The organism is Pseudomonas sp. NFX15, assembly GCF_049132105.1.
Taxonomy (GTDB): Bacteria; Pseudomonadota; Gammaproteobacteria; order Pseudomonadales; family Pseudomonadaceae; genus Aquipseudomonas.
In genome coordinates this window covers 1-57,671 of record NZ_JAFMPV010000012.1, presented here as the reverse complement: position 1 = coordinate 57,671, position 57,671 = coordinate 1, and the positions used below count along the sequence as shown (strand labels likewise).

General features: G+C 53.8%; 51 protein-coding genes and 1 pseudogene (1 of these 52 running past the window's edge). 23 read left to right on the top strand and 29 right to left on the bottom strand.

Annotated elements, in window-relative coordinates:
* The 20 genes from J1D76_RS14895 to rpmH form a co-directional block, all read right to left on the bottom strand.
* Positions 1-355 carry the 5' portion of a DeoR/GlpR family DNA-binding transcription regulator gene (locus tag J1D76_RS14895; protein WP_421139027.1) on the bottom strand. The gene continues 422 nt to the left of window position 1, outside the view, so 355 of the gene's 777 nt are visible here — the first part of the coding sequence; its start codon is at positions 353-355; its stop codon lies off the left edge, out of view.
* A gap of 215 nt (positions 356-570) precedes the next feature.
* Positions 571-1,938, bottom strand: coding sequence for a bifunctional UDP-N-acetylglucosamine diphosphorylase/glucosamine-1-phosphate N-acetyltransferase GlmU (glmU, locus tag J1D76_RS14890; protein WP_421139026.1), 1,368 nt, complete (start codon positions 1,936-1,938; stop codon positions 571-573).
* Positions 1,939-2,050: 112 nt separating this feature from the next.
* Complete coding sequence (locus J1D76_RS14885) at positions 2,051-2,476, bottom strand: F0F1 ATP synthase subunit epsilon (RefSeq protein ID WP_421139025.1); 426 nt, start codon at positions 2,474-2,476, stop codon at positions 2,051-2,053.
* Between the two features lie 45 nt (positions 2,477-2,521).
* Positions 2,522-3,901, bottom strand: a complete 1,380-nt coding sequence (gene atpD / locus J1D76_RS14880; RefSeq protein WP_007911961.1) for a F0F1 ATP synthase subunit beta — start codon at positions 3,899-3,901, stop codon at positions 2,522-2,524.
* Between the two features lie 27 nt (positions 3,902-3,928).
* Positions 3,929-4,789 (bottom strand): F0F1 ATP synthase subunit gamma, encoded by an 861-nt coding sequence (atpG, locus tag J1D76_RS14875; RefSeq protein ID WP_085723558.1) that lies wholly within the window; start codon positions 4,787-4,789, stop codon positions 3,929-3,931.
* A 50-nt stretch (positions 4,790-4,839) separates the two neighbouring features.
* A complete protein-coding gene (gene atpA, locus J1D76_RS14870; protein WP_071552657.1) occupies positions 4,840-6,384 on the bottom strand; it encodes a F0F1 ATP synthase subunit alpha in 1,545 nt (514 codons plus the stop codon).
* Positions 6,385-6,405: 21 nt separating this feature from the next.
* Entirely contained in the window at positions 6,406-6,942 is a 537-nt protein-coding gene (locus tag J1D76_RS14865) for a F0F1 ATP synthase subunit delta (RefSeq protein WP_236481345.1), read from the bottom strand.
* Positions 6,943-6,954: 12 nt separating this feature from the next.
* Complete coding sequence (locus J1D76_RS14860) at positions 6,955-7,425, bottom strand: F0F1 ATP synthase subunit B (protein ID WP_007934339.1); 471 nt, start codon at positions 7,423-7,425, stop codon at positions 6,955-6,957.
* Positions 7,426-7,483: 58 nt separating this feature from the next.
* Complete coding sequence (atpE, locus tag J1D76_RS14855; RefSeq protein WP_003097235.1) at positions 7,484-7,741, bottom strand: F0F1 ATP synthase subunit C; 258 nt, start codon at positions 7,739-7,741, stop codon at positions 7,484-7,486.
* A 132-nt stretch (positions 7,742-7,873) separates the two neighbouring features.
* Positions 7,874-8,743 (bottom strand): F0F1 ATP synthase subunit A, encoded by an 870-nt coding sequence (gene atpB, locus J1D76_RS14850; RefSeq protein ID WP_421139024.1) that lies wholly within the window; start codon positions 8,741-8,743, stop codon positions 7,874-7,876.
* Between the two features lie 16 nt (positions 8,744-8,759).
* Positions 8,760-9,167, bottom strand: a complete 408-nt coding sequence (locus J1D76_RS14845) for a F0F1 ATP synthase subunit I (RefSeq protein WP_085723554.1) — start codon at positions 9,165-9,167, stop codon at positions 8,760-8,762.
* A 148-nt stretch (positions 9,168-9,315) separates the two neighbouring features.
* The gene (locus J1D76_RS14840) at positions 9,316-10,188 is read right to left on the bottom strand and encodes a ParB/RepB/Spo0J family partition protein (protein WP_421139023.1); all 873 of its coding nucleotides are present in this window, start codon (positions 10,186-10,188) and stop codon (positions 9,316-9,318) included.
* A 9-nt stretch (positions 10,189-10,197) separates the two neighbouring features.
* Positions 10,198-10,995 carry a ParA family protein gene (locus J1D76_RS14835; RefSeq protein WP_007969897.1) on the bottom strand — a complete coding sequence of 266 codons (798 nt, stop codon included), beginning with the start codon at positions 10,993-10,995 and terminating at the stop codon, positions 10,198-10,200.
* Between the two features lie 18 nt (positions 10,996-11,013).
* Positions 11,014-11,658, bottom strand: coding sequence for a 16S rRNA (guanine(527)-N(7))-methyltransferase RsmG (rsmG, locus tag J1D76_RS14830; protein ID WP_421139022.1), 645 nt, complete (start codon positions 11,656-11,658; stop codon positions 11,014-11,016).
* Entirely contained in the window at positions 11,655-13,553 is a 1,899-nt protein-coding gene (gene mnmG / locus J1D76_RS14825; protein ID WP_421139021.1) for a tRNA uridine-5-carboxymethylaminomethyl(34) synthesis enzyme MnmG, read from the bottom strand. Before mnmG ends, rsmG begins: the two co-directional genes overlap by 4 nt.
* A 550-nt stretch (positions 13,554-14,103) precedes the next feature.
* Positions 14,104-15,474 carry a tRNA uridine-5-carboxymethylaminomethyl(34) synthesis GTPase MnmE gene (gene mnmE / locus J1D76_RS14820; RefSeq protein ID WP_421139020.1) on the bottom strand — a complete coding sequence of 457 codons (1,371 nt, stop codon included), beginning with the start codon at positions 15,472-15,474 and terminating at the stop codon, positions 14,104-14,106.
* A gap of 79 nt (positions 15,475-15,553) precedes the next feature.
* Positions 15,554-17,233: a membrane protein insertase YidC gene (gene yidC, locus J1D76_RS14815; RefSeq protein ID WP_421139019.1), complete on the bottom strand. Its 1,680-nt coding sequence runs from the start codon at positions 17,231-17,233 to the stop codon at positions 15,554-15,556.
* Positions 17,234-17,235: 2 nt separating this feature from the next.
* Entirely contained in the window at positions 17,236-17,481 is a 246-nt protein-coding gene (yidD, locus tag J1D76_RS14810) for a membrane protein insertion efficiency factor YidD (protein WP_010207715.1), read from the bottom strand.
* Complete coding sequence (gene rnpA / locus J1D76_RS14805; RefSeq protein ID WP_421139104.1) at positions 17,474-17,875, bottom strand: ribonuclease P protein component; 402 nt, start codon at positions 17,873-17,875, stop codon at positions 17,474-17,476. The genes yidD and rnpA overlap by 8 nt, the downstream gene beginning before the upstream one ends.
* 16 nt (positions 17,876-17,891) lie before the next feature.
* Complete coding sequence (gene rpmH, locus J1D76_RS14800; RefSeq protein ID WP_003213577.1) at positions 17,892-18,026, bottom strand: 50S ribosomal protein L34; 135 nt, start codon at positions 18,024-18,026, stop codon at positions 17,892-17,894.
* Positions 18,027-18,592: 566 nt separating this feature from the next.
* Between rpmH and dnaA the strand changes: the two genes are divergently transcribed.
* The 12 genes from dnaA to J1D76_RS14740 all read left to right on the top strand — a co-directional run bounded on the left by dnaA (position 18,593) and on the right by J1D76_RS14740 (position 39,098).
* On the top strand, positions 18,593-20,116 hold the full coding sequence (gene dnaA, locus J1D76_RS14795; protein WP_421139018.1) for a chromosomal replication initiator protein DnaA: 1,524 nt from the start codon (positions 18,593-18,595) through the stop codon (positions 20,114-20,116).
* Between the two features lie 35 nt (positions 20,117-20,151).
* Positions 20,152-21,255 (top strand): DNA polymerase III subunit beta, encoded by a 1,104-nt coding sequence (dnaN, locus tag J1D76_RS14790; protein WP_007969885.1) that lies wholly within the window; start codon positions 20,152-20,154, stop codon positions 21,253-21,255.
* A 181-nt stretch (positions 21,256-21,436) separates the two neighbouring features.
* A complete protein-coding gene (gene recF / locus J1D76_RS14785; protein WP_421139017.1) occupies positions 21,437-22,540 on the top strand; it encodes a DNA replication/repair protein RecF in 1,104 nt (367 codons plus the stop codon).
* A 5-nt stretch (positions 22,541-22,545) separates the two neighbouring features.
* On the top strand, positions 22,546-24,963 hold the full coding sequence (gyrB, locus tag J1D76_RS14780) for a DNA topoisomerase (ATP-hydrolyzing) subunit B (RefSeq protein ID WP_095943029.1): 2,418 nt from the start codon (positions 22,546-22,548) through the stop codon (positions 24,961-24,963).
* A 1,041-nt stretch (positions 24,964-26,004) separates the two neighbouring features.
* Entirely contained in the window at positions 26,005-26,643 is a 639-nt protein-coding gene (locus tag J1D76_RS14775) for a TnsA endonuclease N-terminal domain-containing protein (protein ID WP_421139016.1), read from the top strand.
* The gene (locus tag J1D76_RS14770) at positions 26,624-28,459 is read left to right on the top strand and encodes an integrase (RefSeq protein WP_421139015.1); all 1,836 of its coding nucleotides are present in this window, start codon (positions 26,624-26,626) and stop codon (positions 28,457-28,459) included. Before J1D76_RS14775 ends, J1D76_RS14770 begins: the two co-directional genes overlap by 20 nt.
* A gap of 126 nt (positions 28,460-28,585) precedes the next feature.
* Entirely contained in the window at positions 28,586-29,515 is a 930-nt protein-coding gene (locus J1D76_RS14765; RefSeq protein WP_421139014.1) for a TniB family NTP-binding protein, read from the top strand.
* 46 nt (positions 29,516-29,561) lie between these two features.
* Entirely contained in the window at positions 29,562-31,361 is a 1,800-nt protein-coding gene (locus J1D76_RS14760) for a helix-turn-helix domain-containing protein (protein ID WP_421139013.1), read from the top strand.
* Between the two features lie 729 nt (positions 31,362-32,090).
* Positions 32,091-34,454, top strand: coding sequence for an EcoAI/FtnUII family type I restriction enzme subunit R (gene hsdR, locus J1D76_RS14755; protein ID WP_421139012.1), 2,364 nt, complete (start codon positions 32,091-32,093; stop codon positions 34,452-34,454).
* 89 nt (positions 34,455-34,543) lie between these two features.
* A complete protein-coding gene (locus J1D76_RS14750) occupies positions 34,544-36,013 on the top strand; it encodes an N-6 DNA methylase (RefSeq protein ID WP_421139011.1) in 1,470 nt (489 codons plus the stop codon).
* Positions 36,010-37,713 carry a restriction endonuclease subunit S gene (locus J1D76_RS14745; RefSeq protein WP_421139010.1) on the top strand — a complete coding sequence of 568 codons (1,704 nt, stop codon included), beginning with the start codon at positions 36,010-36,012 and terminating at the stop codon, positions 37,711-37,713. The genes J1D76_RS14750 and J1D76_RS14745 overlap by 4 nt, the downstream gene beginning before the upstream one ends.
* Positions 37,714-37,961: 248 nt before the next feature.
* The gene (locus J1D76_RS14740; protein ID WP_421139009.1) at positions 37,962-39,098 is read left to right on the top strand and encodes a hypothetical protein; all 1,137 of its coding nucleotides are present in this window, start codon (positions 37,962-37,964) and stop codon (positions 39,096-39,098) included.
* 170 nt (positions 39,099-39,268) lie between these two features.
* Here J1D76_RS14740 and J1D76_RS14735 read toward each other — a convergent pair whose 3' ends face one another.
* Positions 39,269-39,667: a hypothetical protein gene (locus J1D76_RS14735; protein WP_421139008.1), complete on the bottom strand. Its 399-nt coding sequence runs from the start codon at positions 39,665-39,667 to the stop codon at positions 39,269-39,271.
* Positions 39,668-39,882: 215 nt separating this feature from the next.
* Here J1D76_RS14735 and J1D76_RS14730 point away from each other — a divergent pair, with 215 nt between their 5' ends.
* The 4 genes from J1D76_RS14730 to J1D76_RS14715 are packed head-to-tail and all read left to right on the top strand — an operon-like array spanning position 39,883 to position 42,695.
* A complete protein-coding gene (locus tag J1D76_RS14730) occupies positions 39,883-40,203 on the top strand; it encodes a hypothetical protein (protein WP_133160948.1) in 321 nt (106 codons plus the stop codon).
* Between the two features lie 20 nt (positions 40,204-40,223).
* Positions 40,224-41,435, top strand: coding sequence for a PfkB family carbohydrate kinase (locus J1D76_RS14725; RefSeq protein ID WP_421139007.1), 1,212 nt, complete (start codon positions 40,224-40,226; stop codon positions 41,433-41,435).
* The gene (locus tag J1D76_RS14720) at positions 41,432-42,037 is read left to right on the top strand and encodes a 7-cyano-7-deazaguanine synthase (RefSeq protein ID WP_322617868.1); all 606 of its coding nucleotides are present in this window, start codon (positions 41,432-41,434) and stop codon (positions 42,035-42,037) included. Before J1D76_RS14725 ends, J1D76_RS14720 begins: the two co-directional genes overlap by 4 nt.
* Complete coding sequence (locus J1D76_RS14715) at positions 41,952-42,695, top strand: nitroreductase family protein (protein ID WP_421139006.1); 744 nt, start codon at positions 41,952-41,954, stop codon at positions 42,693-42,695. Before J1D76_RS14720 ends, J1D76_RS14715 begins: the two co-directional genes overlap by 86 nt.
* Here J1D76_RS14715 and J1D76_RS14710 read toward each other — a convergent pair.
* The 3 genes from J1D76_RS14710 to J1D76_RS14700 form a co-directional block, all read right to left on the bottom strand.
* Positions 42,630-43,463, bottom strand: a complete 834-nt coding sequence (locus tag J1D76_RS14710; protein ID WP_421139005.1) for an 8-oxoguanine DNA glycosylase — start codon at positions 43,461-43,463, stop codon at positions 42,630-42,632. The two genes, J1D76_RS14715 and J1D76_RS14710, sit on opposite strands and share 66 nt — an antisense overlap.
* Entirely contained in the window at positions 43,463-44,140 is a 678-nt protein-coding gene (locus tag J1D76_RS14705) for a DNA adenine methylase (RefSeq protein ID WP_421139004.1), read from the bottom strand. Before J1D76_RS14705 ends, J1D76_RS14710 begins: the two co-directional genes overlap by 1 nt.
* An 820-nt stretch (positions 44,141-44,960) precedes the next feature.
* Positions 44,961-45,152 carry a hypothetical protein gene (locus tag J1D76_RS14700; protein ID WP_421139003.1) on the bottom strand — a complete coding sequence of 64 codons (192 nt, stop codon included), beginning with the start codon at positions 45,150-45,152 and terminating at the stop codon, positions 44,961-44,963.
* A 376-nt stretch (positions 45,153-45,528) separates the two neighbouring features.
* Between J1D76_RS14700 and J1D76_RS14695 the strand changes: the two genes are divergently transcribed.
* The 6 genes from J1D76_RS14695 (at position 45,529) to J1D76_RS14670 (ending at position 53,027) form a co-directional block, all read left to right on the top strand.
* Positions 45,529-45,804: a hypothetical protein gene (locus tag J1D76_RS14695; protein WP_421139002.1), complete on the top strand. Its 276-nt coding sequence runs from the start codon at positions 45,529-45,531 to the stop codon at positions 45,802-45,804.
* A 470-nt stretch (positions 45,805-46,274) separates the two neighbouring features.
* On the top strand, positions 46,275-47,585 hold the full coding sequence (locus J1D76_RS14690; RefSeq protein ID WP_421139001.1) for a GTPase-associated system all-helical protein GASH: 1,311 nt from the start codon (positions 46,275-46,277) through the stop codon (positions 47,583-47,585).
* Entirely contained in the window at positions 47,582-48,553 is a 972-nt protein-coding gene (locus J1D76_RS14685; protein WP_421139000.1) for a TRAFAC clade GTPase domain-containing protein, read from the top strand. Before J1D76_RS14690 ends, J1D76_RS14685 begins: the two co-directional genes overlap by 4 nt.
* Positions 48,540-49,406, top strand: a complete 867-nt coding sequence (locus tag J1D76_RS14680) for a hypothetical protein (RefSeq protein ID WP_421138999.1) — start codon at positions 48,540-48,542, stop codon at positions 49,404-49,406. Before J1D76_RS14685 ends, J1D76_RS14680 begins: the two co-directional genes overlap by 14 nt.
* 3 nt (positions 49,407-49,409) lie before the next feature.
* A complete protein-coding gene (locus J1D76_RS14675) occupies positions 49,410-51,929 on the top strand; it encodes a hypothetical protein (protein WP_421138998.1) in 2,520 nt (839 codons plus the stop codon).
* An 18-nt stretch (positions 51,930-51,947) separates the two neighbouring features.
* On the top strand, positions 51,948-53,027 hold the full coding sequence (locus tag J1D76_RS14670) for a caspase family protein (RefSeq protein ID WP_421138997.1): 1,080 nt from the start codon (positions 51,948-51,950) through the stop codon (positions 53,025-53,027).
* 197 nt (positions 53,028-53,224) lie between these two features.
* Here the strand turns inward: J1D76_RS14670 and J1D76_RS14665 are convergent, their stop codons facing one another.
* From J1D76_RS14665 to J1D76_RS14650, 4 genes are all read right to left on the bottom strand, one after another.
* Positions 53,225-53,434, bottom strand: coding sequence for a hypothetical protein (locus J1D76_RS14665; RefSeq protein WP_421138996.1), 210 nt, complete (start codon positions 53,432-53,434; stop codon positions 53,225-53,227).
* Between the two features lie 3 nt (positions 53,435-53,437).
* Positions 53,438-53,995 carry a mobilome CxxCx(11)CxxC protein gene (locus J1D76_RS14660; RefSeq protein WP_421138995.1) on the bottom strand — a complete coding sequence of 186 codons (558 nt, stop codon included), beginning with the start codon at positions 53,993-53,995 and terminating at the stop codon, positions 53,438-53,440.
* 494 nt (positions 53,996-54,489) lie between these two features.
* Complete coding sequence (locus J1D76_RS14655) at positions 54,490-55,071, bottom strand: hypothetical protein (protein ID WP_421138994.1); 582 nt, start codon at positions 55,069-55,071, stop codon at positions 54,490-54,492.
* A 195-nt stretch (positions 55,072-55,266) separates the two neighbouring features.
* Positions 55,267-55,464 carry a hypothetical protein gene (locus J1D76_RS14650; RefSeq protein WP_421138993.1) on the bottom strand — a complete coding sequence of 66 codons (198 nt, stop codon included), beginning with the start codon at positions 55,462-55,464 and terminating at the stop codon, positions 55,267-55,269.
* Positions 55,465-55,965: 501 nt separating this feature from the next.
* On the opposite strand from J1D76_RS14650, the gene J1D76_RS14645 reads away from it, so the two are divergent.
* Complete coding sequence (locus J1D76_RS14645; RefSeq protein ID WP_421138992.1) at positions 55,966-56,610, top strand: hypothetical protein; 645 nt, start codon at positions 55,966-55,968, stop codon at positions 56,608-56,610.
* 685 nt (positions 56,611-57,295) lie between these two features.
* Here the strand turns inward: J1D76_RS14645 and J1D76_RS14640 are convergent.
* Positions 57,296-57,544 (bottom strand): annotated as a pseudogene (locus tag J1D76_RS14640) (winged helix-turn-helix domain-containing protein); the annotation flags it as partial.
* Positions 57,545-57,671 lie beyond the last annotated feature (127 nt).

Below are 57,671 nucleotides of genomic sequence, written 5' to 3'. Positions count from 1 at the left end.
TCACCACCAGGCCGGGTTGCTGCCCCAGTTCCGGGATCATCGAGGCGGTGGTACTGCCACTGTCGATAATGATGCGCGCATGCTCGCGAATCCGCGTCACAGCGGCACGGGCGATGGCTTGCTTGTATTTGGACACTGGCTGACCGACGTCGGCGACCAGCTCCTGAGGCATGGTGATCGCCCCGCCATAACGACGCAGCAACAGGCCATTGCTTTCAAGTGCCGCCAGGTCCTTGCGAATCGTAACTTCCGACGTTTCGAAATGCTTGGCCAGCTCATCCACACTGACTTCGCCCTGCTCATTGAGCAAGGCGAGGATATTGTGGCGACGCTGGGGTGTGTTGCGCTTCGACATGGGCTGGTAAATTTCGATTCGAAAGATAACGAAAGCAATGAAAGCCGATCATCGAAATTTAGTCAAGCGCTGTGCGATAAAAAGCACTGTGGATAACCTATAGGAGCGAGCCTGCTCGCGATGGACGTGAACGATGACGCATTCCTTCTTGAAAAAATGCGTCGCGCTCGAATTCATCGCGAGCAGGCTCGCTCCTACAAGGGGTTGTGGGTAACTCAGCCCTTCTTGACCTTCTCCGGCCGCTTCCAGCCATCGATGTTCTTCTGCCGGGCACGCCCCACGGCCAACTGCGCTTTATCCACAGTCGAAGTGATGGTCGAACCGGCCGCCGTGGTCGCGCCGTCCAGGATATCCACAGGCGCAACCAACGAGTTGTTGGAGCCGATGAACACGTCCGCGCCCAGCACGGTTTTCCACTTGTTGACGCCATCGTAGTTGCAGGTGATGGTGCCGGCGCCGATGTTGGTGCGGGCGCCGACTTCCGCATCGCCCAAGTACGTCAGGTGGCCGGCCTTGGCGCCTTCGCCCAGGTGCGCGTTTTTCAGTTCGACGAAGTTACCCACATGAGCCCGGGCTTCAAGCACGGTACCGGGACGCAGACGCGCGAACGGCCCGGCATCGCTGCCTTCACCCAAAATGGCGCCTTCGATATGGCTGTTGGCCTTGATGATCACCCCTTTGCGCAGGGTGCTGTCCTTGATCACGCAGTTCGGGCCGATTACCACGTCATCCTCAATAACCACCTTGCCTTCGAGGATCACGTTGATGTCGATCATTACGTCGCGGCCGACGGTGACTTCACCACGAATGTCGAAACGCGCCGGGTCGCGCAACGTCACGCCTTGCGCCATCAGACGACGACCGGCGCGCAACTGATAGTGCCGCTCCAGTTCGGACAACTGTTTGCGGTCATTGGCGCCCTGCACTTCCATGGCGTCGTGCGGCTGCTCGGTGGCTACCACCAGACCGTCGCTGACTGCCATGGCAATGATGTCGGTCAGGTAGTACTCGCCTTGGGCGTTGTTGTTGGACAGGCGGCTCATCCAGTCGCCAAGACGGGCAAAAGGCAACGCCAGGATGCCGGTGTTGCCTTCGGTGATCTTGCGCTCGGTTTCGTTCGCGTCTTTCTGCTCGACGATGGCGGTGACCTTGCCGTCGGCATCGCGAACAATGCGGCCATAACCGGTCGGATCATCCAGTTCAACCGTGAGCAAGCCCAATTGCTCTGGGCCGACCTGCTTGAGCAGGCGTTGCAGGGTGTCGACTTCGATCAACGGCACATCGCCGTAGAGCACCAACACGGTGTCGGACTTGATGAAGGGCACAGCTTGAGCAACGGCATGGCCAGTCCCCAGCTGTTTGTCCTGCAGGACAAAATTCAGGTCATCCGCCGCCAGGCGTTCGCGCACGGCATCGGCACCGTGGCCGATGACAACGTGGATGCGCTGTGGATCAAGTTGCCGGGCGCTGTGGATAACATGGCCGAGCATGGAGTTGCCGGCAATCGGGTGCAAGACTTTCGGCAGGGCCGAACGCATGCGCGTGCCTTGGCCGGCAGCGAGGATAACGATTTCAAGAGACATGACTGGCTACCAATCCTGGGTGGTCAGCGGCTGCGACCGGGGTTGAATATCGGAAAATAAAAAAGGGTAGCCGAGGCTACCCTTTTTAATCAATCGCACAACAAGCGTCGCCTTAGTGGCCGAACTTCTTGCGGATCTGCTGGACGGTGCGCAGCTGAGCTGTAGCCTCGGCCAGACGTGCGGCAGCAGAACCGTAATCGAATTCCGCGCCCCGCTCGTGCAAGGCTTTCTCGGCAGCCTTAACGGCTTCCAGAGCTGCGGCTTCGTCCAGGTCGGCAGCACGTTGCACGGTGTCGGCAAGAACCTTGACCATGTTCGGCTGAACCTCGAGGAAACCACCGGAGATGTAATACACCTCCTCTTCCCCGCCCTGCTTGACCAGGCGGATCGGACCTGGCTTCAGATTAGTGATCAGCGGCGCGTGACCCAGGGCGATACCAAGATCACCCAGTGCACCGTGCGCAATCACCATCTCGACCAGACCGGAAAAGATTTCCCCTTCCGCGCTGACGATATCGCAATGGACTGTCATAGCCATCTGATTGCCTCAACCTAAATTAGCGCCCGTTGCCGGGCGCCGGGATTACAGTTTCTTGGCTTTTTCGATCGCTTCTTCGATGCCGCCAACCATGTAGAACGCTTGTTCTGGCAGGTGGTCGTAGTCACCGTTGAGGATGCCTTTGAAGCCAGCAATGGTGTCTTTCAGGGAAACGTATTTACCCGAGGCACCGGTGAAGACTTCAGCCACGAAGAACGGTTGCGACAAGAAGCGCTGGATCTTACGAGCACGGTTAACCAACTGCTTGTCGGCTTCCGAGAGTTCGTCCATACCCAGGATCGCGATGATGTCCTTCAGCTCTTTGTAACGTTGCAGAACGTACTGAACGCCGCGAGCGGTGTCGTAGTGGTCCTGGCCGATTACGTTCGGGTCCAGCTGGCGCGAAGTCGAGTCCAGTGGATCGACCGCTGGGTAGATACCCAGGGAGGCGATGTCACGGGACAGAACGACGGTGGCGTCCAAATGGGCGAAGGTGGTTGCTGGCGACGGGTCGGTCAAGTCGTCCGCAGGTACGTATACCGCTTGGATCGAGGTGATCGAACCTTCCTTGGTCGAAGTGATACGTTCTTGCAGAACGCCCATCTCTTCAGCCAGGGTCGGCTGGTAACCTACTGCCGAAGGCATACGGCCCAGCAGTGCGGATACTTCAGTACCGGCCAGGGTGTAACGATAGATGTTGTCGACGAACAGCAGAACGTCGTTACCTTCGTCACGGAACTTCTCGGCCATGGTCAGGCCGGTCAGTGCTACGCGCAGACGGTTACCCGGCGGCTCGTTCATCTGACCGTAAACCAGTGCCACTTTGTCCAGAACGTTGGAGTCCTTCATCTCGTGGTAGAAGTCGTTACCCTCACGGGTACGCTCACCCACACCGGCGAACACGGAGTAACCGCTGTGCTCGATGGCGATGTTACGGATCAGTTCCATCATGTTTACGGTCTTGCCTACACCGGCACCACCGAACAGACCGACTTTACCGCCTTTGGCAAACGGGCAAACCAGGTCGATAACCTTGATGCCGGTTTCCAGCAGGTCGTTGCCGCCAGCTTGTTCAGCGAAGCTTGGCGCAGGACGGTGAATGCCCCAGCGCTCTTCGGTGTCGATCGGGCCAGCTTCGTCGATTGGGTTACCCAGGACGTCCATGATCCGGCCCAGAGTCGCTTTACCGACCGGTACGGAGATGGCTGCGCCAGAATCGGTAACTTCCAGACCGCGCTTCAAGCCCTCGGTGGAACCCATCGCAATGGTGCGAACCACGCCGTCGCCCAGCTGTTGCTGAACTTCCAGAGTGGTTTCAGCCGCGCTCACTACTTTCAGCGCGTTGTAGATGCTCGGTACGCTGTCGCGTGGAAATTCCACGTCGATAACGGCGCCGATGATTTGAACGATACGTCCGCTACTCATAGCTGGATCCTCTGAATATTTGAACCGTTAAACCGCGGCAGCGCCGCCGACGATTTCCGAGATCTCTTGGGTGATCGCAGCCTGACGCGCCTTGTTGTAGACCAGCTGCAAATCGCTGATCAAATCACCGGCGTTGTCGGTAGCGTTCTTCATCGCGATCATCCGCGCAGCTTGTTCAGCCGCGTTGTTCTCGACCACCGCCTGGTAGACCTGCGACTCGACGTAACGGACCATCAAGCCGTCAAGCAGCTCTTTGGCGTCCGGTTCGTAGAGATAGTCCCAGTGGTGCTTGAGATCCTGATCCGGGGTCGCCACCAGTGGAATCAACTGCTCCACGGTAGGCTGCTGCGTCATGGTGTTGATGAACTTGTTGGACACCACGGACAGGCGGTCAATACGGCCGTCCAGGTAGGCATCCAGCATCACCTTGACGCTGCCAATCAGATCATTGATCGACGGCTCTTCACCCAGGTGGCTGATAGCTGCAACGACGTTACCGCCGAAGTTGCGGAAAAAGGCCGCACCCTTGCTACCAACGACACACAGATCAATCTCGACGCCGTTTTCGCGGTTTACCGCCATGTCCTTGACCAGGGCCTTGAACAGGTTGGTGTTCAAGCCGCCGCACAGACCACGGTCACTGCTCACCACGACATAGCCGACACGCTTGACTTCGCGGTCGATCATGAACGGGTGGCGGTATTCCGGGTTGGCGTTGGCCAGATGCCCAATAACCTGGCGGATGCGCTCCGCATAAGGACGGCTAGCAGCCATGCGCATTTGTGCCTTGCGCATTTTGCTGACCGCCACTTTTTCCATGGCGCTGGTAATCTTTTGCGTGCTTTTGATGCTCGCAATCTTACTGCGAATCTCTTTTGCGCCTGCCATGTAACACCTATCAGGTTAGCAAGCGGGAGCCTTGCGGCTCCCGCTGCGGCTTACCAGGTTTGGGTGGCCTTGAACTTCTCGATACCGGCTTTCATGCCAGCGTCGATTTCGTCATTGAAGTCACCCTTCACGTTGATCTTCGCCATCAAGTCGGCGTGATCGCGGTTGAAGAAAGCAATCAGCGCTTGTTCGAAGCTGCCGATCTTGGCGATTTCAACGTCAGTCAGGAACCCACGCTCAGCGGCATACAGCGACAGCGCCATGTCAGCGATCGACATTGGTGCGTATTGCTTCTGCTTCATCAGCTCGGTAACGCGCTGACCATGCTCAAGTTGCTTACGGGTCGCTTCGTCCAGGTCAGAAGCGAACTGGGCGAATGCCGCCAGTTCACGGTACTGAGCCAGGGCGGTACGGATACCACCGGACAGCTTCTTGATGATCTTGGTCTGAGCGGCACCACCCACACGGGATACCGAAACACCGGCGTTCACTGCAGGACGGATGCCCGAGTTGAACATGGCCGATTCCAGGAAGATCTGACCGTCGGTGATGGAAATCACGTTGGTCGGAACGAACGCGGAAACGTCGCCAGCCTGGGTTTCGATGATCGGCAGTGCGGTCAGGGAACCGGTTTTGCCGGTCACTGCGCCGTTGGTGAACTTCTCTACGTACTCTTCGGATACGCGGGATGCGCGCTCCAGCAGACGGGAGTGGAGATAGAACACGTCGCCTGGGTAAGCTTCACGGCCTGGTGGACGGCGCAGCAGCAGGGAAATCTGGCGGTAAGCCACTGCTTGCTTGGACAGATCGTCATAAACGATCAGCGCGTCTTCACCGCGATCGCGGAAGTATTCGCCCATGGTGCAACCGGAGTACGGAGCCAGGAATTGCAGCGCAGGAGATTCCGAAGCACTGGCAGCCACGATGATCGTGTTAGCCAGGGCGCCGTTTTCTTCCAGCTTGCGAACCACGTTGGCGATGGTCGATTGCTTCTGACCAATGGCTACGTAGACGCAGAAAATGCCGCTGTCTTTCTGGTTGATGATCGCGTCGATCGCCAGAGCGGTTTTACCGATCTGACGGTCACCGATGATCAGCTCACGCTGGCCACGGCCGACCGGGATCATGGCATCGACAGCCTTGTAGCCAGTCTGTACAGGCTGGTCTACCGACTTACGCCAGATCACGCCTGGAGCAACTTTCTCGACCGCGTCGGTCTCGGTGTTGTTCAGCGGACCTTTGCCGTCAACTGGGTTACCCAGTGCGTCGACTACGCGACCCAGCAGTTCCTTACCCACCGGAACTTCGAGGATGCGGCCGGTGCACTTGGCGCTCATGCCTTCAGCCAGAGACTGGTAGGCGCCCAATACAACGGCACCTACGGAGTCTTGCTCCAGGTTGAGTGCCATACCGAAGACGCCGCCCGGAAACTCGATCATCTCGCCGTACATGACGTCGGCCAGACCGTGAATCCGCACGATACCGTCAGATACGCTGACGACAGTGCCTTCGTTACGGGCTTGGGAGGTCACATCGAGCTTGTCGATGCGGCCCTTGATAATTTCACTTATTTCGGAAGGATTGAGTTGCTGCATTGCTCTGCTGCCCCTTCAAACTCAAGATTTCAATGCTTCGGCAAGTTTCGCGATTTTGCCGCGAATCGAGCCATCGATAACCAGGTCGCCGGCGCGGATCACGACACCCCCTATCAGGGCAGCGTCCTCCGCAACTTGCAGGCGCACTTCCCGGTTGAGTCGTGCACTGAGAACCTTGGCGAGTTTGTCTTGCTGTTCTTGGTTCAATGCAAAAGCACTGGTCACTTCTACGTCTACCGATTTCTCTTGCTCGGCCTTGTACAGGTCAAACAGAGCGGCGATCTCCGGCAGAAGCAGGAGACGGTCGTTTTCGGCAACGACGTTGATGAAGTTCTGTGCCTTGGCATCAAACTTGTCGCCGCACACGTCAATGAACGTGGCGGCCTTTTCTGCGCTCGTCAGTCGCGGGGCCTTGAGCACGCGCTGCAGGGTGTCGTCTTGCGACACCGCTGCAGCCAGGCCGAGCATGGCTGACCAATTGGCCAGTTGCTGGTGGGCCTGAGCGTGCTCGAAGGCCGCCTTAGCGTAAGGTCGGGCCAACGTGGTCAGTTCTGCCATGATCGCCCTCGCTTAGATTTCAGCAGCCAGTTGGTTAACCAGCTCTGCGTGCGCGTTTTGATCGATTGTGGCACCCAGGATCTTCTCGGCGCCGCCGACTGCCAGCAAGCCCACTTGGGCACGCAGCGCGTCTTTGACACTGTTCAGTTCCTGTTCGATCTCGGCCTGAGCCTGAACCTTCACACGGTCAGCGTCGACACGGGCTTTTTCAACAGCCTCTTCGACGATCTGGTTACCGCGTTTCTTGGCTTGCTCGATGATTTCAGCTGCCTGAGCTTTCGCTTCGCGCAGTTGCTGACCCGCTTTTTCTTGGGCCAACTCCAGGTCGCGAGCTGCACGGCTGGCAGCGTCCAGACCATCAGCGATCTTCTTTTGACGTTCGTGCAGAGCTGCGATGACCGGAGGCCATACAAACTTCATGCAGAACAGTACAAAAATCAGGAACGCAACGGACTGGCCAATCAGGGTCGCATTAATGTTCACGCCAACACCTCGCAGTTACGTTGTCCATCACACCAAATTACCCGGAAGATCCGAGTAATTAGCCAGCGATCTGACCAACGAACGGGTTCGCAAAGGTGAAGAACAGAGCGATACCAACACCGATCATGGTTACGGCGTCGAGCAGACCGGCAACGATGAACATTTTAACTTGCAGCATTGGAACCATTTCTGGCTGACGCGCTGCGCCTTCCAGGAACTTGCCGCCCAGCAGGCCGAAACCAATTGCGGTACCCAGTGCGCCCAGGCCGATCAACAGTGCAACAGCGATAGCGGTTAGACCAACTACAGTTTCCATCTTTCCTCCCGACTTTTACGTCGTATGGTTTAGGTTTTTTTAATTTAAAGCGGTAAAACAAATCGTTTCAGAGGCCCCGAAGAGCCCCTTCCCGTTTGACCGGGAAGGACATCAGACTAGTCGAGACTGGTCTTAATGGTTTTCTTCGTGCGCCATCGACAGGTAGACGATGGTCAGCATCATGAAGATGAACGCCTGCAGGGTGATGATCAGGATGTGGAACACAGCCCACGCCCACTGCAGGACAACACCCAGGCCACTGAGCCACAGCAGACCGCTGCCGAACATCACGGCGATCAGGATGAACACCAGCTCGCCGGCATACATGTTGCCGAACAGACGCAGCGCCAGGGAGATCGGCTTGGCGATCAGGGTCACGAATTCCAGCAGGAAGTTCACCGGGATCAGCAGGGCTTGAACGAAGATGTTCTTGCTGCCGAACGGGTGCAGGGTCAGTTCGCCGATGAAGCCGCCGATGCCCTTGACCTTGATGCTATAGAAAATGATCAGTGCGAACACCGACAACGCCATGCCCAGGGTCGCGTTCGGGTCGGTAGTCGACACGGCACGGAACGGGATGTGGTGGTCGCCGGAGATCAGGATGGCCAGCTGAGGAATCCAGTCGACCGGTACCAGGTCGACGGCGTTCATCAGGAACACCCAGACGAAGATGGTCAGTGCCAGCGGTGCAATCACCGGGCTACGGCCATGGAAGCTGTCTTTCACGCTGCCATCGACGAATTCGACCAATACTTCAACGAAGTTCTGCAGAGCACCAGGCTGACCGGAAGTCGCTTTCTTTGCCGCCAAGCGGAAAAGAAGAACGAAGATCAGACCCAAAGCGACCGACCAGCCGAGGGTATCGACGTGGAAAGCCCAGAAGCCCATTTCCTTGGCCTCTGCTGCGGTGTGGGCAAAGCCCCAGCCGCCGGTAGGGTGCTGACCGAAAGTCAGGTTCTGCAAGTGGTGCTGGATATAGCCCGAAGCGGTTGTTTCTGCCATGGTTGCCTCAAACGCCCTAAGGTCTCGAAAGTCTTGTTCTCATCAGCAGGGGAGCGAACCAGCTGACCAGTTGGGTCAGCACGAAGACGCCGAATACAGCCAGCGGCGCCAGTGGCTTCACACCTGCGAACGTCAATGCAAAAAGCACCGCCGTCAAAATCAGTTTGCCCGCCTCGCCGGCATAAAAAGACCGGACGATGGCTTGAGCTGCCCGGGCGCCGGAAAACCGAAATGCCCTGTGAGCGAAATAAACATTGGGAAGCAAGGCTATCAGGCCTCCGCAGAGTCCCGAGTACCCGGCAACGACTCCATACCGTTGCCAGAGCGCCAGAGCGGCAATGAGCAAAACGACAAGTTGAGCCATTAACACCGGAAAAACTGCCAGGCGATGGAACGGCAAGCGGTTTGGCGTGCGGGTTTCCATCACTTTTACTCTCCAATGGTCGGCTGCCGAAATTCAATAACTTGGCATAATTTGTGCCGACAAAATGCGCGCAGAGTATAGGGGCGGTTCAGCCCCTATTCAACTGTCAGGTAGTGATTTCCGACTGCGCGCTACATGAGGAAATGTTTCAGCGAATATGTGCGAGTACGCCCTGGAGTTCATCCAGGGAGTTGTAGCCAATGACCAACTGCCCTTTACCCTTCTTACCGTGCCGAATCTGCACCGCAGAGCCTAGGCGCTCGGCCAGGCGCTGTTCCAGGCGAGCAATATCCGGGTCTGGTTTTGGCGCTTCAACAGGCTCCGGTTTGCCACTCAACCACTGGCGAACCAGTGCTTCAGTTTGGCGCACAGTAAGGCCGCGTGCGACAACATGTCGCGCCCCTTCAACCTGTTGATTTTCCGGCAAACCGAGCAAAGCACGCGCGTGACCCATTTCCAGGTCGCCATGGGACAACATGGTCTTGATGACTTCCGGCAGGGCAATCAGGCGCAACAGGTTGGCCACGGTCACCCGGGACTTGCCCACGGCTTCGGCCACTTGTTGCTGAGTCAGCTGGAATTCCTGCTGCAAGCGCTGCAGGGCGACCGCTTCTTCGATCGGATTCAGGTCTTCGCGCTGGATGTTCTCGATCAGCGCGATTGCAATCGCGGTTTCGTCGGGGACATCGCGCACCATCGCCGGGATGGTTTCCTGCCCGGCTTGCTGGCTGGCACGCCAGCGGCGTTCACCGGCAATGATTTCGAAGCGACCACCGCCAATCGGGCGCACCACGATAGGTTGCATGACGCCTTGGGCCTTGATCGACTGCGCCAGCTCTTCGAGCGCCTGCGGGTCCATGTCGCGACGCGGCTGGTACTTGCCGCGCTGGAGCAGGTCCAGGGGAAGGTGTTGCAGCTCACGCGAATCAGCCTGCGCCGCTTGTTCTTCCAGCGAGCTGACAGTCGGACCACTCAGCAGAGCATCCAGTCCACGTCCGAGACCTCGTTTCTTGACGGCCATGGGGATTCCTTAAGTTGCCTGAGCGGCGGCGATGCGTGAGTTTTTGCGTTGACGACGAACCATTTCGCCCGCCAATGCCAGATAGGCAACGGCGCCTCGCGAGGCTTTGTCGTACGCCAGCGCCGGCATGCCATAGCTTGGCGCTTCGGCCAGGCGGATGTTGCGTGGAATGACGGTGTCGTAGAGCTGTTCGCCGAAGTGTTCCTTGAGCTGCGCCGAGACATCGTTCATCAGGCTCAGGCGCGGGTCGTACATCGTGCGCAGGAGGCCTTCGACCTTGAGGTTCGGATTCAACAGTTCAGCGATACGCTTGATGTTATCCACAAGGTCGCTCAAGCCTTCGAGTGCAAAGTACTCGCACTGCATGGGGATAATCACCCCGTCGGCGGCAACGAGTGCGTTCAACGTCAGCATCGACAGCGACGGCGGGCAGTCGATCAGAATGTAATCGTAGTTTTCCCGGATCGGCGCCAGCGCGCTGCGCAGGCGGCTTTCCTTCATCTGCATTTCCAACAGCACGACTTCGGCCGCGGTGAGATCGCGGTTGGCCGGCAACAACTGGTAACCACCGTGTTCGGAAAAGTGCATGGCCTGGGCCAGGTCGCACTCACCGATCAACAGGTCGTAGACCGAGTTTTCCAGGCCATGTTTATCCACACCGCTACCCATGGTGGCGTTGCCCTGTGGATCAAGGTCGATCAACAGCACCCGGCGCTTGGTCGCGACCAGGGATGCTGCGAGGTTGATGCAGGTGGTGGTTTTGCCCACGCCACCCTTTTGGTTCGCTATCGCGAATACCTTAGCCATTCTTGCTTGTGTTCCCAATCATGCCGTGCGGCGCAGTATCAGCAGATGGCGTTGGCCTTGGCAACCAGGTACGGCCAGGGCGTGTTCGCTATCGAGGTGGAAGTCTGTCGGCAATGCTACCAGCTCATCGGCCGGATGAACGCCCTTCATTGCCAGCCAGCGTGTTTCAGTGTCGCCGAGGTGGCGGGTCCAGTTGCTGAAGTTTTCCATGCTGCTGAACGCCCGGGAAATGATCCCGTTGAACGGCTGGGCAGGCTGGAAGGCTTCGACGCGACTGTGGATAACTTGCAGGTTATCCAGTTTGAGTTCGAGTTTGACCTGGGTCAGGAAGCGGGTTTTCTTGCCGTTGCTGTCCAGGCACGTCACCTGGGACGCGGGAAACAGGATGGCCAGCGGGATGCCTGGCATGCCGCCGCCACTGCCAACGTCGAGCCAGCGACCGTTTTCGATGAACGACATCACGCTCAGGCTATCGAGCAAATGACGCGACACCATTTCGTCGGGATCACGCACCGCGGTCAGGTTGTAAGCCTTGTTCCATTTGATCAACAGGGCCAGATAACCCAGCAGCTGCGCGTGCTGGGTTTCTGTCAGCGTGACACCGAGTTGGCGAGCACCTGTGGATAACTCTTCTGCGTGTTGCGAAGTGACCAACGAACTCAAGCGCTTTGCTCCAACTGACGGCCCGCGCCGCGTTTTTTCAAGTGAATCATCAACAGCGAAATGGCTGCCGGGGTGACGCCCGGGATCCGCGAGGCCTGGCCCAGGGTCTCAGGACGGGTCGCGCCGAGCTTGCTCTGGATCTCTTTCGAGAGACCGGAAATGTTCGTGTAATCGATATCCACAGGCAGTTTGGTGTCTTCGCTGGCGCGCAGGCGGGCGATTTCATCCTGTTGACGATCGATGTAGCCGGCGTACTTGGTCTTGATCTCGACCTGCTCGGCGACCTGTGGATCTTCTGCGCCCCCACCGGTCACGGCAATCAGACCAGCGTAGTCGATTTCCGGACGGCTCAAGAGATTGAGCAGGTTGTATTCGTGGGTCAGCGGCGTGCCGAATTTTTCGGCAATCGCATCGCCCTGCTCAGTGCCCGGGCGTACCCAGGTGCTTTTCAGGCGCTGCTCTTCCAGATCGATGCTTTCGCGTTTTTTGCAGAACGCTGCCCAGCGCGCGTCATCGACCAGACCCAGTTCGCGACCTTTTTCGGTCAAGCGCAGGTCAGCGTTGTCCTCGCGCAGGATCAGACGGTATTCGGCACGGGAGGTGAACATCCGGTACGGTTCTTGGGTACCGAGGGTAATCAGGTCGTCGACCAACACGCCGATGTACGCCTCGTCGCGACGCGGACACCAGGCGTCTTTGCCTTGCGCACGCAGTGCGGCGTTGGTCCCGGCCAGTAAACCCTGGGCGCCGGCTTCTTCGTAACCGGTGGTGCCGTTGATTTGCCCGGCAAAGAACAGGCCGCCGATCACTTTCGTTTCCAGGCTGTACTTCAGGTCACGCGGATCGAAGTAGTCGTACTCGATGGCGTAGCCCGGACGCACGATGTGCGCGTTTTCCATGCCGCGGATCGATTGCACGATCTGCAATTGCACGTCGAACGGCAAGCTTGTGGATATCCCGTTCGGATACAGCTCATGGGTGGTCAAGCCTTCCGGCTCGATGAACACCTGATGGCTTTCCTTGTCGGCAAAGCGATGGATCTTGTCTTCGATCGACGGGCAGTAGCGCGGGCCGATCCCTTCGATTTCCCCGGCATCGGAATACATCGGCGAACGATCGAGGTTCGCGGCAATGATTTCGTGGGTGCGAGCGTTGGTGTGGGTAATCCAGCAACTGACCTGCCGTGGATGTTGTTCCTTGTTGCCCATGAACGACATCACCGGGATTGGCGTATCGCCTGGCTGCTCGGACATCACCGAGAAATCCACAGACCGGCCATCAATACGCGGTGGCGTACCGGTTTTCAGGCGACCTACACGCAATGGCAACTCACGCAGACGATGTGAAAGGGCAATCGACGGTGGATCACCGGCGCGGCCGCCGGAGAAATTTTGCAAACCGATGTGGATAAGTCCGCCGAGGAAGGTACCGGTGGTCAGCACCACGGAATCGGCGAAGAAACGCAGACCCATTTGGGTGACGACACCACGCACTTGTTCCTGTTCGACGATCAGGTCGTCAGCGGCCTGTTGAAATATCCACAGGTTCGGCTGGTTTTCCAGGATTTCGCGGACAGCGGCCTTGTAGAGAATCCGGTCTGCCTGTGCACGGGTGGCGCGCACGGCCGGGCCTTTGCGGCTGTTCAACACGCGAAACTGGATGCCGCCTTTATCGGTTGCCACGGCCATCGCACCGCCGAGGGCGTCGATTTCCTTGACCAGGTGGCTTTTGCCGATCCCGCCAATGGCCGGGTTGCAACTCATGGCACCGAGGGTTTCCACGTTATGCGTCAGCAACAGGGTTTTGACCCCCATACGAGCTGAGGCCAGTGCTGCCTCGGTACCGGCATGACCGCCGCCGATGACGATCACTTCAAAACGGGAAGGGAAATCCACCACGCACCTCGTGCCTGCTTAAGTAGGTAATTCAGGAATAGTTTGAGCTCAGGTTTTTGGACCTGGTCGACAAGTATAGGGACTTCGCCCTTCCTAAAGAACCCTTTGCACAAAATTTAACCAGCTGTGGAAAAGTCGGAGTTATAGAAATTAAAAAGAGAGAAATTTATTAAATCTTTGTTTTTATGTTTATTTCTATGCAACCTACTTTCTGTGGATAGATTGATACAGGCCTTTATTTTCAACGTGTACAGAGATTCAAAACCCTGTGTTCATGTGCCAATGAGGCCCTTGGATAACCGGTGTAAGCCTGTGGATGAAAGGGGTGGTTATCCACAGAGGCAGTTATGTTCAGTTTTGAGGCCCTGTTATCAACTGACCTTAGCCGCGGTTATTCACAGGGCTTAATCCACAGAAAAGCGTCGTTCAGTCGAATTCCGGGCACAGGCATTCCGCTCAAGCAGACAAAGTCCGCTCGGCACTGTCGGGTTATTTCACAAAGGATGAGAGCAGACAGGCACAAATGGCCTGTCTGAGGAGGGGAGTTGCGTTACTTGCCGATGCAGAAGCTGGAGAAAATCCGCCCCAGGAGGTCATCGGAACTGAAAGCACCGGTGATTTCGCCCAGCGACTGTTGAGCCTGACGCAGGTCTTCGGCCAACAATTCGCCTGCACCGGCCAGTGTCAGCTGAGCGCGGCCATGTTCGAGGGAGGCACTGGCATGACGCAGGGCCTCAAGGTGCCGCCGGCGGGCGCTGAAGCTGCTTTCTGAGGTCTGTTCGTAGCCCATGCAGGCTTTCAGATGCTCGCGCAGCAGATCCAGGCCTTCACCCGCGGACTTAGCACTCAGGCTGATGGTGACGTGGCCATCTTCGCTGACCTCCAAGGCAATGGCTTCGCCAGTGAGGTCGGCCTTATTGCGGATGAGGGTCACTTTTGCCGGATCCGGGCGGATTTCCAGAAACTCCGGCCAAAGTGCGAACGGATCCAGGGCTTCCGGTGCGGTCGCATCGACCACCAGCAATACCCGATCCGCTTCGCTGATGGCTTTCAATGCCCGTTCAACGCCGATTTTTTCCACATGGTCATCGGTGTCGCGCAGCCCAGCGGTATCCACCACGTGCAGCGGCATGCCATCGATGTGGATATGTTCGCGCAGCACATCCCGAGTGGTGCCGGCTATTTCGGTCACGATCGCTGCTTCACGTCCGGCCAGTGCATTGAGCAGGCTGGATTTACCGGCATTCGGACGGCCGGCAATCACCACGGTCATGCCGTCACGCAACAAGGCACCCTGCCCGGCCTCGCGCATCACGGTGGATAACTCGTCGCGCACCTTGTCGAGCATGCTCAACACATGGCCATCGGCAAGGAAGTCGATTTCTTCTTCCGGGAAGTCGATGGCAGCTTCGACATAGATCCGCAGGCCGATTAGTTGCTCGGTGAGGTTATGCACACGTGACGAGAAAGCGCCCTGCAGGGAGCGCAACGCGTTTCGCGCAGCCTGGGCAGAACTGGCTTCAATCAGGTCGGCAATGGCTTCGGCCTGGGCCAGGTCCAGCTTGTCGTTGAGGAACGCACGTTCACTGAATTCCCCCGGTCGTGCGAGTCGGCAACCCAGTTCCAGGCAACGCTGGAGCAACATATCCAGGACAACCGGACCGCCGTGACCTTGCAGTTCCAGCACATCTTCGCCGGTAAACGAATTCGGACCCGGGAAATACAAGGCGATGCCCTGGTCGAGCACCTCGTCGTTTTCACTGAAGAATGGCCCGTAATGCGCGAAGCGCGGCTTGAGCTCGCGACCACTGAAAGCCTTGGCGGCAACACTGGCCAACGGCCCGGAAATACGGACGATGCCGACACCGCCGCGACCTTGAGCGGTGGCAACGGCGGCGATGGTTTCACGAGGAACGCTCATAAACCGGTATCCAGACAAAAGTGACAGATAGCAAAACGCCCCACTAGGGGGCGTCTTGAGTGGTTATCCACAGTGTAAATCAGGCAGCTGCTTTGGTAGCCGCTTCGATCTTACGCGTGATGTACCACTGTTGGGCGATCGACAGGCAGTTGTTCACTACCCAGTACAGCACCAGACCGGCCGGGAACCACAGGAAGAAGAAGGTGAAGATGATTGGCATCAGCTTCATTACCTTCGCCTGCATCGGATCCGGAGGTGTCGGGTTCAACTGCTGCTGGATGAACATGGTTGCACCCATGATGATCGGCAGGATGAAGAACGGATCTTTAATCGACAGGTCGGTAATCCACAGGATGAACGGTGCCTGACGCATCTCTACGCTTTCCAGCAGAACCCAGTACAGCGAGAGGAAAACCGGCATCTGCACAAGGATTGGCAAGCAACCACCCAGCGGATTGATCTTCTCTTTCTTGTACAGCTCCATCATGGCTTGCGACATTTTCTGCCGGTCATCGCCATGTTGCTCTTTCAGCGCGGCCAGTCTTGGCGCCACTGCACGCATGCGCGCCATGGATTTGTAGCTGGCTGCCGACAGCGGGAAGAAAATACCCTTGATCAGCATGGTCAGGAAGATGATCGAGAAACCCCAGTTACCCACAATCGCGTGGATATGCTGCAGCAACCAGAAGATCGGTTGGGCGATGAACCACAGAATGCCGTAGTCGACCGTCAGTTCCAGGCCTGGGGACAACTGTTTCAGCACGGCCTGGCTTTTCGGACCGGCGTACAGGACAGCACTGGTTTCAGCCTTGGCACCTGGAGCAACTGTGATTGCCGGGCCGGTGTAACCGATGATGTAGTTGCCTTTGCTGTCTTTACGGGTCTGAACGACGTTGCTTTCACCCTTCGGAGCGACCCATGCCGTCACGAAGTAGTGTTGCAACCAGGCAACCCAACCGCCATTGACGGTTTCTTTGAGCTGCGCCTTGTCCATGTCCTTCATGGACACTTTCTTGTACGGCTCGGAACTTGTCCACAGGGCAGCGCCCAGGTAAGTCGCGGTGCCGGTGGCGGTGGTCGACGATGGATCGGCGCTGGCGTCGCGTTTCAGCTGGGCGAACATTGCACCGGTCCAGGGCTGGGCGCTCTGGTTGTCGATCAGGTAGGAAACGGTTACGTCATACAGTCCACGTTTCACGGTGAAACGCTTGATGTAGTTGACGCCGTCCTTGCTGAACTTCAGGTCCACGACCAATTGGTCCTGGCCGTCAGCCAGTTGATAAACCTTCTTCTCCGAGGAATAAACCGGACGACCGGCCGAACTTGCATCCGGACCGTTGGTGCCGATCAGGCCGCTTTGCGCCAGATACGTACGTTCGCCGCCGTTATCGAACAGCTGGAACGGAATTTCCGGGTGATCCTGACGACGCGGATACAGCGGCAGGGTCAACTGCGCAACATCGCCACCCTGTGGATCGATAGCCAGGTCCAGTACATCCGTTTTGATCTGGATGAGGTCCTTGCTGGCGGCCACCGGCGTTTCGGCTGGAGCGCTGGTATCACTTGCGGCGCGCGGAATGTCGTCACTGGCAGAAGCATTATTGCCAGTGGCGGTGTCCGGCAAACCGGATGTAGTCGTACTGGAAGCAACATTCTGAGTCGGCAGGGCAGCCTGGCCATAGTCCTGGTTCCATTTAAGAACCATAACGTAGGACACGATTGCCAGGGCGACGATCAGGATCGTGCGTTTGATATCCATGATTACTCGGCCATCGAAGAAGAACGGGAGGTAGGGATAGGTGGAACCGGGTCATAACCACCGGGATTCCACGGATGACAGCGACCTAAACGACGAAAGGTCAGCCAGCCACCGCGAAGAAGGCCATGATTTTCGATGGCTTCTAACGCGTAGCAGGAACAACTGGGGTAGAAACGACAGTGACTGGCCATCAGGGGACTAATGGCATAGCGGTAAAACTGGATCGGAACGAGTGCCAGTTTACGCATCTGGACTGTCTACCCCTACAGTTTCGGTTTTGACTGCTGGTACCGGCGAACTGCGAGCCAGACGCTTCCAGAGTTTGCCGAAATGCTGAATCAATTCGGGGTTTTCTACGTCACCCAAACCTTTGCGCGCGACGATAACAATGTCCCAGCCCGCCAGAGCATCCTGGTTCAGGCGAAACGATTCGCGCATCAGACGTTTGAGGCGATTGCGCTCGACGGAGAGCTTTACGCTCTTTTTCCCGATAACCAACCCGAGACGGGGGTGATCAAGATCGTTGTTGCGCGCAAGGAGCAGGAGATTTTTCCCCGGAACCTTGCCGGTAGGGGAGTCAAAGACTGCCTTGAAATGCCGGGGGGTAAGCAAACGCTTTTCCCGACTGAAGTCCTGACTCACCTCCAGTGCCGGCTTATCAAACTGCCAGACGCGCACGACCTTTGGCGCGACGACGCGACAGAACGGCACGCCCGTTCTTGGTAGCCATGCGAGCACGGAAACCGTGGGTACGAGCGCGTTTGATAGTGCTTGGTTGGAAAGTACGTTTCATTGTCGTGTTACCTGGTTCGTCCACAACGGGCCGGAATGGCCCCCGTTTTAAGAGACCGGGGATTCTAGAGAAAGCAAGCCCTCAGGTCAATTTCCAACCAACGTTTCCTTATAAATAGATCTCAAGCCGTTTTGCGCTGTGCAATCCACCGGTAGATATAAGAATAAGAAAGGAAAGTATTTAAAGCTTTTCTGTAAAGCTTATAAAAGCTAGGCTCGACTCGTTCTGTGGATAAGTCTATTCAGCCCTTGTTTTCCGTAATGTACAGAGAAGGACAACTACAGTGGAAAACCGTGTTCAGCCTGTGCTGCACTGTCGGATAACCTGTGTGTGGAAAGGCGCTTTATCCACAGGCGGGTTATCCACCGAGTTTCGTCCCCAGTTGTGCAAAGACCTTAACCCCGGTTATCCACAGAGCTTATGCACAGACCGCTGGTCGTCTTTTTTGCGTATAAAACGTTGATTCTTCTTGGTTGATGACCCAGCTACATGTGGATAAGTCAGCGTCTGGTCGCTACAATGGCCGCTTGTTTTTGCCTCACCGGCTTTCAACTTAGGGGATATCCGTGTCAGTGGAACTTTGGCAGCAGTGCGTGGAGCTTTTGCGCGATGAGCTGCCTGCCCAACAATTCAACACTTGGATCCGTCCACTACAGGTCGAAGCCGAAGGCGACGAGTTGCGTGTCTATGCGCCCAACCGATTCGTTCTGGACTGGGTCAACGAAAAGTACCTGGGGCGTGTTCTCGAGTTGCTCGATGAACACGGCAACGGCATGGCGCCTGCGCTTTCCTTATTAATAGGCAGCAAACGCAGTTCGGCTCCGCGTGCCGCGCCAAACGCTCCGTTGGCTGCCGCGGCCTCCCAGGCGCAGGCGGCTCAAACGCCTGCCAGTGCGCCACCGCCAGCACCGGCCGCCGCTTCGACCAAGCGTTCTACGCAAAAAGTGGCCCAGCTCACCGAGGAAGAACCGTCCCGCGACAGTTTCGACCCGATGGCCGGCGCCAGCTCGCAGCAGGCCCCCGTGCGTTCTGAGCAACGTACCGTGCAGGTCGAAGGCGCGCTCAAGCACACCAGTTACCTGAATCGCACGTTTACCTTCGAGAATTTCGTCGAAGGTAAATCCAACCAGCTGGCGCGCGCCGCCGCCTGGCAGGTGGCCGACAACCCCAAGCACGGCTACAACCCGCTGTTCCTTTATGGCGGCGTCGGCCTGGGTAAAACCCACTTGATGCACGCTGTGGGTAACCATCTATTAAAGAAGAACCCGAATGCCAAGGTCGTGTACCTGCATTCCGAGCGTTTCGTCGCGGACATGGTCAAGGCCCTGCAACTGAACGCAATCAACGAATTCAAACGCTTCTACCGCTCGGTGGATGCGTTGCTGATCGATGACATTCAGTTCTTCGCCCGCAAAGAGCGTTCCCAGGAAGAGTTTTTCCACACCTTCAACGCCCTGCTTGAAGGTGGCCAGCAGGTCATTCTCACCAGTGACCGCTACCCGAAAGAAATCGAAGGCCTTGAGGAGCGCCTCAAATCCCGCTTTGGCTGGGGCCTGACCGTAGCGGTCGAGCCGCCGGAGCTGGAAACCCGCGTGGCGATCCTGATGAAGAAGGCCGATCAGGCCAAAGTCGAGTTGCCCCACGACGCGGCGTTCTTCATTGCCCAACGCATTCGCTCCAACGTGCGTGAGCTGGAAGGCGCGCTCAAGCGCGTGATCGCTCACTCGCACTTCATGGGTCGCGACATCACCATCGAACTGATTCGCGAATCCCTGAAAGACTTGTTGGCGTTGCAGGATAAACTGGTCTCTGTGGATAACATTCAGCGCACCGTCGCCGAGTACTACAAGATCAAGATTTCCGACTTGCTGTCCAAGCGCCGTTCGCGTTCGGTCGCTCGTCCGCGTCAGGTCGCCATGGCGTTGTCCAAGGAACTGACCAACCACAGCCTGCCGGAAATCGGCGATGTGTTTGGCGGCCGCGACCATACGACGGTCTTGCACGCGTGCCGCAAGATCAACGAACTTAAGGAATCCGACGCGGACATCCGCGAGGACTACAAGAACCTGCTGCGAACGCTGACCACTTGATGAACACGCAGCTTATTAAGGCAAGGGACTAGACCATGCATTTCACCATTCAACGCGAAGCCCTGTTGAAACCCCTGCAACTGGTCGCAGGCGTCGTCGAACGCCGCCAGACCTTGCCGGTGCTCTCCAACGTGCTGTTGGTTGTCGAAGGCCAGCAACTGTCGCTGACCGGTACCGACCTGGAAGTCGAGCTGGTCGGTCGTGTTCAACTCGAAGAACCGGCGGATCCAGGCTCCATCACTGTGCCTGCGCGCAAGCTGATGGACATCTGCAAGAGCCTGCCGAACGATGCCCTGATCGACATCAAGGTCGATGAGCAGAAGCTTGTGGTCAAGGCTGGCCGTAGCCGTTTTACCCTGTCGACCCTGCCGGCCAACGATTTCCCGACGGTAGAAGAAGGCCCGGGTTCGCTGACCTGCAGCCTGGAGCAGAGCAAGCTGCGCCGCTTGATTGAGCGCACCAGCTTCGCGATGGCCCAACAGGACGTGCGTTACTACCTCAATGGTATGTTGCTGGAAGTGTCCGCTGGCGTGATCCGCGCCGTGGCCACCGACGGTCACCGCCTCGCCATGTGCTCGATGCAGGCCGACATCGGTCAGCCGGATCGCCACCAGGTCATCGTGCCGCGCAAGGGTATTCTCGAACTGGCGCGCCTGCTCACCGAGCCGGACGGCAATGTCAGCATCGTGCTGGGCCAGCACCACATCCGTGCTACCACCGGCGAGTTCACCTTCACCTCGAAACTGGTCGACGGCAAGTTCCCGGACTACGAGCGTGTGCTGCCTAAAGGTGGTGACAAGCTGGTACTGGGCGATCGCCAAGCGCTGCGCGAAGCATTCAGCCGCACCGCGATTCTGTCCAACGAGAAGTATCGTGGCATCCGTCTGCAACTGGCCAGCGGTCAATTGAAGATCCAGGCGAACAACCCGGAGCAAGAAGAAGCGGAAGAAGAAGTGGGTGTTGAGTACAACGGCGGCTCCCTGGAAATCGGCTTCAACGTGAGCTATCTGCTCGACGTGCTGGGCGTGATGACCACCGAGCAGGTTCGCCTGATCCTGTCCGACTCCAACAGCAGTGCGCTGGTGCAAGAGTCCGACAACGATGATTCGGCCTACGTTGTCATGCCGATGCGTCTGTAATCATGTTCAGCAGATGTTAGTGGCCTGTGTGGCTAATTCGTGCACTCAACTTCGGCGCCAGTACTTGCCAGACTGCGTTGCCATTCCTCGCCGTAGCGGGCAACGACTCGTCATGGCGCCTTGCCTTGGCAAGCCCTGGCACTCGAATTTGAGTACTCGAATTAACCGTACAGGCCACTAGATGTCCTTAAGTCGCGTCTCGGTCACCGCGGTGCGCAATCTGCACCCGGTGACCTTCTCCCCCTCCCCCCGCATCAATATTCTTTACGGCGCCAACGGCAGCGGCAAAACCAGTGTTCTGGAAGCCATTCACCTGCTGGGGCTTGCCCGTTCGTTTCGTAGCACCCGCCTGCTTCCGGTCATTCAATACGAGCAACTGGCCTGCACCGTGTTTGGCCAGGTTGAATTGGCTGAAGGCGGCAGCAGTGCGTTGGGGATATCCCGGGACCGCCAAGGTGAGTTCCAGATCCGCATCGACGGGCAGAACGCCCGCAGTGCTGCGCAACTGGCAGAGATCCTGCCACTGCAACTGATCAACCCTGACAGTTTCCGGCTACTGGAAGGTGCGCCTAAGATTCGTCGGCAGTTTCTCGACTGGGGTGTGTTCCACGTGGAACCGCGTTTCATGTCAACCTGGCAGCGCTTGCAGAAGGCCCTGCGCCAGAGAAACTCTTGGCTGCGGCATGGTACACTTGACGCCGTTTCGCAAGCGGTTTGGGACAGGGAACTGTGCCAGGCCAGCGCTGAAATTGATGAATACCGCCGCGCCTACATCAAAGCCTTGAAACCAGTCTTTGAACAAACCTTGAGCGATCTGGTTGAGCTGGAAGGCTTGACCCTCAGCTATTACCGCGGCTGGGACAAGGACCGTGAACTGAGTGCTGTGCTCGCTGGCTCCCTGCAACGGGACCAGCAAATAGGGCATACCCAGGCCGGACCACAACGCGCTGATCTGCGCCTTAGACTGGGCGCACATAACGCAGCGGACATCTTGTCCCGCGGTCAGCAGAAGTTGGTGGTTTGCGCATTGCGGATTGCCCAGGGGCACCTGGTCAGCCAGGCTCGGCGCGGTCAGTGTATTTATCTGGTGGATGACTTGCCGTCCGAGCTGGACGAGCACCACCGTCGCGCACTTTGCCGCTTGTTGGAAGACTTACGCTGCCAGGTCTTTATCACCTGTGTAGATCACGAATTATTGAGGGAAGGCTGGCAGACGGAAACGCCAGTCGCTCTGTTCCACGTGGAACAGGGCCGTATCACCCAGACCCACGACCATCGGGAGTGAAGGCATTGAGCGAAGAAAATACGTACGACTCAACGAGCATTAAAGTGCTGAAAGGCCTGGATGCCGTACGCAAACGTCCCGGTATGTATATTGGCGACACCGACGATGGCAGCGGTCTGCACCACATGGTGTTCGAAGTAGTCGATAACTCGATCGACGAAGCGCTCGCCGGCCACTGCGATGACATCAGCATCATCATTCACCCGGATGAGTCCATCACCGTTCGCGACAACGGCCGTGGCATCCCGGTGGACGTGCACAAAGAAGAAGGCGTTTCGGCAGCCGAGGTCATCATGACCGTGCTGCACGCCGGCGGTAAGTTCGACGACAACTCCTACAAAGTATCCGGCGGCCTGCACGGTGTAGGTGTGTCGGTGGTGAACGCCCTGTCCAAAGAACTGGTCCTGACTGTTCGCCGCAGTGGCAAGATCTGGGAACAGACTTACGTCCACGGTGTTCCGCAAGAGCCGATGAAAATCGTCGGTGAGAGCGAAACCACGGGCACTCAGATTCACTTCAAGCCATCGGCAGAAACCTTCAAGAATATCCACTTCAGCTGGGACATCCTGGCCAAGCGGATACGTGAACTGTCCTTCCTCAACTCCGGTGTCGGCATCGTCCTTAAGGATGAGCGCAGCGGCAAGGAAGAGCTGTTCAAGTACGAAGGTGGCCTGCGTGCGTTCGTTGAATACCTGAATACCAACAAGACTGCGGTCAACCAAGTGTTCCACTTCAACATTCAGCGCGAAGACGGCATCGGCGTGGAAATCGCCCTGCAGTGGAACGACAGCTTCAACGAGAACCTGTTGTGCTTCACCAATAACATTCCCCAGCGCGATGGCGGTACTCACCTGGTGGGTTTCCGTTCCGCACTGACGCGCAACCTGAACACCTACATCGAAGCCGAAGGCCTGGCCAAGAAGCACAAAGTCGCCACCACCGGTGACGATGCCCGTGAAGGCCTGACCGCGATCATTTCGGTGAAGGTGCCGGATCCGAAGTTCAGCTCCCAGACCAAAGACAAGCTGGTGTCTTCCGAAGTGAAGACCGCTGTCGAACAGGAAATGGGCAAGTACTTCTCCGACTTCCTGCTGGAAAACCCGAACGAAGCCAAGCTGGTCGTCGGCAAGATGATCGACGCGGCCCGTGCGCGGGAAGCGGCGCGTAAAGCCCGTGAGATGACCCGCCGCAAAGGCGCGCTGGATATCGCCGGCCTGCCGGGTAAACTGGCTGACTGTCAGGAAAAAGACCCTGCCCTTTCCGAACTGTACCTCGTGGAAGGTGACTCTGCTGGCGGCTCTGCCAAGCAGGGACGCAATCGTCGGACCCAGGCCATCCTGCCGTTGAAGGGCAAGATCCTGAACGTCGAGAAGGCGCGTTTTGACAAGATGATCTCTTCGCAAGAGGTGGGTACCTTGATCACCGCGTTGGGCTGCGGTATCGGCCGCGACGAGTACAACATCGATAAGCTGCGTTATCACAACATCATCATCATGACCGATGCCGACGTCGACGGTTCGCACATCCGCACCCTGCTGCTGACCTTCTTCTTCCGTCAGTTGCCGGAGCTGATCGAACGCGGCTATATCTACATCGCTCAGCCACCGCTGTACAAAGTGAAGAAAGGCAAGCAAGAGCAATACATCAAAGACGACGACGCCATGGAAGAGTACATGACGCAGTCGGCCCTGGAAGATGCGAGCCTGCACCTGAACGAAGAAGCTCCTGGCATCTCCGGTGAAGCGCTTGAGCGTCTGGTGACTGATTTCCGTCTGGTGATGAAGACCCTCAAGCGTCTGTCGCGCCTGTACCCGCAGGAGCTGACCGAGCACTTCATCTACCTGCCAGCGGTGAGCATGGAGCAGCTGTCCGATCACGCAGCAATGCAAGATTGGCTGGCTCAGTACGAAGTTCGCTTGCGCACCGTCGAGAAGTCCGGCCTGGTTTACAAAGCCAGCCTGCGTGAAGATCGTGAACGTAACGTCTGGCTGCCAGAGGTCGAACTGATCTCCCACGGCCTGTCGAACTACGTCACCTTCAACCGGGACTTCTTCGGCAGTAACGATTACAAGACGGTCGTTTCGCTAGGCGCCCAACTGAGCACCCTGCTGGACGACGGCGCGTACATCCAGCGTGGTGAGCGCAAGAAGCCGGTGACCGAGTTCAAGGAAGCCCTTGAATGGCTGATGGCTGAAAGCACCAAGCGCCATACCATCCAGCGATACAAAGGTCTGGGCGAAATGAACCCGGATCAGCTGTGGGAAACCACCATGGACCCAAGCCAGCGCCGGATGCTCAAAGTAACCATCGAAGACGCCATTGGCGCAGACCAGATCTTCAACACCCTGATGGGTGATGCGGTCGAGCCTCGTCGTGACTTCATCGAAAGCAATGCCTTGGCGGTGTCTAACCTGGACTTCTGATCCCGTCTGTAGGATCACAAAAAAGCTGCTGAAAATCACAATATGCTGCTTTCGCCGCGCTGAAAAAAAGGCCAACCCATGCGGGTTGGCCTTTTTTTGGGAGCTAGCTGGAGCCCTCCTCGCCCAAGAGCCATGCCCGTTGGATTGAGCAGTTCATGCAGACTGACAATTTCTCGTATAGGCGCCTCGCCTTCATTCCCCAAGATTCATTGGGATCATCACCGATGACGCGATCGTGCTGGGAGCTCCAATAGGCGTTTCGGCTGGAGAAATGTGTCGGAAGCAATTCAGTGGGGACCGCGTGGTGGATATCGTATGAAGGTATTCAGTTTGTTGTGGCGAAATGTTGGAGGGCTACTGAAGAAACTACGCATGCCCTGAGCATGGCGCAGGTTTACAGCTGGGCGATAGAAGCCGCTAAGTCAGGGTGAGGGCATTTGCGTGACGGCTTAACTCCTGAGGCGAAAACTTCGTTGAGCGCAAAAAGCCGATACTAACTATCTACAACTTATGTCGACTACACGTAAGACTAATCCTATTAGTGTTAGTTGTTAATCATTTGACGTAAGTTTGTCTGTGATTTCCCTATTAGGTTTAGGGTTTTCTGAATGAAAATCTGACGCGCGAAAGTTTGCGCGGTTTAATAGACTGGATTAGAATCGGGCGGTTAAAAATAAAGCGAGCTCCGTTTCCGGAAGCTCGCTTTATTCAAGCACTTAAACGATTTTGTTCGAGCAAAATCATAAGTCGCTTACGCTAAGTAACTGATATCTATTTTGACTACAAAAGGAGCAAACCAAATGTAGAAAACCTCAGCTTAGGGCTGATAGGGCAACAGAAAGAGCAATCCCAGCGCGTCGTTGCTTAGACCACAACACGCGCAATTTCTTCTTTTTTTCTTGCCCTGTCAATCCCTTCCCATCATTTCGACTGTAGCGAGTGATCTCGAGGGGGGAGTGTTCTCTTCAGGAAACTCCTACGTTCCTGTAGAGCGCCACGCCCCGTGCCGCTCGGAAACTCGATCGCTTTGAGGAAAGTGACATGGCAGTACGCAAGGTTGTCACCAGAAGATCTTGGCATTTCAGAGGTTACTTCCCGTCCCTCAAGAATGGCCATTCCGTACCCTTTGAATCAATCCTGGAAAGTGGATTTTTCCGTTTGCTGGAGCTTTCACCGGACGTACGCAGCTATGAAGTGCAGCCGGTTCGTGAGTCTTTCGAAATCGAAGGCGAGCCTGCTCAGTACGTACCAGATGTCGAAGTAGAACTGTATGACGGCAACAGGATTTGGGTGGAAATCAAGCCAGCACCGCACACCAAAAATCACGCCACAGCCGCTCGTTTGGATGCAGCCGCGACCCATTTCGGTGTCACCAACCGTCGCTTCGAAGTGGTAACAGATGAAGTTATTTGGGCTGAGCCGCGGAGCACCACAGTGTTGGAGATTCTTTACCATCGCCGCGGGCCTAGCCTCACGACGCCTCAGTGGCTGGGCCTTTTCTCACGGATCAAGATCGAAAGCCCACAGACCATCGCGGAGCTGTGCTCGGTAGTGGGTGAAGCTCAGGCTTGGCGCCTTTTGGGCCTCGGGAAAATTGGTGTCGATCTGGAGAAAACGCTCAGTTCTAAATCGCCTATCTACATTGAGGGAGGGCATCGCCATGCAGATTTTTACTCTTAAACCATGCTTGGCTGTAACAATGAATGATCGGCACCTGGTGTTTCGATCACGCCTTGTGGATCGGCGGCTTAATTTTGCGGATGAGCTGGGCGAGCCCGTTCTAATGAAGGAGAAAGACTTTTATGTGGGCTATGTTCAACGATCAATATGTGTAACTCCTGATCAACCAAAGCTCGGATATATTCCGCTTCAAAAAAATGCGCCACGAGACCTCTCCACTTATCTGCCTGAGCATAAGGAGGAGGCTTTAAGACGGCGACCATACGTAGAAGCCCTGCTGGCCTACTCTGGAAAGCTTCCTGGGAAAGAAGAACTCAAGGAGGTTATCGCCTCTGTGTGGGAGGAAGTTAAAAGCAGTGCCAAGGCGCCTTCTGTTGATACTGTTAAACGCTGGTTAAGCAGATATCAATGGAAGTCTGTCACAGCGCTAGTTCCGCTGCATGAGCAAAAAGGTCGCCACCGATTAATATATGGGGAGCTCGAAGAGTTGCTATTGTGTGTGATTAACGAGCATTACTTGGATGATACTAGGGAACCGGTTACCACAGTCATTGAAGAATTCAAAGGCAGGATTAAAGAGCACAATCTGAAAAGGTTGAGTGCTCAACATTTATCCTGTCCCTCTAGCATGACGGTGTATCGATATATACAAAGGCTAGACCCATATTTGGTCGACTCCGCCAGATTAGGCAAGCATACGGCCAATCAAAAACACAGGCGTGCAATTGGTCAGCTTCAGGTATTTGGACTATGTCATCGCTGGGAAATCGACCACACCCACTTGGATGTAATGTTGATTGACCCTGAGACGGGTCTAGTAATCGGTCGGCCTTATTTGACGGTGGTTCTGGACCGTTTTTCCCGAATGGTGATGGCTTATCTCCTGCATTTTGCCGCTCCCAATACGGAGAGCGTGCTGACGGTGATCGAGAAAGCCATTTGTCCCAAGGAAGCATTACTCCAGAACTATCCAAAAGTGGTTTGCAGTTGGCCGGCGCAAGGGCTTCCCCGTCAGATTGTTCCTGACAATGCGGCGGAGTTCCACGCAGGAGACCTGATGGCGGCTTTCGATGATTTGGGAATTGAGGTTTTGTACCCCAGGTCGCGCGGGCCACAAATGAAGGGCGCAGTGGAGCGATTTTTTGGTACCACTGCGCGAGGGTTCGTCCATCGATTGCCCGGGACCACTTTTGCGAATATTGAGGAGAAGGGAGAGTACGACTCTGTGGCCAACGCATGCCTCACATTCGAAGATCTTGACGCATTGGTGATGAAATGGATTGTGGATATCTATCATCAGAGCCCACATCGGGGGTTGGAGGATAGAACACCTGACCAGGTGTGGCGTGGGGCAGAGGCTAAGGCCGTGCTTCAGATGCCTGTAGACCTGGACGCACTGGAAGCAATCCTTGCCTGCCGAAAAAACCCGAAGTTACATCACTATGGTATCGAAGTTGGCGGCCAGTATTATCACTCGGATTTGCTCGCGGATTTGAAACTACAGCGCAAAAACCCGTTTTCTGTAGACGCCCGTTACCGTGATGATATGGGTCACGTTTGGGTGTATGACGACCTGCGGAGAATATTTTTCCAGGTGCCCTGTAAAGATAAGCGCCTGGTTGGTGTTAGCCGAGACTTGTACAACGAGGCTAAAAAGCAACTCCGTCAGAGTGGCGTTCTCAATCCCGATGTAGATGCCCTCCTCCGCGCTTCGCGGGAAATACAACAGGACATCCAGCGTGCTAAAGACTCCAAGCGGCTTTTGATCGACGCCGAAATGCTGCTTTGGCTCGTCATCGAAGCGGTGTACCTGTAGCACCTATTGACTCTGCCACGGTGCTCGAGAATGTACCTATACCAATTGGGGCGAATCTATCTGAAATCCCTGACCTGGTCGTCGAAACCACGAGCAGCCAATCGTGGCTAGACAGGAGGGTGTGAAATGAACGTGTCTTTGAATGGTATTGATGATACTTCGCTCCGAAACGTTTTCATAAATACCTCAATAGCGAGTGCAGCCGCTTCAAGGCTAAAGGATATCCATAACGAAAACCTACGAACGGGGACCAATCAGGGATTTCTCCTCATGGGTCCAAGTGGTGTTGGGAAAAGTGCTTTAGTGAAGAAGTACGTTAATTCAGTGAACGCCGAACGTGCTATTGAAATGGAACGCTTACCTATTCTTTATTTGGATATGCCATCCGGACCTACGAAAAAGAATCTGGGTTTAACGTTGCTGAAAGCCCTGAAAGATCCCTATGCGAGTACCAACAGTGAATCAGCCGAGGTTAAATTTTCTCGTGTGGTTACATTGTTGGAAAACTTGAATGTCGAACTCGTTATTTTGGATGAGGCTCAACACTTGGTGGACTATAAGCATAGCGATATGCTCGAGGCGGGCGACTGGATAAAGAGCCTGTTGAATACTTCGAAAGTATCCGTTGTATTGATCGGAATGACACGCCTAGAGGGCTTAAAAAAAGCTAATTCCCAATTTCGCAGGAGGTTTTCTGCATCGTACACACTTGTGCCATTCGAACCAGGCAGCGAATTTTGGCCAGAATTTGCTGGAGTTATAAAGGCCCTGCAGAAAATGATGGCAGTCGACTCAGTGAGTTTAGTGACCGATGACATGATACAGAGGCTCTATTTCGCTTCCTTTGGCATATTGGACTATCTCGTAAAAGTATTGGAAAGAGCGGTTCGTTTGGTGAGGAGTGGGCGATTCGAAGGTGTGAATCTTGCCGCATTGGGTACAGCATTCAAAGATGAAGTCTGGCAGTTGGCCCCAAGGAATCGCAACCCGTTTGATGCTGAGTTTGATTTCCAGCGGCTGATTGGTCCAGGTGAGCCTTACGAAATAATTAAGTAACGTTGGTGGGTCGCCAGGTTCTTCTGGCGACCACTTTGAGGATAATATGCTTAATTTGCCAGTAAAAGTGCGCCCGCATCATGATGAAAGCCTGGTCGGATTCTTAGGCCGTTTAGCCACTGCCAATGGTTTTTCTCATTCTTTTCTAATAAAAAAGTGCAGGGAGTTAACCGATGAAGAGGTGGAGTCGTTTTACAGAAAAAACGATGTGCCCTTCGTATGGGTTTCTTCGATTAAAGCGTTAAGCAAAACCAGAGGCAGCCTTGATCCTCTGTCAACGTACTGCCCAAAGCATTGTCCGAAATGTTTAAGTGAGGGGCGATATTGGAAGTACGTGTGGGGGCTTAAGCTTTATAATTTTTGTGTTGAACATTCGATGCAATTGGCTGATACCTGTCATCACTGCGGGATGAGGTTATGTTTTGCGGCATTTACCACATTTCGGTGCAGTTTATGTCATCGGGACATTCGTAAAAATCAAACTTTCTCGCTGGCCTCGACTTCAGATGTTTGGTTCTCAAAGTTATTGGAAAATCGGGCGCTTTCCAGGCCTCCGCTGAATGATTCTATTTTGTGCAAGCTATCGATTTTGAATTTGCATGAGCTGTTTCTAAATCTAGGTTTCATTGTTTCAAATCTTAAGGGGAAAAGGTGTAATGACGTGTTCATGTCATCAGAACTCTCCAAAATTAGCCACAGCGCGGGGAAAATTGCTTTTGGCTGGCCTGGTTCATTTTACGACTATTTGAATATTTGCCAAAGTAGTGTAGGTAACGACAAATGGCACCCGAAAACCTGTTATAGAAAGATATACCGGATTTCTTTCCAGAAACTGAAAAGCGATGCCTACGATTTTCTTCGGGAGGAATTCGAGCATTACTTACTTTCAAACTGGCGAGGACCGCTCAATCCCAGGGCTACTACATTTTCATATGAGACCATTCAATCTCATCGTTGGAAACCGATCAAAGCGGTTGCTAACTCTCTAGGATTGGCTCCCTCAAAAATTAAAGTACTTCTGGAAAAGGGGCTTGTCTCATCCAGCGCACTCCGTCATGACTGCGGAAAAATATCCACTGTAGTAGATATTGAAGAAGCTAAAGCTTTTGTGGAGAATGCTGCCAGGTCACGAAGCTTGAAGGATGCCGCAAAGCAGTTGGGGATCAATGAGCGTAGAATTAAATCACTCGTTAACGGTGATTTACTTGTTGGCTATCGTTCAAATACTAAACCCCAAGCTCCATGGATTCTAGACTGTGATAAATTTCTCAATAAATTTTCGTTGTCGGCTATGACAATTGATGGTGATGAGTGTCTTACAATACGTAAGATTCTAACTTTTCATCTGCGAGAGGAGACTCAGTTTTTAGATTTTATAAAATCTCTTATAAGAGGGGTAGTGGTGTTGTATGGCGGTACGGAAGACACATCATTTTCTGATTATAAATTAATTGCAAGTGACTATTTTTCTTGGAAGTGTCAATGGCTAAAAAAACATCATACAACGAAATCTCTGAGTGCCCGGGAGGTTGCTAGCGTATTAGGCGTTAAAGACAATGTAGTTTATGCGATGATTAACAATGGTCTACTTGCGCATGTGGTCGTTGGCAAGCAGCGTATGGTCAAGCCATCCGCGCTTAAGCAATTTCGTGAAAAGTATGTATTCAATCGTGAAATAGCCGATCAATTTCGCATGTCTCCGAAGATGGTAGTGGCTTGTCTTTCGGAAGATAAGTTTAGGCCAGCAGCAGGGCCGCATGTATTAAACCACCCGTGTAGGCACTACATTTGGAAACGAACTGACAAACTATACGATTTCTTAATTTCAAATTTCGGAGAGGGGTGAATCTGTGCGACTGAACATCAGCCACTCTGGTGCGAGTGAAAACTATTTTTTACCGTGTTAACCGCAGTGGTTAACAGTGCAAAAAGCAGGTTTACAGCGTGTTCGATGAGGCTTCTTGCGGCGAGGCGGGACCATTCCGTACGGCTGAGGGGCTGCACACTTGGCCTTCATTTTGATTGTTTGTTGATCAACTCATACAGTCATGCTTCTTGAGGCGCATAGAGCGTTATCCGCAGTGGTATCCACCGTTTCGGTGGATAACTAGATTCAAGACTTCGCAACCACTGACAGTTGCCGAGATGTCACTGATCCAGTCTGTTCCTCGCGAACCATTGCCTTTGCTGAGTTTGTGTAGATTTGGAGGTGGGTCAGTCTTGCGTCAGCACGTGGGTCAATTCGGCGTTGGCGTCAAGCTGCGCAATTGGCCCTGATTTTGATTGTTTTTTGATCAACACATCGCAGTCATGCATCTTAATGCGCGTAGAGCTTTATCCACAGATGTATCCACCGTAGTGGTGGATAAGTAGATATCAAGACTTCGCAACCACTGACCACCGCGCTGCTTTTGATCTCACTAACTGCGCAGCACCTGACGCCTTAAAGCGCTATGAGAGGGGGAGCAGCTGCACTTCACCCAAGCAGTGCTATTCAAGGTACATTTACGCCTATCAAATAAGGTCAGCACTGCTGGGATCGAGCGATCATGCCGGCTTGAAAGGGAATTGGGGTATGGACAAAAAGTCGCTTACCGAGCGGGACATTTGCACCAAGTTCATCGCGCCTGCGATCCTGTTAGCCGGCTGGGATATCCAGAAGCAAGTACGCGAAGAAGTCAGCTTTACCAAGGGACGCATCATCGTCCGTGGCAAATTGCATAGCCGTGGCGAATCCCGCCGTGCCGACTTTATTCTCTATCACCAGACCAACCTGCCGATCGCTGTCATAGAAGCGAAAGACAACAAACACGATATCGGCTCTGGCATGCAGCAAGCCCTCGGTTATGCCGAGTCACTGGACGTACCGTTCGTGTTCTCCAGTAACGGTGATGGCTTTCTATTCCACGACCGTACCGGCACCGGTACACAGGTCGAAACTGAGCTGAACCTTGACCAGTTCCCCTCCCCTGACGAGCTGTGGCAGCGCTATTGCCAATGGAAAGGTTTGAACGGTGATGCCCGTAAAAAAGTCGAGTCGCCCTACTACGATGATGGCTCTGGACGCATGCCGCGTTATTACCAAACCAACGCGATCAACCGTACCGTTGAGGCCGTGGCCAAGGGGCAGTCACGCATCCTGTTGGTAATGGCCACCGGTACAGGCAAGACCTACACCGCCTTCCAGATTATCTGGCGGCTGTGGAAGTCCAAGCAGAAAAAACGAATCCTCTTCCTGGCCGACCGCAACATTCTGGTCGACCAGACCAAGAACAACGACTTCAAGCCCTTTGGCCAGGCGATGACCAAAATCGCCAAACGCCAAATCGACACTTCTTACGAAATCTACCTGTCGCTCTATCAGGCCGTGACCGGCACTGAAGAAGAAATGAACATCTACAAGCAGTTCTCCCGCGACTTCTTTGACCTCATCGTGATCGACGAATGCCACCGTGGCAGCGCCGCCGAGGATTCCGCCTGGCGGGAGATTCTCGACTACTTCTCCAGCGCCACCCATGTCGGCCTCACCGCCACACCGAAGGAAACCAAAGAGGTGTCCAGCATCACCTACTTCGGTGAGCCGGTGTACAGCTACACCCTCAAGCAGGGCATCGAAGACGGCTTCCTCGCCCCCTATAAAGTGGTGCGCATTGACTTCGACAAAGATCTACAAGGCTGGCGGCCGCCCAAGGGCTTGCTCGACAAAAATGGCGAGCTGATCGAAGACCGCATCTACAACCTCAAGGACATGGACCGCACCCTGGTCATCGAGGCGCGCACCCAGCTGGTAGCCCAGAAGGTCACCGAATTTCTAAAAGCCACCGATCCGTTCCAAAAGACCATCATCTTCTGTGACGACATCAACCACGCTGAGCGCATGCGCCAAGCGCTGGTCAACCTCAACCCGCAACGCATTGCCGAAAACCGCAAGTACGTGATGCGCATCACCGGCGATGACCAGGAAGGCAAGGCCGAGCTGGACAACTTCATCAACCCGGAAGAGCGTTACCCAGTTATTGCCACCACCAGCAAGTTGATGACCACTGGCGTTGATGCCCAGACCTGCAAGCTGATCGTGCTCGACCAGCACATCAAGTCGATGACCGAGTTCAAGCAGATCATCGGGCGTGGCACCCGCATCAACGATGACTTCGGCAAGTACTGGTTCACCATCATGGATTTCAAGAAGGCCACCGAACTGTTTGCCGACCCTGCTTTCGATGGTGACCCCGTCGTGATCTATGCTCCGGAAGGTGAAGAGTCTCCCGTACCACCTGATGACCTGGCGACGGATGAAGATGGCATCACCGCTGGCACCACGGCTGAAAACGACGACCTTGAGTTCACCAGTGATGGTGACAAAAAGCGCATCAAATACATCATCGACAGCGTACCGATATACGTCATCGCCGAACGTGTGCAGTATTACGGCCCGGATGGCCGGCTGATCACTGAATCCTTGCACGACTACACCCGTATCTGCGTGCAAAAGCAGTTCGCCTCGCTAGACGACTTTCTGCGTCGCTGGAGCGATGCCGATCAGAAGAAGGTGATCATCGAGGAAATGGCCACCCAGGGTGTGATGTGGGAAGCCCTGGCCGAGGAGGTGGAAAAGAAACAGGGCAAGGCCCTCGACCCATTCGACCTCGTCTGCCATGTAGCCTTCGACCAGCCCGCACTGTCGCGTAAGGAACGCGCCGAGCAGGTGAAAAAACGCAACTACTTTGGTAAGTATTCCGGTGCCGCACGCCAAGTGCTGGAGGCATTGCTCGATAAGTACGCCGACACCGGCATCGAGCACATCGAAGACATCAAAATCCTCCAGCTCGACCCCTTCAGCCAGATCGGTGCCCCTATCGAGCTGGTAAAGGCATTTGGCGGCAAGGCCGGTTACAACAAAGCCATTCATGAACTGGAAGATGAGCTGTACGCCAGTTAAGCTGCCCGCTCCCCGCATTTTCGGCATAGGCAGCATAACGCTGCCTATTCCTTGAACCCTCTGTTTTTCAGTAAGCCAGCGAGATTCCCATGTCCATCAGCAGCACCATCAAATCCATCCAGGACATCATGCGCAAAGACGTGGGTGTCGATGGCGATGCTCAGCGCATCGGCCAATTGGTCTGGCTACTGTTCCTGAAGATCTTCGATGATCGCGAGATGGAATGGGAGTTGATGGATGACAACTACCGCTCGCCGATCCCTGATAGCTGCCGTTGGCGCACCTGGGCCGCCAACCCGGAAGGCATGACCGGTGACACCCTGAAGGATTTCATCGACAACAACCTGTTCCCGCAGCTGCAAAGCCTCCACGAATACAGCACCACCCCCTCAGCCTTCGTAGTGCGTAGCGTGTTCGAAGACGCCTACAACTACATGAAGTCGGGCCAGTTGCTGCGCCAGGTGATCAACAAGATTCAGGAAGGTGTGGACTTTAACAAGGCCCAGGAACGCCACGAGTTCGGCAACCTCTACGAGCAGCTGCTGCGCGACTTGCAGAACGCGGGTAATGCCGGTGAGTTCTACACCCCGCGCCCGGTCACCGAATTCATGGTGCGCATGGTCGACCCCAAACTGGACGAAAAAGTCATGGACCCGGCCTGTGGCACTGGCGGCTTTCTCACCTGTGCCATCGAGCACAAGCGCAGCCGATATGTAAAAACCGCTGAAGACGAGCGCACCCTGCAGGCCAGCATCTTCGGCGTAGAGAAAAAGCCATTGCCGCACCTGTTGGCCACCACCAACATGATCCTCCACGGCATCGAGGTGCCCAGCCAGATCCGCCACGACAACACCCTGAGCAAGCCGCTGATAAGCTGGGGGCCGAGTGAGCGGGTGCATTGCATCGTCGCAAACCCGCCGTTCGGTGGAATGGAAGAAGATGGCATCGAAACCAACTTCCCCGCCGCCTTCCGTACCCGCGAAACCGCCGACCTGTTCCTGGTGCTCATCATGCAGCTGCTCAAAGACAGTGGTCGTGCCGCTGTGGTGTTGCCCGATGGCTTCTTCTTCGGTGAAGGCATCAAAAGCCGTATCAAAGAAAAGCTGCTGACCGAGTGCAACCTGCACACCATCGTTCGCTTGCCCAATGGAGTGTTTAACCCCTACACCAGCATCAAGACTAACCTGCTGTTCTTCACCAAAGGCACACCGACTAAGCACGTGTGGTTTTACGAACATCAGTACCCGGCTGGGGTGAAGAACTACTCCAAGACTCGCCCTATGCGGGTTGAAGAATTTGCCGTGGAAGAAGCTTGGTGGGGAAGCGAAGCCGATGGTTTTATTACACGGGTTGAAAATGAATTCGCTTGGAAGGTCAGTGTTGAGGAGCTGCGGGCGCGGAACTGGAACCTGGACTGCAAAAACCGTCATATCGGTGAGCAGATAAGCCATGACCCGGAAGAATTGCTTCGTGATTACGCCCAGCTGCAGGATGAGGTCACTCAATTGCGTGACCAGCTCAAGGCTGTGCTGGCCGAAGCCTTGGAGCGTCAGGTATGACTGCAATGCTGACTGAGAATCTGCCGTTGCTAGCCTCTGCACCCAATGGTGCTCAGAAGCTGCGTGAGCTAATTCTGGAGCTGGCGATCCGCGGAAAGCTGCTTGAGCAGAACTCCAATGATGAGCCAGCTAGCGAGTTGCTTAAACGCATTGCGGTGGAGAAAGCGTTATTGATTGAACAGAAGGTAATTCGAAAGGGAAAACCATTACCTGATATTGAAAAAGATGAAACTATTTTTAATTTGCCAAAAGGCTGGGTATGGATCCGCCTCGGCCAAATTGGTGATTGGGGGGCGGGAGCTACTCCTGCTAGGGGAAACTCAAGTTACTTTGGCGGTGAAATTCCTTGGTTCAAGTCGGGTGAATTGATTGCAGACTTTATTTCGGATTCGGAAGAACACATAACGGAGCTAGCCCTTAAAGAATGCTCATTGCGCCAAAATAAACCTGGTGATGTACTCATTGCGATGTATGGCGCCACCATTGGCAAAACAGCAATCCTGAGTGTGGCGGGCACAACAAATCAGGCCGTATGTGCGTGTACAGCTTTCAATGGAGTATTCAATAGATATTTGCTGCTTACCCTTAAAGCGCTTAAATCAAACTTTATTGGCCAAGGCGCTGGTGGGGCCCAACCAAATATCTCACGGGAAAAAATTGTCGCCACCGTAGCAGGGCTACCGCCCCTAGTAGAACAACACCGCATCGTCTCCAAAGTCGATGAATTGATGGTCCTATGCGACCGCCTGGAAGCCCAGCAAGCCGACGCCGAAAGCGCCCACGACCAACTGGTGCAAGCGCTGCTCAACAGCCTGACCCAGGCCAGCGACGCCACCGACTTCGCTGTCAGCTGGCAGCGTCTGGCCGAACACTTCCACACCCTATTCAACACTGAATCCAGTATCGACGCTCTCAAGCAGACTCTGCTGCAAATGGCCGTGATGGGCAAACTGATACCACAAGACCCCAATGATGAACCGGCCAAGGAGTTGCTCAACCGGATTACTCAGGAAAAAACTCAACTGATGGCCGATGGGCGGATCAAAAAGCAAAAGCCGCTGGCTGAAATAACAGAGGAAGAGCGACCGTTTACAATACCAACAAGTTGGTCCTGGTCACGAATCGGAGAGCTAGCACTCAGTACGGAGTACGGCCTATCTGAAAAAACCTCAGACCTATTAGATGGGGTCCCAGTTTTGAAGATGGGGGACATTCAAAGGGGCCAGGTCATTCTGGGGGGGCAGATGAAAGTCAGTAGGACTACAGAGGGACTGCCAGAGCTCTACCTTGAATCTGAAGACCTGCTTTACAACAGAACCAACAGCGCTGAACTAGTTGGTAAAACTGGTATTTTCTGCGGTGCTGCGAATGAGTTCACGTTTGCCTCTTACCTAATTCGTATCCGCTGCCTGAAGACACTCTTCTCTCCGGCATATCTCAATGTGTCGATGAATACCCCTGCGTTTCGTGAAACTCAGATTAATCCACACCTAAAACAGCAGTGCGGGCAAGCGAACGTAAACGGGACAATCATGAAAAATATGTTGATTTCAGTCCCCCCAGTTGCCGAGCAACACCGCATCGTCGCCAAAGTCGATCAGTTAATGGCCATCTGTGACCAACTAAAAACTCGCCTGGCCCAAGCCCGCCAAATCAACGAACAGTTGGCCAGCACTCTGGTCGAGCAGGCTGTCGCCTAAATCACGGTCACCAAGGATTTAAGGTAAGGACACCCCCATGCTCATCAAGACGCAAATCTGGACGGTAAACGGCCAGCCGCACCAGCTCAAGGAGTACATCTTACACTCGCTCTAGGTCAATTACCTGCGATTGCAGCGCCTGCGAACTGGCGCCTTTCCCGAATGTACCTGACCGCTACTCCGGTAGGTCACTGGGCTCGGGGCCGGGCAAAGTCGAACTGCGCTGCGCATAATCGAGGATGAGTTAAATGGTGGAACTCTATGACCGGGCAAAGCTACTGGAGGAAGTTTGGTCCGAGCCGGTGCGGGTGGTGGCGCCCCGCTACGGCCTGTCCGACGTGGGGCTGAAAAAGCTCTGCTCGCGCCTACAAATCCCCACGCCGCCGCGTGGTTTTTGGGCCAAGGTCAAGGCTGGTAAGCGCGTGTCCCCGCGCCCCAAGCTGCGCGAATACACCGGTCATCCCGGTTATTTGTATCGCCCCGCCGCACAACCCTCTGTTCAGGATCCGGTCGCTGAAGTCGTCGACAGCCGACTTCAGCGCGTGCTGAGTTTTGAGCAGCAGCCGGAAAACCAGCTTGTGGTACCGGAGCGCATCAAGGTGTGGCATCCGGTGGTGACTGCTGCTCGCGAGGCATTCGTGCGACCGATCATCGATCAGCGCGGAATGCCCCAGACGCGCGGCAACGGGCTGAATATTTCAGTTTCTCCCGCGTTACAGAGTCGCGCACTGAAAGTGGCGGACACGCTGCTAAAAGCCTTGGAGAAACGGGGGTACACCGTTCAACAAGGGAAGCACCGTGTTGAGATTCTGATGTTTGGCCATGTCCTGCATTTGCGGTTGTTTGAAGCGTCACTGCGCTCCGCATATGAACCCACCGCCAAGGAGTTAGCGGCCCAGGCCAAAGGGGAATGGAGCTATTGGGCGAAATGGCAGTTCACACCCTCCGGTAGGCTGCAAGTTCTGGTCAATGAAGGTTACGGAGGGAAAATTGTTGACTCAGACAGCCGGCCAGTGGAATTGCTGCTCAATAAACTAGTTGGGCTAATGGCGACCAGAGCGGTGGAATTTTTAGTCCGCAATGAACGTCAGGCAGTGGAAGACGCCGAGCGCCAGCGAGTTCGCGACATTGCGTTGGAGCGTAAACGTCGACAAGACGTGGAAAAGCAGCGGTTGGCGAAACTTGAAGTTGATGCGCAGAACTGGCGGCGTGCGCAAGCCATTCGTGAGTATCTCGATGCTCTGGAAAAGAGCGCCGAACGCCATGAGCATTCTATGGAGCAACTCGAACTACTCAGTTGGGGACACGCCAAAGCGGACTGGATTGATCCCCTCAAACCGGGTGTTGTGGACGTGTTAGACGAAGAAATTGTGATTCCTCGATAGGCAAGGTGTGTTTCTGCAAGGCACGTTAGTCGCACCGATGTGCGCCTAACGTGCCTCGAGGAGAAAGAGTTCGCCTAACAGCAGCGTCCCTTTCTCTTTGTCGCTGTTGACTAGAAAGTTACCAGACCGTCAGCGACTCTCGTCAGTGAACCTGGGAGTTCTCAGTCGATTTAACGGATGATCCGCGTGAGTTCATGGGGAGGATTTTGGATCTCACATGTACCTGTCCCATTTTTGAAGCCCTGAAAGTAAACAGTTTTACCGACGTAGTCCGGCTGCATCAGTTCCCCTGTACCACATGGACCAAAATCAGCTGAGACCTCGTAAAGCCGCTTGGAGAAGTCAGCACCTTTTCCGGGCGAAACCTTCCCCTTAGCAGTACGACGGTGGCCGTTGGCATCGACAGTTACAAGCTCGATCCATTTGGTCCCATCGCTCTCATAGGCCTGAACGTAATTCCCTTGATTCGCTGGAAACTCAACACGCGCGATTTCGCTCGCTTCACTGGTGCCAGCGAGCATAGCCAGGGGAGCAGCCAACGAAAACACAGCCTGAAGCATCAAACGCATAGGTCTTTCCTCTCTGTGGGTGACAGCGGTGCGCCGGCCCTGCAACACAAGATGGGGGCTGCCTGTGTATTTAACCAGTGGTTGAGGAATTTTTTTGAGGGGCTGGTCGTGTTGGTGGATGTGTTCAGGAAAACAAGGGGCGATTCAGCATGGCATTTGGCCTTTCGGATGTGATATTGCTTTGCGTTCAATTTGACTAGCGAAAGGAAATCCGAATGTCTGGTTCTGGCGGTAGCTATCTGGGTCCATCCACACCCACCACTTCCTGCGCGGCCCTTCAGTTTGATACCCAACTTGCTTCACCGAAGGCGCAGGTGGTTGGGCAGTTGAGCGTCAATGACATCCTCGACATTGTCTTTTCGCAGTCTGGCAATCAACAGGTCGTCTCCGCACTGTGGAACGGCGCTGAGGCAGGTGGGATTGTCGACCCCCATCTGAATCAATTGCGAAGCTGCATGAGCCAGGGCGAACAGTACCAGGCGCGTGTGCTGCACGTCGGTGGAGGCCAAGTACGCCTGCGGGTTTACCACATCTAATTGCGAGCAAGGAGAGCTCTATGATCACCATCGTAGGAGGCGTCTACCGAGAGCGTTGCATGCGCCCGGCGTGGGACGATATTTATGGGTCTGCAGGGCGGGCAGCGACGGCGATTGCCCGTTTCGGTGGACAGGCGGAATTACACGCCTGTGTAGATAGCAGCACCCAGATCGTCGTTGATGCCCGCGCAGCCGCGGAAGGTTTCCAGTTCAACGCTACAACTGCGCAGGCAGGGGTGACTTTCGAGTACATCCATGGCCTCGCCAATCCAGATATTCGACGTGGTACTCACGTCAAATCGGAGCTGCAGGTTAGCGCCGAGAAGGTGCTTCGATTCGGCATGATCGATGGAACGGCAGTAGTTGATGCTGAGTACGCGGTGTTTGACCCACAGAATGCCGACGGTACGGAGTCCTTCAGGGCCAATGGCTCTGAAGCAAAGCACCTGGCTTTGGTCCTGAACCGCCACGAGGCCAATCTGTTGGTGCCCTCTTCCAGTGGGTTAACCGCACAAGAACTCGCAATCGTGCTTGCCGAGCAGGAGCGCGCGGAGGTGGTTGTCATCAAGATGGGGCCGCTGGGGGCCATGGTGTATGACAACGGCTCAATCTCGACTGTACCTGCATACCGCACTGAGCGGGTATGGAAGATCGGCTCGGGAGATACTTTCGCCGCCCACTTCGCACTGGGCTGGATGGACAAAGGTCTTCCGGCTCACGATGCAGCCTCGGTTGCCTCCATTGCGACGGCCTTTTATTGCGAGAATCAAGGCTTCCCCGACCAGGCTTTGCTTGCTGGCTTCAAGCCGTACCCACTGCAACCGTCAGCTCGGTATCGCGATGGCTACGCCCCTAGGGTGTACCTTGCAGGGCCTTTCTTCACCCTCGCAGAGCTGTGGATGGTCGGGCAGGCTCGCAGAGACCTTCTGGCAATGGGGCTGGATGTATTTTCCCCATACCATGACGTCGGTCTTGGCTCTGCTGAGGACGTGGTCGAAAAGGACCTTGAAGGGGTGCGTGATTGTGACGTTCTCTTTGCGATTGGTGATGGGCTCGACTCGGGCACAATCTACGAGATTGGCTACGCTCGGGCATTGAACAAACCTGTCGTTTTCTACGCGGAAAATGAGTCCGAACAGGACAAGAAAATGATGGAAGGCTCGGACTGCCGCATCACCGATGACTACGTCAGTGCGATCTATCAGACGGTCTGGGAAGCGGTGGTGCTATGAAGACGGGATTGTTGTTGTCCGGCGGGATGGATTCCTTGACGATTGCCTGGTGGAAGCGGCCGGACATCGCGTTCACCCTGAACTACGGTCAGCTCGCGGCGCAGGCCGAAATCGAGGCTTCAAGGACGATCTGCCAGCAGTTGGAAATCCCTCATCATGTGATTGAGATTGACTGTCGCCAGCTGGGTTCGGGAGACATGGCAGGTAGCCAAGCCGATAGTCTGGCTCCAGCCTCTGATTGGTGGCCGTACCGGAACCAGATGCTGGTTACGCTGGCGGCGATGAAGGCAATCTCGTTCGGTGTGACACACCTGTGGTTGGGTACCGTGAAATCGGATGGATTTCATAGGGACGGCTCCCCAGAGTTTATGTCGGCGATCAGCCATCTGCTTTCCCTGCAGGAGGGCGGCATGGTGGTGGAGGCTCCAGCAATTGAGTTTTCTACTGCTGAGCTTGTCCGCAAATCGGGCATTCCTGCGAGTCTCCTGGCCTGGGCGCACAGCTGCCACAAGTCGCATGTTGCATGTGGCAACTGTCGCGGCTGCAACAAATACATGGAAGTGTTTCAAGAGGTGGGGTATGACCTGGATCGACTTGGGTGATCCTATTCCAAGGCTGGCTCCTGAGCGGTATGAGCCTCTCGAGTGGGAAATGGGTGATGTCTGCCCGCTCCCTGCTTCCTCGGAGGCGTTAGACCGGCCGTTCGGCGAGGTTTTGGATGCGCGCGCGTCGCATCGCGAGTTCGGTGTCGTCCATGACCAGCAGCTCGGAGCCTTCCTCTGGCACGCCTGCAGAACTCGAGGTTCCGGTACGTCAAACCTGGGTTTTGATCTGGAGCATCGAGCTGCCCCCTCTGCCGGCGCTATCCACCCTATACACATCGTCGTTAAGCGGCCCGATGATGATCGATGGTGGATGTATGAGCCCAGGGCCCACCAACTGGTTGAGCTCCGACATGCGACCGGCAGGCTTGCAGGCCTTTATGAACTCAGTCTGCAGGTTCTGGACGGTGATGAGGCAACACGCTTTCTATTTCTGGCCGAGCCCGGAAAAACATTGGGCAAATACCAAGATGGTTGCAGCCTTGTTTGGCGTGACGCGGGGGCGCTGCTCGCAGTCATGGCATTGACTGCGACAGCCCAGAGACTCAACTTCTGTCCGCTGGGTATTACCGGTGAGCCTTGGGCTAGTACCCTAGCCGATCAGGGAAAGTTGGCCGGGGTTGGCCTTGCTCTTCTTGGGTCTGCTACGAGAACCTGATTCAGGTGTGTGGTGCCCCATGCCCATGATGCTGTGCACCGTGGCGGGCGATGACATCATTTCCAACCACATCAGGGCATCGAGTTCCGATGCCCTGACGCCAAGCCCTTTACTGAAGCGGATGAACTGCTCTTCGAGCTCCAAGTAGTGGCGTTCAACGGTCAAGTTGCTCTCGAAGAACCTACCCAGTAGACCGGCACGGAGAATGTGGATGTCCAGGATTGCCACATCGTCCGCATCCAGCCAGTTACGGGCAACCCACGATGCGGTCTTGTAACCAATGCCCGGAATATCCAGCAGCCAGTCGCGCAGCGCTTTGCCGGTGCCTAACGGAGGCCGTTCAGCAGACAGCTTCTGAAGTGCCGCGCAGAGGTAGCGGGCCTTCTGCGTGGCAAAGCGGTATCGCACTTGGCGACCATCGATAATTAGAGGCTCTTTCAGCCACTCGAGCAGGCTTTCTTCTGAAGGTGGTTGGTCGCCGAAGGCACCGCGTTCTTTGACGTGGTGAAAGGCCGCGAGCCCGACGCTAGCGGGAATGCCATGTCCCCCCAACAAGCACGCGCCGACTTCTTCTTTCAGTGTTGCCCCGAGCTTGTAGTTGATCCGATCGCCAGTGAGACGGCGTGCGTACACTTGGTAGGCCCAGTAGGCAGGAGTTGGAAACGCCTCCATGGCTCCCCACGGTACGCCCGGAATAACTTCTGCGTCTGCTTTGGGTAGCTCGACATTGAAGACCGCTTGGTCCATGAAAATAGCGCCAAATTGCATCAGGCGGCCTCCTCGGCAATGCCGTAGTGTTCCTGCATCCATTGCAGCAACTCGTGTCGCTCAATGGGATCTAGGCTCTCGATACGAGCACGGAGCCTAGTTTGGCGACGCTGAATGGTTTGGCGGTCTCGGAATGTTTCGCCCATGTATCGGCTGTCGTGCAAACGGCTGGGAGGATCGTAGTTCATCCAAACCGTTTCTTCGCGCAGCTCTATATGGGTCTTAGCCGGAAAACTCACCTTGCGCCACCCGATGAGCTCGCGGTTGTAGAGATCACAGTCATAGCCCGAAAGCATCACTTTGCAAGGTAATGCGACCAAGCACCGCAGCAAGCGGATGTGGTCTTCTTCCGAGTAATCGCAGCGATACACTTTAGCTCGACGGCGGGTTTCAGGAACGTAGGGCGGATCGATATAGACCAACTCCTGGCCTTCGAACGTATACCTTTCAAGGAACGTAACCGCGTCGACTTGGTGGAGTTCGCAGGTATCTGGAAGCTCCGTTTGCCAAAGCTCAATGACTTTGGCGTCGAGGTCCAAGCCAATGTTCCGCTGCGCAGCCTTTTTGTTGCGCATGACGGCCCCGCCACCAAGGTGGGATTCGATGTATGTCTGATGCGGTGGCATCAGATTGATCAAGCGCTGGTAGCACTTGCCTTTTCCGCCTGGATATCTCATGAGCAAAGCATCGTCAGAAATGACGATGATGTCAAGGCGAAGCGCCGAACGGCCACCATTTGGGTAATTGCACAGACTTGCCCACCCATTTGTATTCGACCTGACTTGTCACTTACATCGGATTTGACCAGCACGCTCAGTGGGCCTGATCGGCAAAGAACGACCGATTGTGTTGAAAAAATCGGTCTTTCCATACTGCCCTCGTACTGACTGCTGAAAATGCCTTTTTTGCGCGCAGCTACGCGAAATGTGAGCCCGTAATCCTCTGCTCAAAGTAGAGATTTCAATCTCAAGCGCGTACTTTTCTGCCGAGGAGAACATGGCCGACTTTTTCAACAGAATTGACCCATAACGGCCACTCGTGGAGCCCTGAGTTCAGTGTGTTGGCACCGACACCGAATTGACCCAGTTGCCGAGTTGTCACTGACCCAGTCTGTTCCTTGCGAACCATTGCATTTGCTGAATTTGTGCAGATTTGGAGGTGGGTCAGTCTTGCGTCAGCACGTGGATCAATTCGGCTTCGGCATCAAAACAGCAAGCGATTCGATAGTTAAAAATATCAGGAAGTTATCCACAGAAAACGTGGGCATTTCTGTGGATAAAGCGCTACGTATCATAAGGTGCATGGCAAGCATGCCCTGGTTAATAATTGACCAAGTCGTACGCAGCGGATGTCTAGCGCACGACGCCTCATTATGAGCCTCGAAGGTGTCTACGAAACTAGGGGCGATTCAGCCGGTTGAAAAAACTCTTTGGATTTCTCGTTACACTTAATAAGCTTTAGGTTCACCTACAGCGACCTTCCATGAACCTCGAAACTCTACACGACACTCTCTCTGCTCAACTTAACACCCTTCCTGCTGGCGGCACGCTCTTTACCCCGGATCGCCAGCGTGCGCGCCGGTTCACCATCCACCACTACCAAGATGAAGTCTTGACGATCGAGACGCAGGGTCGGTCTCGGATACGGCTTCCAATCGAAGCCTTTCTCAATACGCTCATTCACATGCATGATTCTGGCTCATGTGCAGCGGTCCCTTCTTTAATACGCTCTAGCAATCTCGAGCCTCCGGAAGGAGGCCTATGTGCCATTGCGCGAGGCACTGTTGGCCAGACCCGAATGATCAACTATGTCCTGCCGGTCCTCGAGAGCTTGGGCTGGGTTCAGACTGACGGAGACCGGCGTCCGAACGTCGCCTGGCTGAATTCATCGGGTACCGGAACCGACTACTAACCGCTGCGTGAATTGCATCCATATGTAAAAGGAGAGGTCAGATTCCTGCCTGCAAGCGCTGAATTTCCGAGGGCCATTTTGGGTGGGGAGCGGGGGGGATCTCAGTTAACGTGTTCGAGTGCCTAATAGAAGGCGTAATCGATGAGGTGCGGGTATGAGTCTTGAACAAAAAGCTAGCATCATGGAAGTCCTTTGTGAGAAGGCGAACGCGGCATTGGCAGTCGCATTGAAGGATCTGGAGACTGAGCAAATCGCTGACTCTCGGACGGCGAAGCTTGCTGCAATCGAAGGGCAAGCCTCGATGCTGAAGGCGCTGGGTATCTACTCTGTCAAGCAGGCCATTTCTTTGGAGGGGCATGCTCTGTTTGTGTTTAACCGTCGCGAGAGTGCTCTCCCTCATCCTGGGCCTGAAGGATTTTGGGGTGGTTGAGTAATCTGGGGCGATGCAGGACTGAGTGTCTGAACTGATCGTTGGTGCCGCCTGAGGCCAGCAGCACCTATAAATAGAAGAAAGGTTCGCAGCCTCGGGCTTTGTGAAAGCCCAAGGCTGTTGACGCCGATGCCGAATTGACCCACGTGCCGAGGCAAGACTGATCCATCTCTAAACCTGCACAAGTCCAGCACAGACAATGATTCGCAAGGAGTCAGACTGGGTCAGTGAAATCTCGGCAACTGGGGCAGTTCGGCGCCGGCGCGAACACCCACGGGCGCTCTGGCTTTTCAAGCAAAGCTATCAGATGATGGTTTGAACGGAGTAAGTGGGGCTCAGAAGCCAAGCGAAGATGTGTCGTGATTCTCACAGCCAAGTAGGGTTACACTCCGTGGATCCGGGTGCGATGGCGCTGCAAGTCGCCGCCAAGCGCGAAATGAATTAAAGCTCAAATTTATTAGGGACGATCGTTGAGTACATCTATTCTGCAATCATTTCTTCGCGCTCGACTACTCGATATCGGCGCCGATGACACACGCCTCGGCAAGCTGCTTTTGGCAGTTGACGAAGTCGCCGAAAGTCTAACTAAGGACCCTTCCACTGCGCTGGGTTATATTTTGGTTGGATTTGATCCAAAGGTTACCAGTGATCCAATACTGGACATGCTAGCAACAGCAGTAGAAAAGCAATGGCCGACTTACAGCAGTGCATTTGCTGATACGCCTGTGGTTCTGTTTCGTGCTGTTGCTCTCGACGCTCTGCGTAAGGCCATTGAAGTACAACCGGCGATTGCTACTGCGGTAGTGCTTTTGTCTCGAAACTTGCTGCCACACATCGACTTGGGGGCGGAGAAAGCGACCTTAACGGGGTTGGTCGAGACTGCTGCGGCATCAATGAACAAGCTTATACAGAACGCTTGGCCGGCGGAAGAGAGCATCTCAATGCCGGGGATCGGTACGCTGCCCTCTTCCAGTAAGGCCCAAAAAATTGACCGAGCGACACTGCTTTCTAAAGTTGAGGCTACGGCCGGGCCTCATAACAAAGTAACTCAGGCAGGGGAATCTCCCAACCCGCACTGGTCCAATTCCGCGCCACACTGGTCGTACGAGTTTGCCCCTCGTATGGCGGATGTTTTAGCCGACCTTCATGATAAAGCTGTGGAGAACGCACTATCTGTACGAAGGAATTCTGACGCCGCGCTTACTCAAGCAGTTGTAGGGCTTGTGCAGAATATCGCAGAGTCATTGGTATCGAAAAACAGGGCTTTAGAGCGTAAAGTTACGCTGTTATGGTGGCGAGAAACGTTGTATTCATTGTCTGCTGAAGCCGGCTATCGCTCACTTGATCCAGAACAGGCAGTAGCGTACATGGCTATCGATTTGGCCAATCATGTACCGCCAGAATATCCTGCAAGTGTTGAGTCCTTTCTTCGAGAGGCTGTTGGTGCCGTAGTCGGAAAGGATGCTGATCAGAGCGCCCCAGCATTATTTGTTCGATTAGTCGCCGCCCTTTCGACGCTTGAAAATGTTGCGCTCAAACAAACTATTGGCAACCAACATTTCCCAATCGGCCGCAGCCTTGTTTTTCAGACAGTGACTAAAAATTGTATCAAAGGGACGGCGACCGAGTATCGACCGTTTGATGAACTTGGGCTGCCCGCCGAAATGGCCCTTCCACTCTCTGAGTTTGCGATTTGGCTATTCCGCGAAATCCAAGCGATGAAGGCACTTGCGCAGGCTGAAGTGCTTGAGTCTGAGGGCGTCAATACGGTGGCTGAATGAACACTATTTGCCCTCATGCAAACTGTCACGCTCCAGAAACTACTTGCGCAATCGGTGAACCATCGCTCGATAAGTGCGAGCACTGGCAAGGCGTTACCACTGATGACGGTGAGCCAGTAAAAACAGAACGCCTCGACGATGCGTTACTACCATGGACTGGGAACTCTATGGGTGGGTCGGACATCGCTTTTGTCGCAGCGAGGTCCAGTGCGAAGTTAGTAGCAATCATTGGTGCCGAAAGTGCTGGGAAGACAACGCTGCTTGCAGCGTGGTACCTCCTAACGTCGAGAGGGGGGCATCCTGATAATCAGCGATTTTGCGGTTCATACAGCCTCGGTGGCTGGGAAAACATCGCTTCGTCCTTGAGATGGTCAACGCCTAGCGGACCGACTTTCCCAGCTCATACATCAAGTGCAGCAGGCAGGCGTCCTGGCTTACTTCACTTGGCATTTCGCTCTGGCACCAGTCTACCCACTGATGTGCTGTTCGCTGACACGCCAGGTGAGTGGTTTTCGCGATGGGCTGTACATCGTGATGCTCCTGAGGCTGTTGGGGCGAAATGGCTTGTTGAGTATTCTGACGTGATTCTGGTTGTTGCTGACTCTCAGGCGCTTGCGGGCAAAGAAAGAGGCTTGGCTCGGGGAAAGCTGCTGGACCTTATTCAACGTACTGGGGCTGAACGTAAAGACCAGCCCGTTGCTCTTGTGTGGGCGAAGTCCGATATTGAAGTTCCGCAGGTACTTGTGGACGTAGTTCGTTCAGCCGCAACACGCCACCTTCCGGGTCATGTGGAGTTCCAGGTGAGCCTTTACCCGCCCAAAGGATCGGCAGGAAGTGTCGACATTGACCGTGGCACGAACCTTCTGGAATTGCTCACCTGGGTAACGGAGGCGCAGCGCTTGCGCTACATACCTTCTAATTCTGCTCCGATCTCTACGGATTACTTCGTTGCATATGGCCATGATTGATTCAACAACAAGCTCAGCAACTAGCATTGTGTTGCTTGGTGAATCCCAGGTTGGAAAATCGCACTACGGTGCGCAATTACTTGGTCGCCTCAATAGTGGCAACTGCTTGCTTCGTATGCGTGGAGCAGCAACAAACCTGAGTGCATTCGAAGAGGTAGCGCATAAGCTAAACCAGGGTGTATCTGCCGCCCATACACCTGCGGTTACCTACAATGAAAGCTCTTGGCCTGTTGAAGATGCTGGTGGGCGCCCTGTCGATTTAATGTGGCCAGACTATGGTGGGGAGCAGATTCGACGCCTCATTGATGAGCGTCGAATTCCTCCACTGTGGCGGGAACGACTTCGTAGCGCGCAAGGCTGGATGTTGATGCTGCGTTTGCATCAGGTTTCTTTTGAGGATGACCCTTTTTCACGCCCTCTTGCTGAACTCCGGACCACGCCGGCACAAGATGCGGGTCCAGTGAAGCATTCTTCACAAGCCCGAATTGTCGAGTTGCTTCAAATGCTGCTCTACATACGTGGTGTAGGTACGGTAACTCCGATTACTGAACCGCCCTTGATGGTGATGCTTTCGTTTTGGGACGAGTTGAGCGATGTCGGAAAACAGACACCTCCACAAATACTTGAAAAGAGTCTCCCTCTCGTTGCGTCCTTTATTAGCTCGAATTGGCATCCTGAGCGGTTTCAGATTGTTGGCGTCTCTCCTTTGGGGCGAGCACTATCAGTGTCTGATCCAGATGAGAGCTATGTAAATGAGGGGCCGGAGCAACATGGATATGTCGTTCTACCGGATGGTGTCAAAAGCTCAGATCTCACATTGCCTATCGTAAATCTTATCGCAATGGCTGATTGAGAAATGTTTTTACAACAAGCGCTATACGGTTCTGAGGGCGGGGGGCACGCGTTCTTGCGAGGGAGCGATGAAGGCCTGGTTTCCGTATTTAAGGAGCTTTTGTGGAGCACTGATTTACCCGCGACAGCCCCGAGTGGCATAGAGTGGGGGCCTTTTCTCCGAGGCTTCCCTCATGGCTCGTTCTATGTCCTGGTTTATACACGCGTCGATCTAGCCGCGGCCCGGTCAGGTATGGTTTTTTCGCGTGTAGTGCTGATCCCATTCGATGAGCTGGAGTCTTTTGGAGAGTTGACAGCTCTTGTTTCTGTGATTAGTCAGGATATTGACCGTTCTGCACCATTATGCCCGATTAGTCTAGCGCCAGCGCCAAATAAGGCACCACTCGATGACCCTGAGGCACTTCATGTTGGGCTTGTAGAAACAGTCAATGCGCTCACAACTGTTACAAAACGGCCAATTGTCTTTATGGGGCAAGTGGGCTTCGAGGAGGCCATGCTGGGTCTGTGGAGTCGACTTCCTATCGAGCTGAAGAAGCAGTTCTCCTTCCGATTGAGCTTTGGCCCCCAAGATATTGAAGGCCAGAACCAATGGGTCGTTTGTACTCCAGCCAGCTTGCACACCAGATGGTCAAATTATCAATCTGTATTTCCATCTGCGGAATCACCTGCATTGACCCTAATCGCAGCCGCGTTGATCGATGCTCCAGAGGGGCGTCCGCTCAGAGATTTTGCCGTTGACATTAATGTAGCACTTAGCGATATAGCAGTATTGCCGTTGATTGAGGGGGCATATTTAGCGTATCGACAAGGTAGTTCGGCGCTGGAGCTTACATCCCTTTTGCGGTTGCTGACGAGGCTTTGCCCGGAACCCAATACTGGGAGTAGAGTTAAGGAAGAGTCCCTCAAACGGCTCGCATTGATCTTGCAAAGCGCTAAGGCTTCAGAGATCCGAGCGCTGCGGAACCTCGAGCTAAATGCTTTTTCGACCGGACAGGTGTTATGGAGAGCCGTCTCAGATTGGGCCGAAGAAATCGAGCAAGTCGCGACTAGTGAGCCGACGGAAGTTGCGCGGATCTTTGTTGATATTGCACAAAGCAATGCAAATGAAGAGTGGACTGCGTCTGTGCTTGAAGGCATTCATACGGCGCTTCAATCCGAACTCCCTAATTATTTGGCTAAAGCTGTTTGGTTAGCTCTGGCTTCTTCGCCACAGAATGCAGAAAAAGTAATTGCGATTGCAGCGAGGGGGGCAAACTTCGAGGATGTTTTGTGTCGAAGTGCTCCGGCAATTTGTAGCGCTGAGGCCGCGATCCTTTTGGTGGAAGCAGCGCTCAATCACCAATGCTATAAATTGGCAGGTAGTGTCATGTCGCGGGCGTTCAACCCGGCGCAATCCATCGCGCAGTATTTAAGTATGGAACGGGGGGCGACGCATATCGCTGGAGTTGAAATGGCGCTTGGCAGAGCCTCTCCGAGCGAGACGTTGGTTGCCGCCATCCAGCATGATGATTCTCGAATCATCATGCTGGCAGCGAAGGCGTGCGCAGCCAACCATAGTCTGCTGCAAAGCTTTGATCCCGCCAACCCCGTCTGGTATGACCTGCTCGGCAAAACCTTGGAGCTGGATGGCAAGGCATTGGAGGGGTTACCTCCCCTTAATTTAATTGAGTTGTTGGTGCTGCAAACAGCAGATGGAAACGCGAGTCCTTTACGCGTATGGGCAGCCTTGTCGCATACGCCATTAGCTGACCTGTCAGAGCTACCAAGACGTCGTGAGATCTGGACAAGCATTCCACAGTCAGTAAGGCCCGCGTTCTTATTGAAGACCGCTGAAGGTTGGATTCAGAGCTTCTTGCTTGGCCGTATTGATGATACGGAGATAGAAACAGTATTGGCTCTATCAATCTCGGACTATGTCCGTCGCACAACCGTGCTTCAACAAAATCTACATGACTCACTTTCGAAGGTTGCTAGATACCTGGCAGAGGTGGATAAGGGTGGGCCGGAGTTTGGGGAGCAGCTGGTTCAAGCTTTGGATACCCGCATCCCGATTGGGGATCTCAAGGAGTACGACTCTGCCATATTCGGGCAAGCGATTTTGACTCGAGGTTGGGAGCGCACGGCTCGGGTTATAGCCTCCAAAGCAAAACAGCGCAGAGATTTTGGACCGATGCTGCATGGATGTGTCCAGTTACTGGGTCTTTTCGAAAGAATCGCTCTCCAGTTCTCTGGCCTTCAAGTTGGTCCAGTCTCAGAAAATGAACTCTGGCTGCTGCTTGAGGAAGTCGCTACCGAACTTTATCCGTTCGGTCCAAGCCACAATGAGTTGTGGAGTCGAGCCAGCGGGCGTGAACAAGATCTACCGCAAAGTGATACAGGTGGAGCGCGCTGGCACAGGATACTTAAATCCTTGAGAGCAGGGAGTGGTGGTACGACGCCAGCTCGTCTCGTTAGTGAAATGCGCAAGGACTACAGCGACAATGATCGCCTTCGCTATCTTTCTCACCACTATCCTTTCAATTAAAGAATAAAGACATTAATTATGGTAAGCCCCAAAAGCTTTGCTACCGGTCGCGCGCTTGTTATTGGTATCTCGGAATACACCAATATTCGTGGGCTCCCGTCGATCGTTCTCAACGATGTGGATGACGTGGTTGCTACGCTTGTTGATCCAAACATCTGCGGCTACGACCGCACAAATGTACGTGTGCTCAGAGATATCAAAGCTACGAAGCAGACCATAGTTGATGAGCTACACTATATAGCTGCGTCAGCGCATTCAGATGACACCGTGCTGATTTATTTTTCAGGTCACGGCGGTCGTTTGACTGGGGCGGGTGCGGGAGTCTATTTATGCCCAGCGGACTTCGATAAAAATGACCTACTCAATACAGGTCTAGAGGCCTCTGAGGTCAGTGCCCTGCTTCGTGCAATTCCTTCCCGACGACTCGCGGTATTGTTCGATGCTTGTCATTCTGCTGGGGCTGGCGTTCTCAAGAGCGAAGAGGCCTTTGAAGAGTTCAAGTCCGGTTTCGGAGTCAAGGATTTAGGGCGTTTAGGGTCTGGTATTGGAAGAGTCATCCTCGCTTCGTCTACTGAGGATGAGCCATCTATGATCCTCGGTGGGATGCGCAACAGTTTGTTCACTCATCATCTGCTTGAAGGATTGAGGGGGAAAGCGCATGTGCGTGGTGATGGGTTGATACGTGTACTGGATCTCTTTTCCCATATCGCAGAAGAAGTACCGAAGCAGGCAAGTCAGCATCCTGTTCTTCAGGCGGAGGCGCAGGATAATTTTCCCATAGCTCTTTATATGGGGGGGCAAAAAGCAGTAGGCGGTAATTATCTTGGTTCTATGTCCCTTTCAGAAGAGCGCCGTGCATTGGAAAGCGTTCTGTCAGAACTCTATCCCTCTGGCCCGTCAGAAATGGAGGTTTGGAGTCGAGCTGGAGGAGACCTGTCTTTATTGAAGCCAGGATTGCAGGGTCGCGCAGCTTGGCATGCTGCGGTCAAAGTTTTATCGCAGGGAGGGGGGGGAAGAGAAATTTCTAGGCAAAGTCTTATTCTCACAGCACTTGATGATTTCCCTCATAACCCGGCGCTTGCAATCCAAAAGATTTAGGGACGCTTGGTACCGTAGTAGTGAACCCTAGGTCTTGCGAAAACGTATTGAATTACTAAACTTTGCATTTGTTTGTTAAATGAAAATGCATGTTTAACCCCTAGGCGTTGTGATTATTGGATAACCAGATGCAACAGCCATTAGGGCTGCCGCATCCGTAAAACATTTTAACGCTAATCCGCTTATGCGGTTGACTATCATTTTCCGCAAAGCTTGCAGCGTGCTTGGGTATAAAACATTCCGGATGGGGCAGAGAAAATCCCTTTTACAAACTCACCGGCTGGCCCTGCATGATAACCTTCATTAGTAATGAAAAGTTTCTCATCAAATATGTGTTTCAGTATTTTTTGCTTGTCCTCATCGGACAATCTTTCGTACCAAGCATCGAACGTGTTAACTGCCGACATATCTTACTCCTTTGGTGTGTTCCCACATACTTGACATATGCCTTTCTTAAAAATAAATGGAGAGGCTTTGCAGATCGAACAAACCACATGGTTCTGCCCTGGGAAGAGTTTTTTTAAGGAATATCTATAAGCTTCTTTTTTTAAACTGCTGCTGACATTGCCGATATTTTCTTGATCCTTTGAGTCCATTTCAACCAAGTAGTTGTAAAACCATGCAAGTTTAGAGTCGTCATCATTTATTAACTTTAACGATTCGTTACCGACATAGATGTTAGAGCGGCGCCCTATGAGGTAGCTCTCGCGTTTTTGGTCGATGCGTAGAATTAATGCAAGAATTGACAACGATAATAATGCTGCAGCTGTAAATATAGATAGCATATTCATAAGATTCTCATAAGTTGAGTTTTTGGCTACTAATAGCGCCGCTGACAACATTACAGGAACAATTATTGTCAAAAGGCTAATGCAGGTCGTAAAAACTCCGATTCGATTAAGTTTTTTTGAATATATATACTCTGCGACAAGGGCGTCAGTTCTAGTTTGCACAACTCTTTCGTTCATGTGTTTCCAAGTGCAGTGGCGTTAGTTAAGTGGCTTTGGTTAAGCAGCTGTTATCCAAAGTGCTGAAAATCTGTTGCCAGAATAGCGTGATAGGTGAAAGTTGAAAAGACCCTTTATATTAAGATCTATACGGATTCCGCGTTAGTAGAATAAAAATGGCTTGGAACGCTGCTTATTTTCCCCGTGCGGCAAAGTGCGTGTTGGTTGATTGATAATCAGTTGCTTGACTGCCAAAGGCTACGCTGGTCTATAAAAAGGTAAATTCAGAATGGATAATAATAGAGCGTAGAAGACGGTCTGTGGGACGAATTCAACCCGCTACTTGGTATGCGAGGAGCTCGATGAGACAGTGGTTGCTCACGAAAACGCAACTGAAGCACCCAACATTCAGTCGGTGAATCAGTTCCTGGTTCAAATAGCGAAGGATTGGAAGTCTCTCCCTCGAGTTGTTTAGTGCTCTGTATTAAACTAGCCTTGAGGCAAGCGAGATGGATTCATATATGTTTCTTCATTACCTGTGCTATTTTTGCGTTTAGCTGTTCACCCATAAATTCACATCTTACTCTTTCATAAGCGGTGACATTCAACGATTCGATTCGCTCCAGTTTCAAATTTGAATTTTGATATGACATTAGAGGTTTGGCTATAGGCATGCCCGCATCTCTTCTTTCTAAAAGCATGTGATTTGCCGCGAAATTTACAAACTGCTCAGAGCATCGGGAAAGTTCATCAACCGCTTCCGTTATGTCATCGACATATAGCGCGTTGATTGTCTTAATTTCTGTTATTTTATCTTGATATGCTTTAAGCGCGTCATTGTACACGGAGCCTCTAAATACAGAATCAGTACTGCTGACTGTAGTAATCGCTGATGTGTTGACCGCTAATGCAAGAGTTGGGATAGACAAGGTTAAGTTATATGCTAGCGCGAGCTGCTCTCTGATAACTTTATTACTTTCACCTGCGGCAACCATTCTCTGCCCCATATACACACCGCCTAAACTTGCGGCAACAGTAAGTAATGGAATGCCAAGGCCGGTTAGGCGTATACCAGTAATTTTTCTTTTGAAAGTCACTGAGCTCTCACTAGATATTCTGAGATTGTTACGTTAACGCAATTGCTTGGTGTTAAATGGTTCTGACAGCTTTATACTAGAATTTTGTGATGTATCTGCGATTTCCAGCCTTTTTCCGAGGTTTAGATATCACCAGGATGTCTGACTAATTGCGGAGTTTAATAAATGCTGGATATAATATCGCGAGCACCAGGCTCAAGCGGCGCCAATCATTACATTGCCGGTGGAAGTGCTGATGTAATACATGCCAAACCTTGAAAAAGCATCTATTTTCGATTTGCAATGTTTGCATTTGAACGTCAATTTGCCGCTTAGCTTATTTTGGGCCAGTTCATTCATAACTGGATCAAGGTCACCAAGGTTTTTTTGGCAGTGTGGGCAAGGTGTGCTCATTTGATTCATCCTTGTAGAGCTGATTTTGAGTTGAGACCCTATGATATCAAAATGCCCTCAGACAAAAACCTAGTTTTGTACCTTTTTTTTTGGATGATTTGCAAAGAAGACTCGCCCCCCCCACGAGGGATCCGGGCTCATGGGTATGAGCTGTCACCGGTAGAGTTTAGAAGCGTTACGCAGTGAGCTTGGAGAGCGTTTAGAAACCCGGGGCGATTCAGGCGCAGTGACGATCCCCGACTTCTCGGCTTGCGAGCCATTGGCCGATGGATCGCACAACGCGATTTTGGCGGATTATCTGATTCCGTCTAATCCGTTGAGTATGGTCTGGCGCTCGAGTCGACAACTGTCGCGGACGATTCGGGTGTTTGTAGATTTCATTGGTGAGCAGCTAGAACATGATAGGCGGTTGTAAATGAATCGATAAGTAGAGCTTTCCTTCAGGGAAAGACGGGGCGTAATGCTTAAAAACACTCCAAGTAGACGAAAACGGGGTTTCAGATGGATGTTCAGCAAACTTACGAAAATCTTCTAAAACAGTTTCAGCATATTATCTTTGAAGATTTAACTCCTAAGCTTTCGCTTTTTGATGTACTGGACACACGAATCCAAAATGACCAAGAAACCTTTTTTGATAAGGTCCATATATTTGGATATTTTTGGCAGTCGCTCGAAACAGATGTTTTTTTAATTTTGGCAAAGCTGCTTGATGGAAAAAGATCAGACAGAAACATTATAAGGTTTATAGATTTTTGCGAGAGCAATCGGACCAAAATTCACTGGCTAGAGGGAGTCATTCCTATCGAGTCGATTATCCGTCATAAACAACACCTAGCTGATCATAGGGAGACGATAAACAAAATAACTATCCGTAGAGATAAGTTTTTTGCACACTCCGATAAAATATATTTTCTAGACAGGGACAAACTTGACCAAGACTACCCTGTAAGAACTAGTGATTTGATGGATCTGACCAGATGTTTTCAGAGAATAATAACGGATCATAGTCTCGGCCTCAACCGAAGCGGCCGGGCGTCTCCTGATGGCTATTTTTATGTTGCCGCAGATAATCTACTAAACAAGCTAATGTACCCCGACCACTTTGGATGTTGCAGCAGAAGAAAAATGCGCGAGCAAAACCCTTGATTTACCCAGCCATTGAATTGCCCCAGGGTTTCTAGACACTCTCCGCGCATGGGGTGATGCCATTCGGCCTCACTTGGCCGACCGAAGTTTTCCGGTGACAACGAAGTAAGTGAAATCGTCGTCGCCGGTGCGAGCCGCTTCGCGCACCACGGTAACTGAGTCGCGGTTACCTTTCTTGACGCGAGGCTTCGGTTTAGCGGTTTGGGCGGAGCGAGGGTTGTTTGGATGCACCATGCTGAATCTCTCCCTTAGGACTTATGATGCCGATACAGAGGGATGCCTGATTTGAGGATCAGTGGCATGCACTCTCCACCGTCAAATTTACGTTTCCTTTCTTTATATACACAAACGCGCTGGATGAACGGCTGAAGGTTGACGTGAGCACGTCTCTACTCGGAAGCATCTATTTTGTTAGGCGAGTAGGCTTTTCTCATTTATTTTGTGAGTCCCAACCGGCGGACTCACAAAAAACATGATTTTCTGCCAGCGTTTGCTGGGGTTCCCGAATCATCTATTTTGTGACCCTACACCGTCCCGGTTGACGCCAACGAAAAGGCCAATGCATTTGCATTGGCCTTTTTTTGTTCACTCCCGTGGAGTCACTTCATTATCGACTCGGACGCGCGCTCCTGTAGGAGCTGGCAAGCCAGCTTCTACAGGATTTAGTGAACAACGTTGTCCTCAATCACTCACTCGCCGGCACCACACTCTCCAACCGATACCCATACCCATAAATCGTCAGCAACTGCCAACCCCGATCCGCGGTCAGTCCGAGCTTGTTACGCAGGCGATAGATGTGGGTGTCCAGGGGGCGCGATGACGATATTTCTTCATGGGGCCAGAAGCGTTCATACAGATAGTCCCGTGAAAGCGGTCGACCGAGGTTGCTGAGCAGGCAGTGCGCGAGCCGGTATTCACGTTCGGTCATGACAATTGTAGTGGTCTAATGAAACCGGACACCCATTTAGGCGAGAATGCTCGCCAGATCGAGGTGTCAGATGACCAAACAACGCCGCTCCTTTACTCCTGAATTCAAACGCGAGGCTGCCGACCTCGTGCTC

Excerpts from the sequence above, each read along its gene's own strand:
- J1D76_RS14740 (WP_421139009.1), top strand. The coding sequence starts at position 37,962 with ATGGTGGAACTCTATGACCGGGCAAAGCTACTGGAGGAAGTTTGGTCC.
- J1D76_RS14720 (WP_322617868.1), top strand. The coding sequence starts at position 41,432 with ATGAAGACGGGATTGTTGTTGTCCGGCGGGATGGATTCCTTGACGATT.
- rpmH (WP_003213577.1), bottom strand. The coding sequence starts at position 18,026 with ATGAAACGTACTTTCCAACCAAGCACTATCAAACGCGCTCGTACCCAC.
- J1D76_RS14835 (WP_007969897.1), bottom strand. The coding sequence starts at position 10,995 with ATGGCTAAGGTATTCGCGATAGCGAACCAAAAGGGTGGCGTGGGCAAA.
- atpG (WP_085723558.1), bottom strand. The coding sequence starts at position 4,789 with ATGGCAGGCGCAAAAGAGATTCGCAGTAAGATTGCGAGCATCAAAAGC.
- J1D76_RS14770 (WP_421139015.1), top strand. The coding sequence starts at position 26,624 with ATGCAGATTTTTACTCTTAAACCATGCTTGGCTGTAACAATGAATGAT.
- J1D76_RS14695 (WP_421139002.1), top strand. The coding sequence starts at position 45,529 with ATGAGTCTTGAACAAAAAGCTAGCATCATGGAAGTCCTTTGTGAGAAG.
- J1D76_RS14650 (WP_421138993.1), bottom strand. The coding sequence starts at position 55,464 with ATGAGCACACCTTGCCCACACTGCCAAAAAAACCTTGGTGACCTTGAT.
- mnmE (WP_421139020.1), bottom strand. The coding sequence starts at position 15,474 with ATGAGCGTTCCTCGTGAAACCATCGCCGCCGTTGCCACCGCTCAAGGT.
- atpD (WP_007911961.1), bottom strand. The coding sequence starts at position 3,901 with ATGAGTAGCGGACGTATCGTTCAAATCATCGGCGCCGTTATCGACGTG.
- J1D76_RS14685 (WP_421139000.1), top strand. The coding sequence starts at position 47,582 with ATGAACACTATTTGCCCTCATGCAAACTGTCACGCTCCAGAAACTACT.
- J1D76_RS14865 (WP_236481345.1), bottom strand. The coding sequence starts at position 6,942 with ATGGCAGAACTGACCACGTTGGCCCGACCTTACGCTAAGGCGGCCTTC.
- J1D76_RS14775 (WP_421139016.1), top strand. The coding sequence starts at position 26,005 with ATGGCAGTACGCAAGGTTGTCACCAGAAGATCTTGGCATTTCAGAGGT.
- J1D76_RS14745 (WP_421139010.1), top strand. The coding sequence starts at position 36,010 with ATGACTGCAATGCTGACTGAGAATCTGCCGTTGCTAGCCTCTGCACCC.
- J1D76_RS14710 (WP_421139005.1), bottom strand. The coding sequence starts at position 43,463 with ATGCAATTTGGCGCTATTTTCATGGACCAAGCGGTCTTCAATGTCGAG.
- yidC (WP_421139019.1), bottom strand. The coding sequence starts at position 17,233 with ATGGATATCAAACGCACGATCCTGATCGTCGCCCTGGCAATCGTGTCC.
- J1D76_RS14665 (WP_421138996.1), bottom strand. The coding sequence starts at position 53,434 with ATGTCGGCAGTTAACACGTTCGATGCTTGGTACGAAAGATTGTCCGAT.
- J1D76_RS14840 (WP_421139023.1), bottom strand. The coding sequence starts at position 10,188 with ATGGCCGTCAAGAAACGAGGTCTCGGACGTGGACTGGATGCTCTGCTG.
- J1D76_RS14725 (WP_421139007.1), top strand. The coding sequence starts at position 40,224 with ATGATCACCATCGTAGGAGGCGTCTACCGAGAGCGTTGCATGCGCCCG.
- J1D76_RS14675 (WP_421138998.1), top strand. The coding sequence starts at position 49,410 with ATGTTTTTACAACAAGCGCTATACGGTTCTGAGGGCGGGGGGCACGCG.
- atpB (WP_421139024.1), bottom strand. The coding sequence starts at position 8,743 with ATGGCAGAAACAACCGCTTCGGGCTATATCCAGCACCACTTGCAGAAC.
- J1D76_RS14645 (WP_421138992.1), top strand. The coding sequence starts at position 55,966 with ATGGATGTTCAGCAAACTTACGAAAATCTTCTAAAACAGTTTCAGCAT.
- J1D76_RS14730 (WP_133160948.1), top strand. The coding sequence starts at position 39,883 with ATGTCTGGTTCTGGCGGTAGCTATCTGGGTCCATCCACACCCACCACT.
- J1D76_RS14660 (WP_421138995.1), bottom strand. The coding sequence starts at position 53,995 with ATGAACGAAAGAGTTGTGCAAACTAGAACTGACGCCCTTGTCGCAGAG.
- glmU (WP_421139026.1), bottom strand. The coding sequence starts at position 1,938 with ATGTCTCTTGAAATCGTTATCCTCGCTGCCGGCCAAGGCACGCGCATG.
- J1D76_RS14680 (WP_421138999.1), top strand. The coding sequence starts at position 48,540 with ATGGCCATGATTGATTCAACAACAAGCTCAGCAACTAGCATTGTGTTG.
- yidD (WP_010207715.1), bottom strand. The coding sequence starts at position 17,481 with ATGCGTAAACTGGCACTCGTTCCGATCCAGTTTTACCGCTATGCCATT.
- J1D76_RS14700 (WP_421139003.1), bottom strand. The coding sequence starts at position 45,152 with ATGCATGTGAATGAGCGTATTGAGAAAGGCTTCGATTGGAAGCCGTAT.
- J1D76_RS14705 (WP_421139004.1), bottom strand. The coding sequence starts at position 44,140 with ATGAGATATCCAGGCGGAAAAGGCAAGTGCTACCAGCGCTTGATCAAT.
- J1D76_RS14670 (WP_421138997.1), top strand. The coding sequence starts at position 51,948 with ATGGTAAGCCCCAAAAGCTTTGCTACCGGTCGCGCGCTTGTTATTGGT.
- atpA (WP_071552657.1), bottom strand. The coding sequence starts at position 6,384 with ATGCAGCAACTCAATCCTTCCGAAATAAGTGAAATTATCAAGGGCCGC.
- J1D76_RS14885 (WP_421139025.1), bottom strand. The coding sequence starts at position 2,476 with ATGGCTATGACAGTCCATTGCGATATCGTCAGCGCGGAAGGGGAAATC.
- dnaN (WP_007969885.1), top strand. The coding sequence starts at position 20,152 with ATGCATTTCACCATTCAACGCGAAGCCCTGTTGAAACCCCTGCAACTG.
- recF (WP_421139017.1), top strand. The coding sequence starts at position 21,437 with ATGTCCTTAAGTCGCGTCTCGGTCACCGCGGTGCGCAATCTGCACCCG.
- J1D76_RS14735 (WP_421139008.1), bottom strand. The coding sequence starts at position 39,667 with ATGCGTTTGATGCTTCAGGCTGTGTTTTCGTTGGCTGCTCCCCTGGCT.
- J1D76_RS14760 (WP_421139013.1), top strand. The coding sequence starts at position 29,562 with ATGCTTAATTTGCCAGTAAAAGTGCGCCCGCATCATGATGAAAGCCTG.
- J1D76_RS14845 (WP_085723554.1), bottom strand. The coding sequence starts at position 9,167 with ATGGAAACCCGCACGCCAAACCGCTTGCCGTTCCATCGCCTGGCAGTT.
- J1D76_RS14750 (WP_421139011.1), top strand. The coding sequence starts at position 34,544 with ATGTCCATCAGCAGCACCATCAAATCCATCCAGGACATCATGCGCAAA.
- J1D76_RS14765 (WP_421139014.1), top strand. The coding sequence starts at position 28,586 with ATGAACGTGTCTTTGAATGGTATTGATGATACTTCGCTCCGAAACGTT.
- atpE (WP_003097235.1), bottom strand. The coding sequence starts at position 7,741 with ATGGAAACTGTAGTTGGTCTAACCGCTATCGCTGTTGCACTGTTGATC.
- hsdR (WP_421139012.1), top strand. The coding sequence starts at position 32,091 with ATGGACAAAAAGTCGCTTACCGAGCGGGACATTTGCACCAAGTTCATC.
- J1D76_RS14715 (WP_421139006.1), top strand. The coding sequence starts at position 41,952 with ATGTTGCATGTGGCAACTGTCGCGGCTGCAACAAATACATGGAAGTGT.